At 59.9% G+C, this 56069-nt stretch carries 58 protein-coding genes (2 of these 58 running past the window's edge); 39 read left to right on the forward strand and 19 right to left on the reverse strand.

Annotated features, from left to right (window positions below):
* From BLT85_RS02350 to BLT85_RS02365, 4 genes are all read right to left on the reverse strand, one after another.
* Window positions 1-161, reverse strand: partial view of a BON domain-containing protein gene (locus tag BLT85_RS02350; RefSeq protein ID WP_197673862.1) — the 5' portion only. The gene continues 106 nt to the left of window position 1, outside the view; the window shows 161 of its 267 coding nt (coding positions 1-161); the start codon lies at window positions 159-161; the stop codon falls past the left edge of the window.
* 112 nt (window positions 162-273) lie between these two features.
* Entirely contained in the window at window positions 274-1059 is a 786-nt protein-coding gene (locus BLT85_RS16745; protein ID WP_197673863.1) for a hypothetical protein, read from the reverse strand.
* Between the two features lie 183 nt (window positions 1060-1242).
* Window positions 1243-2556 (reverse strand): OprD family outer membrane porin, encoded by a 1314-nt coding sequence (locus BLT85_RS02360; RefSeq protein WP_093391639.1) that lies wholly within the window; start codon window positions 2554-2556, stop codon window positions 1243-1245.
* On the reverse strand, window positions 2540-3346 hold the full coding sequence (locus BLT85_RS02365; RefSeq protein WP_093391640.1) for a M48 family metallopeptidase: 807 nt from the start codon (window positions 3344-3346) through the stop codon (window positions 2540-2542). The genes BLT85_RS02360 and BLT85_RS02365 overlap by 17 nt, the downstream gene beginning before the upstream one ends.
* 158 nt (window positions 3347-3504) lie before the next feature.
* Here BLT85_RS02365 and BLT85_RS02370 point away from each other — a divergent pair, with 158 nt between their 5' ends.
* Window positions 3505-5640: a methyl-accepting chemotaxis protein gene (locus BLT85_RS02370; RefSeq protein ID WP_093391641.1), complete on the forward strand. Its 2136-nt coding sequence runs from the start codon at window positions 3505-3507 to the stop codon at window positions 5638-5640.
* Window positions 5641-5645: 5 nt separating this feature from the next.
* On the opposite strand, the gene BLT85_RS02375 is transcribed toward BLT85_RS02370, so the two are convergent.
* Together BLT85_RS02375 and BLT85_RS02380 are read right to left on the reverse strand one after the other, a co-directional pair.
* A complete protein-coding gene (locus BLT85_RS02375) occupies window positions 5646-6305 on the reverse strand; it encodes an SOS response-associated peptidase (protein WP_093391642.1) in 660 nt (219 codons plus the stop codon).
* A gap of 42 nt (window positions 6306-6347) precedes the next feature.
* Complete coding sequence (locus BLT85_RS02380) at window positions 6348-6542, reverse strand: CPXCG motif-containing cysteine-rich protein (protein WP_093391643.1); 195 nt, start codon at window positions 6540-6542, stop codon at window positions 6348-6350.
* Window positions 6543-6683: 141 nt separating this feature from the next.
* Between BLT85_RS02380 and BLT85_RS02385 the strand changes: the two genes are divergently transcribed.
* Window positions 6684-7856 carry a 1-acyl-sn-glycerol-3-phosphate acyltransferase gene (locus BLT85_RS02385; protein ID WP_093397305.1) on the forward strand — a complete coding sequence of 391 codons (1173 nt, stop codon included), beginning with the start codon at window positions 6684-6686 and terminating at the stop codon, window positions 7854-7856.
* Here the strand turns inward: BLT85_RS02385 and BLT85_RS02390 are convergent.
* Window positions 7830-8108 carry a hypothetical protein gene (locus tag BLT85_RS02390; protein ID WP_093391644.1) on the reverse strand — a complete coding sequence of 93 codons (279 nt, stop codon included), beginning with the start codon at window positions 8106-8108 and terminating at the stop codon, window positions 7830-7832. The two genes, BLT85_RS02385 and BLT85_RS02390, sit on opposite strands and share 27 nt — an antisense overlap.
* Window positions 8109-8358: 250 nt before the next feature.
* Between BLT85_RS02390 and BLT85_RS02395 the strand changes: the two genes are divergently transcribed.
* From BLT85_RS02395 to BLT85_RS02425, 7 genes are all read left to right on the forward strand, one after another.
* Complete coding sequence (locus BLT85_RS02395) at window positions 8359-8820, forward strand: outer membrane lipoprotein (RefSeq protein ID WP_093391645.1); 462 nt, start codon at window positions 8359-8361, stop codon at window positions 8818-8820.
* Window positions 8821-9013: 193 nt separating this feature from the next.
* On the forward strand, window positions 9014-11806 hold the full coding sequence (locus BLT85_RS02400) for a monovalent cation/H+ antiporter subunit A (RefSeq protein WP_093391646.1): 2793 nt from the start codon (window positions 9014-9016) through the stop codon (window positions 11804-11806).
* Entirely contained in the window at window positions 11806-12135 is a 330-nt protein-coding gene (locus BLT85_RS02405; protein WP_093391647.1) for a Na+/H+ antiporter subunit C, read from the forward strand. The genes BLT85_RS02400 and BLT85_RS02405 overlap by 1 nt, the downstream gene beginning before the upstream one ends.
* On the forward strand, window positions 12132-13655 hold the full coding sequence (locus BLT85_RS02410; protein WP_093391648.1) for a monovalent cation/H+ antiporter subunit D: 1524 nt from the start codon (window positions 12132-12134) through the stop codon (window positions 13653-13655). Before BLT85_RS02405 ends, BLT85_RS02410 begins: the two co-directional genes overlap by 4 nt.
* A 2-nt stretch (window positions 13656-13657) precedes the next feature.
* Window positions 13658-14158, forward strand: coding sequence for a Na+/H+ antiporter subunit E (locus BLT85_RS02415; protein WP_197673880.1), 501 nt, complete (start codon window positions 13658-13660; stop codon window positions 14156-14158).
* Window positions 14143-14412: a K+/H+ antiporter subunit F gene (locus BLT85_RS02420; RefSeq protein WP_093391650.1), complete on the forward strand. Its 270-nt coding sequence runs from the start codon at window positions 14143-14145 to the stop codon at window positions 14410-14412. The genes BLT85_RS02415 and BLT85_RS02420 overlap by 16 nt, the downstream gene beginning before the upstream one ends.
* Before the next feature lie 12 nt (window positions 14413-14424).
* A complete protein-coding gene (locus BLT85_RS02425) occupies window positions 14425-14763 on the forward strand; it encodes a Na+/H+ antiporter subunit G (protein WP_093391651.1) in 339 nt (112 codons plus the stop codon).
* A 53-nt stretch (window positions 14764-14816) separates the two neighbouring features.
* On the opposite strand, the gene BLT85_RS02430 is transcribed toward BLT85_RS02425, so the two are convergent.
* The gene (locus BLT85_RS02430; RefSeq protein WP_231701521.1) at window positions 14817-16148 is read right to left on the reverse strand and encodes a Na+/H+ antiporter NhaC family protein; all 1332 of its coding nucleotides are present in this window, start codon (window positions 16146-16148) and stop codon (window positions 14817-14819) included.
* A 131-nt stretch (window positions 16149-16279) separates the two neighbouring features.
* Window positions 16280-16735 (reverse strand): OmpA family protein, encoded by a 456-nt coding sequence (locus tag BLT85_RS16605; RefSeq protein ID WP_157718098.1) that lies wholly within the window; start codon window positions 16733-16735, stop codon window positions 16280-16282.
* Window positions 16736-16957: 222 nt separating this feature from the next.
* On the opposite strand from BLT85_RS16605, the gene BLT85_RS16610 reads away from it, so the two are divergent.
* Window positions 16958-17605: a hypothetical protein gene (locus tag BLT85_RS16610; RefSeq protein ID WP_157718099.1), complete on the forward strand. Its 648-nt coding sequence runs from the start codon at window positions 16958-16960 to the stop codon at window positions 17603-17605.
* Between the two features lie 30 nt (window positions 17606-17635).
* On the opposite strand, the gene BLT85_RS02445 is transcribed toward BLT85_RS16610, so the two are convergent.
* From BLT85_RS02445 to BLT85_RS02465, 5 genes are all read right to left on the reverse strand, one after another.
* Window positions 17636-18337 carry an ABC transporter ATP-binding protein gene (locus tag BLT85_RS02445; protein WP_093391654.1) on the reverse strand — a complete coding sequence of 234 codons (702 nt, stop codon included), beginning with the start codon at window positions 18335-18337 and terminating at the stop codon, window positions 17636-17638.
* Window positions 18338-18346: 9 nt separating this feature from the next.
* Entirely contained in the window at window positions 18347-19114 is a 768-nt protein-coding gene (livG, locus tag BLT85_RS02450; protein WP_093391655.1) for a high-affinity branched-chain amino acid ABC transporter ATP-binding protein LivG, read from the reverse strand.
* On the reverse strand, window positions 19111-20367 hold the full coding sequence (locus BLT85_RS02455; RefSeq protein WP_093397309.1) for a high-affinity branched-chain amino acid ABC transporter permease LivM: 1257 nt from the start codon (window positions 20365-20367) through the stop codon (window positions 19111-19113). Before BLT85_RS02455 ends, livG begins: the two co-directional genes overlap by 4 nt.
* Window positions 20367-21293, reverse strand: coding sequence for a high-affinity branched-chain amino acid ABC transporter permease LivH (gene livH / locus BLT85_RS02460; protein ID WP_093391656.1), 927 nt, complete (start codon window positions 21291-21293; stop codon window positions 20367-20369). Before livH ends, BLT85_RS02455 begins: the two co-directional genes overlap by 1 nt.
* Before the next feature lie 105 nt (window positions 21294-21398).
* Window positions 21399-22526: a branched-chain amino acid ABC transporter substrate-binding protein gene (locus BLT85_RS02465; RefSeq protein ID WP_093391657.1), complete on the reverse strand. Its 1128-nt coding sequence runs from the start codon at window positions 22524-22526 to the stop codon at window positions 21399-21401.
* A 237-nt stretch (window positions 22527-22763) separates the two neighbouring features.
* On the opposite strand from BLT85_RS02465, the gene BLT85_RS02470 reads away from it, so the two are divergent.
* On the forward strand, window positions 22764-23099 hold the full coding sequence (locus BLT85_RS02470) for a DUF2288 domain-containing protein (RefSeq protein ID WP_407920155.1): 336 nt from the start codon (window positions 22764-22766) through the stop codon (window positions 23097-23099).
* 19 nt (window positions 23100-23118) lie between these two features.
* Here the strand turns inward: BLT85_RS02470 and phnE are convergent, their stop codons facing one another.
* Genes phnE through BLT85_RS02490 form a run of 4 tightly spaced genes read right to left on the reverse strand, consistent with a single transcriptional unit; the run spans window position 23119 to window position 26412 of the window.
* The gene (gene phnE, locus BLT85_RS02475) at window positions 23119-23883 is read right to left on the reverse strand and encodes a phosphonate ABC transporter, permease protein PhnE (protein WP_093391659.1); all 765 of its coding nucleotides are present in this window, start codon (window positions 23881-23883) and stop codon (window positions 23119-23121) included.
* Entirely contained in the window at window positions 23880-24719 is an 840-nt protein-coding gene (locus BLT85_RS02480; RefSeq protein ID WP_093391660.1) for a PhnE/PtxC family ABC transporter permease, read from the reverse strand. The genes phnE and BLT85_RS02480 overlap by 4 nt, the downstream gene beginning before the upstream one ends.
* Window positions 24710-25546, reverse strand: a complete 837-nt coding sequence (locus BLT85_RS02485) for a phosphonate ABC transporter ATP-binding protein (RefSeq protein WP_093391661.1) — start codon at window positions 25544-25546, stop codon at window positions 24710-24712. Before BLT85_RS02485 ends, BLT85_RS02480 begins: the two co-directional genes overlap by 10 nt.
* Entirely contained in the window at window positions 25543-26412 is an 870-nt protein-coding gene (locus BLT85_RS02490) for a putative selenate ABC transporter substrate-binding protein (RefSeq protein ID WP_093391662.1), read from the reverse strand. The genes BLT85_RS02485 and BLT85_RS02490 overlap by 4 nt, the downstream gene beginning before the upstream one ends.
* Window positions 26413-26678: 266 nt before the next feature.
* On the opposite strand from BLT85_RS02490, the gene BLT85_RS02495 reads away from it, so the two are divergent.
* Complete coding sequence (locus BLT85_RS02495) at window positions 26679-27494, forward strand: hydroxypyruvate isomerase family protein (RefSeq protein WP_093391663.1); 816 nt, start codon at window positions 26679-26681, stop codon at window positions 27492-27494.
* Here BLT85_RS02495 and BLT85_RS02500 read toward each other — a convergent pair.
* A complete protein-coding gene (locus tag BLT85_RS02500; RefSeq protein ID WP_093391664.1) occupies window positions 27469-27894 on the reverse strand; it encodes a PA0061/PA0062 family lipoprotein in 426 nt (141 codons plus the stop codon). The genes BLT85_RS02495 and BLT85_RS02500 overlap by 26 nt on opposite strands.
* A 195-nt stretch (window positions 27895-28089) precedes the next feature.
* Between BLT85_RS02500 and BLT85_RS02505 the strand changes: the two genes are divergently transcribed.
* The 27 genes from BLT85_RS02505 to fliO all read left to right on the forward strand — a co-directional run.
* On the forward strand, window positions 28090-28944 hold the full coding sequence (locus tag BLT85_RS02505; RefSeq protein WP_157718100.1) for an SDR family NAD(P)-dependent oxidoreductase: 855 nt from the start codon (window positions 28090-28092) through the stop codon (window positions 28942-28944).
* A 202-nt stretch (window positions 28945-29146) separates the two neighbouring features.
* Window positions 29147-30292 (forward strand): DegT/DnrJ/EryC1/StrS family aminotransferase, encoded by a 1146-nt coding sequence (locus BLT85_RS02510; protein WP_093391666.1) that lies wholly within the window; start codon window positions 29147-29149, stop codon window positions 30290-30292.
* Between the two features lie 2 nt (window positions 30293-30294).
* Window positions 30295-30942 carry a NeuD/PglB/VioB family sugar acetyltransferase gene (locus BLT85_RS02515; protein ID WP_231701522.1) on the forward strand — a complete coding sequence of 216 codons (648 nt, stop codon included), beginning with the start codon at window positions 30295-30297 and terminating at the stop codon, window positions 30940-30942.
* Between the two features lie 45 nt (window positions 30943-30987).
* Window positions 30988-34503 (forward strand): glycosyltransferase, encoded by a 3516-nt coding sequence (locus BLT85_RS02520; RefSeq protein ID WP_093391668.1) that lies wholly within the window; start codon window positions 30988-30990, stop codon window positions 34501-34503.
* Window positions 34504-34723: 220 nt separating this feature from the next.
* Window positions 34724-35923: a flagellin gene (locus tag BLT85_RS02525; protein WP_093391669.1), complete on the forward strand. Its 1200-nt coding sequence runs from the start codon at window positions 34724-34726 to the stop codon at window positions 35921-35923.
* 71 nt (window positions 35924-35994) lie between these two features.
* Window positions 35995-36399 (forward strand): flagellar protein FlaG, encoded by a 405-nt coding sequence (locus BLT85_RS02530; RefSeq protein WP_093391670.1) that lies wholly within the window; start codon window positions 35995-35997, stop codon window positions 36397-36399.
* Between the two features lie 98 nt (window positions 36400-36497).
* Complete coding sequence (fliD, locus tag BLT85_RS02535) at window positions 36498-37928, forward strand: flagellar filament capping protein FliD (RefSeq protein WP_093391671.1); 1431 nt, start codon at window positions 36498-36500, stop codon at window positions 37926-37928.
* A gap of 2 nt (window positions 37929-37930) precedes the next feature.
* Window positions 37931-38299 (forward strand): flagellar export chaperone FliS, encoded by a 369-nt coding sequence (gene fliS / locus BLT85_RS02540; protein WP_093391672.1) that lies wholly within the window; start codon window positions 37931-37933, stop codon window positions 38297-38299.
* 270 nt (window positions 38300-38569) lie between these two features.
* On the forward strand, window positions 38570-38947 hold the full coding sequence (gene fliS / locus BLT85_RS02545) for a flagellar export chaperone FliS (protein WP_093391673.1): 378 nt from the start codon (window positions 38570-38572) through the stop codon (window positions 38945-38947).
* Window positions 38948-38957: 10 nt separating this feature from the next.
* A complete protein-coding gene (locus tag BLT85_RS02550; RefSeq protein WP_093391674.1) occupies window positions 38958-39254 on the forward strand; it encodes a flagellar protein FliT in 297 nt (98 codons plus the stop codon).
* A 150-nt stretch (window positions 39255-39404) separates the two neighbouring features.
* The gene (locus BLT85_RS02555) at window positions 39405-40877 is read left to right on the forward strand and encodes a sigma-54 dependent transcriptional regulator (protein ID WP_093397312.1); all 1473 of its coding nucleotides are present in this window, start codon (window positions 39405-39407) and stop codon (window positions 40875-40877) included.
* Between the two features lie 118 nt (window positions 40878-40995).
* Window positions 40996-42213: a sensor histidine kinase gene (locus BLT85_RS02560; RefSeq protein WP_093391675.1), complete on the forward strand. Its 1218-nt coding sequence runs from the start codon at window positions 40996-40998 to the stop codon at window positions 42211-42213.
* Window positions 42210-43607 (forward strand): sigma-54-dependent transcriptional regulator, encoded by a 1398-nt coding sequence (locus tag BLT85_RS02565; RefSeq protein WP_093391676.1) that lies wholly within the window; start codon window positions 42210-42212, stop codon window positions 43605-43607. Before BLT85_RS02560 ends, BLT85_RS02565 begins: the two co-directional genes overlap by 4 nt.
* A gap of 224 nt (window positions 43608-43831) precedes the next feature.
* Window positions 43832-44164, forward strand: a complete 333-nt coding sequence (fliE, locus tag BLT85_RS02570; RefSeq protein ID WP_093391677.1) for a flagellar hook-basal body complex protein FliE — start codon at window positions 43832-43834, stop codon at window positions 44162-44164.
* Between the two features lie 52 nt (window positions 44165-44216).
* The gene (fliF, locus tag BLT85_RS02575) at window positions 44217-45938 is read left to right on the forward strand and encodes a flagellar basal-body MS-ring/collar protein FliF (RefSeq protein ID WP_093391678.1); all 1722 of its coding nucleotides are present in this window, start codon (window positions 44217-44219) and stop codon (window positions 45936-45938) included.
* Window positions 45931-46950: a flagellar motor switch protein FliG gene (gene fliG, locus BLT85_RS02580; protein WP_093391679.1), complete on the forward strand. Its 1020-nt coding sequence runs from the start codon at window positions 45931-45933 to the stop codon at window positions 46948-46950. The genes fliF and fliG overlap by 8 nt, the downstream gene beginning before the upstream one ends.
* A gap of 64 nt (window positions 46951-47014) precedes the next feature.
* Window positions 47015-47791 carry a flagellar assembly protein FliH gene (fliH, locus tag BLT85_RS02585; RefSeq protein WP_093391680.1) on the forward strand — a complete coding sequence of 259 codons (777 nt, stop codon included), beginning with the start codon at window positions 47015-47017 and terminating at the stop codon, window positions 47789-47791.
* A complete protein-coding gene (gene fliI, locus BLT85_RS02590; protein ID WP_093391681.1) occupies window positions 47788-49140 on the forward strand; it encodes a flagellar protein export ATPase FliI in 1353 nt (450 codons plus the stop codon). The genes fliH and fliI overlap by 4 nt, the downstream gene beginning before the upstream one ends.
* On the forward strand, window positions 49133-49588 hold the full coding sequence (fliJ, locus tag BLT85_RS02595; RefSeq protein ID WP_093391682.1) for a flagellar export protein FliJ: 456 nt from the start codon (window positions 49133-49135) through the stop codon (window positions 49586-49588). Before fliI ends, fliJ begins: the two co-directional genes overlap by 8 nt.
* Before the next feature lie 70 nt (window positions 49589-49658).
* Window positions 49659-49964: an STAS domain-containing protein gene (locus tag BLT85_RS02600; RefSeq protein WP_093391683.1), complete on the forward strand. Its 306-nt coding sequence runs from the start codon at window positions 49659-49661 to the stop codon at window positions 49962-49964.
* 2 nt (window positions 49965-49966) lie between these two features.
* Window positions 49967-51697 carry a fused response regulator/phosphatase gene (locus BLT85_RS02605; protein WP_093391684.1) on the forward strand — a complete coding sequence of 577 codons (1731 nt, stop codon included), beginning with the start codon at window positions 49967-49969 and terminating at the stop codon, window positions 51695-51697.
* Window positions 51698-51735: 38 nt separating this feature from the next.
* Complete coding sequence (locus BLT85_RS02610; protein ID WP_093391685.1) at window positions 51736-52086, forward strand: Hpt domain-containing protein; 351 nt, start codon at window positions 51736-51738, stop codon at window positions 52084-52086.
* A gap of 80 nt (window positions 52087-52166) precedes the next feature.
* Entirely contained in the window at window positions 52167-53468 is a 1302-nt protein-coding gene (locus BLT85_RS02615; protein WP_157718101.1) for a flagellar hook-length control protein FliK, read from the forward strand.
* A gap of 180 nt (window positions 53469-53648) precedes the next feature.
* Window positions 53649-54164, forward strand: coding sequence for a flagellar basal body-associated FliL family protein (locus BLT85_RS02620; protein WP_093391687.1), 516 nt, complete (start codon window positions 53649-53651; stop codon window positions 54162-54164).
* A 9-nt stretch (window positions 54165-54173) separates the two neighbouring features.
* A complete protein-coding gene (gene fliM / locus BLT85_RS02625; RefSeq protein WP_093391688.1) occupies window positions 54174-55145 on the forward strand; it encodes a flagellar motor switch protein FliM in 972 nt (323 codons plus the stop codon).
* A gap of 58 nt (window positions 55146-55203) precedes the next feature.
* On the forward strand, window positions 55204-55674 hold the full coding sequence (fliN, locus tag BLT85_RS02630; protein WP_093391689.1) for a flagellar motor switch protein FliN: 471 nt from the start codon (window positions 55204-55206) through the stop codon (window positions 55672-55674).
* A protein-coding gene (gene fliO / locus BLT85_RS02635; protein WP_093391690.1) for a flagellar biosynthetic protein FliO crosses the window boundary here: on the forward strand, window positions 55675-56069 show its 5' portion. Its footprint extends 34 nt past the window's final position; only the first 395 of its 429 coding nucleotides appear in the window; it begins with the start codon at window positions 55675-55677; the stop codon falls past the right edge of the window.

Consider the following 56069-nt stretch of genomic DNA (forward strand, 5'->3'; position numbering starts at 1 on the left):
TGCACCACGCCCTTGAAGGACTCCACCTGAACTTCGCGAAACTTGACCTGAGGATCTTCGATCAGCGCCGCTCGCACGCGAGTGCTGACGATGCTGTCGTCGACGAACTCGCCAGCAGTCTTCTGCCCGGAAGCAACCGTACAACCTGTTGCGATCGTCATTAGCGCCGCCGCTGCCAGTATCGCTATCGACCTGCCTAAACGACCCATATGCTTCTCCAATGAGGTAACCAGCTATTCGGCCGCGTCGGTCCAGTCCGGTTCCCGCGGTCGTTCAGGATATTTTGCTGTGTACGCGGCGCTCCGTCTGATGCATGCCGGAATGCGCGTGCGGAACCGGATGCATATGCAAGCGTTCCTGGGCGGGCGCAGTCGCCCTCAAAACGGACGCCTGCCGCCAAGGGTGTAGTTGAACCGCTGCCAGCGCGGTGCGGAAGAAGTAACCCGTCCAGCTGACCAAGCCGATCAGTTTTGCTCCGTCTTCCAGCAGATAGGGATCGATCCACTCGATGTCCAGCACGTCGATCACCACCGAGGCACCGAAAAAAACCAGCGCCATCGTCAGCAGGAGAAATTCGCTGTTGAGGATGATCTTGTGGAAATAGAGCAGAAAAGCGACGGTACATAGGCCGTAAACGCCGAGCACGACCAACTCGTTAACGCCGAGAAAAGGAAACAAATGCTCGTGCAGCAGGAATACGTCGTCCAGGCCCAGCATCAATGTCAGCGCGCCTGCGGCGACGAAAAAGCCGCGAATGCGCCTGGTTTGCGCTCGGCCCGGTATCACCAGCGCCACGAACAGACAAAGGGTAGCGGTGGTGGACCAGAAGAATATGCCGACCTGCGACAAGAACCCGATATATATGCGCACCCCGGCCACTGCCGTCGGGTCGCGGGTCAGGTCGCCCGGCGGAATGCTCATCGCCACACTGACCAGAACGACCAGTGCGAGCAGCACGAAGGAGATCGACAGGATCACCGATACCATCGGATATGGGTTATGTACCCGACCGTTAACGAGGCCCTCGACAAATGAATGCGTGGCGCCCTGACGTCTCACAGCGTTCTCCTTTGCTTGCTATCTGCTATCACTGTGGGATGTACTGGCGCTTGTAATAGTTCCGTAAAGATCGTCTGCGAAAATGTAAAGTTTTTCGGCGATCGGCAGACGTCACGCAGGGCGGCGATTGAGGGTGATCGCGGCGGGTCGCCACTGGCATCACGGGAGTTTGCAGAGGGGCCGTCAGTCCAGTTCGAGTGTGTAGCTGATGACTACCCGCGCTTCGTCAATGTCGGGCTGGTCGGCAAGGTTGCTGCGCAGGCTGGCATGGCGCAGGGTTAACGTCAGGTTCCGAAGGGGCCCGTCGTCTGGCTGGAAGTCCAGTCGCAGGTCTCTTTCCCATTCGCCGCTATCGCCGCCTTGTGGTGACCGTATGCCGCGTCCGCTCAGGTAGGCGCCGGAAAACTTCAGGCCGGGCATGCCGATGTCGTCGAACTTATAGGTGTATTCGGCCAGCCAGGTGCGTTCGCCAGCACGCTGGAACTTGCCGACTTGCGCGTAGGTGATCAGATACACCGACGCGCCATCGCCATTGTCCACATAAGGGAAATCACTGTCGCCATTTACCCACTGATGACCGAGTCCGAAGCGATGCATTCGGGTTTCATACGATAACGCCAGGCTTGCCGTCCGGTTGTCGACCTCGCCGATGGTGGCGCCTTCGGCATACACGCCACGCGCGCCATATTCACTATTTCCCGCAGCGTTGGCGCCCCTTCCCGAGCTGTGGAACAGTCGCACATCGACCCCAAGTTCACCTTCGGCAAGCGCGATGGCGTGTTCGAGACCGATGAAGTGCTGCAGGTAGTAGTCGCGGAGTTCCGCTGCGAAATACGTCAAGCTGGTGTCATCGAGTGGTTTGTAGGCGAGTCCGGCAAAGCGGAAACGGTTGGAGCCGGCGTCGCCACCGCGGATCTGCATGGGCTCGTAGTCCGCCGAGTTCCGCTGGCTGACCCTGTGGATCTGCCCGGCATGCAAGGTGGCGTCGTCGCGGATAGTCGATTCGAGCTGCGCGCCGCGAAAGGTTTGCGGCAGTATGCGGCTATCGTTGCGGATCAGCACGGGCAGATCAGGTTGCAGCGCGCCTAGTCGCAGTTCGCTGTTCCACGCTCGGGCCTTGGCGGTGGGATCGATGCGGCCAAACTCGCTGGCGGCCTTGCCACCTTCCAGCGGGAACAGGTCGCCCGGCTCGCGTGTGGAGCCTGGCTTGTCTGAGCGGCCGCCACCATCCAGCCGAAAGCCGAACTGGCCCAATACATCCACGCCGAATCCGACGGTGCCAGGCGTGTATCCCGATTCCAGATCGAGAATGACGCCTTGCCCCCATTCTTCCACGCGAGAGTAGTCAGGGTCGCCGCTGCGCTGGTCCTGATTGATATAGAAGTTGCGCAGTTCGAGTTCAACGCTGCCATCCGCAATCGGATCTGCCACGGCGCTCGTCGAATACACCGAAGCGCAGACCACCAGCGCCGCGAGACGCTCAGCGTGCTGCTTCATACAGCGGCATGACGCGGGGGATGGCCTCTTTCAGCTTTTCGATACGCCCGCCAGGCGACGGGTGAGTGCTTAGGAATGCCGGCGGGTTGCCCTGCGATGCGCCGGCCATCTTCTGCCACAGGCTCACCGCGGCGTTTGGATCATAACCAGCGCGGGCGGCTAGCTCGAGACCGATCAAATCGGCTTCGGATTCGTTGGAGCGGCTGTTGGGCAGCATCAATCCATACTGCACGGCCATGTCTGCTGCCTGCATGGACATCTGGCCGAGACCGAACAGCGCCCCAACCACTTGCGTACCCATCTGCGTCGTGTAGGCGCGCGAAATAGCCTCGCGTCCGTGTTCGCGCAGCGCGTGAGCGATTTCGTGGCCCATGATCTGAGCGATTTCCGCGTCGGTCAGATCCAGTCGCTCGATAATGCCGCTGAAGAACAGGATCTTGCCGCCAGGCATGCAACTGGCGTTTAGCTGCTCGTCGGTGATGACGTTCACTTCCCAGTTCCAGTCGCGAGCGTCGGGACGGAAGGCTTCGACAGTCGGAATCAGCTCACCGGCGATGCGCCGAACGCGTTTGACCATGGCATCCTTGGTGTTCAGCACATTCTGCGCCTTGGCCTCGGCGAGGATCTTCTGGTACGACTCGGCGGCCATCTGGTCGACCTGAGTGGCGGACAGCGAACTGAACATGTACTGGTCGCGATCGACGCCGACCGCGCCGCCCTGCGTCGTCTGTACCGATTCACAGCCAACCAGGCCGGCTACTGCGAGACACACGAGAAAACGATTGCGCATGGATGTGGTTCCTTCAACCTGACAGTGCACTGATTATGGAGCATTAAGCGCAGCCGGCAAGCACCGGCATGTTGCGAGACTTTGTCGAAATGGTCCTGAAGATTTGTCCTGCGGTGCCGATAAGGGTTCAACGGTGCTTCCGCTTCAGAGGTCTCTTCATGCGATTCAAATCCATCCAGCTTTCCATCACCGCACTCGCCGGCGCCTGCCTGTTCGTCGCGGTGGGGATCATGACACTTTTCGGCTTGTACTCGGCGGAACGGAACCAGCAATTCGTGCAGGAGCACAGCGAGCAACTAGTTACCCGGCTGATTGAACAACGGCTGACCTCCATCGCCAGCAGCGAGGCTGAGCGCATTCGTAGGCGCCTGGAATACCCGCTGACCGTCGCTAGTCAGCTGGCGATGCTCAATCAAATGCTCGGTGAGCTCGAAGGCGACGGTACGCCCAGCCTGATGATGCCGCGCGAAGAGATGAGCCGAGTGACTCAGCGCATGCTGCAGAGCAATCCGGACCTGCTCGGGCTGTACGTCGCCTGGGAGCCGAATTCGCTCGACGAAATGGACGAGTATTACCAAGGGGTCACGACCGACGGCTACGATGGCAGCGGCCGCTTCATGCCCTGGTGGTACCGGGCCGCGGACGGTTCAATGGCGGTCGAGCCGCTGGAAGATCTTGAAAACGAGACGATCCTGGAAACCGGTGTTCGCGCCGGCGAATACTATTTATGCGCACGTGAGACGCAAAAAGCCTGCGTCATCGATCCCGCGCCCTATGAAGTGGGTGGAACGAAAGTCCTGTTGTCGTCGTTTGTCGCCCCGATCATGGTCGAAGGTGAATTCATGGGGGCGGTCGGCGCTGACCTGTCGCTGGATTTCATTCAGACCCTGCTGCAAGAGAGCAATAGTCATCTGTATGACGGCCGCGGGAAGCAAGCCTTGATCAGCAGCAATGGCCATTTGGTGGGCTATACGGGCACCGAGGGCAAGCCAGGCGATCCGGCAGCCAAGGTGCTCGATGCGCACGAAGTCGAGACTCTCAAGCGTCTCGGCAATGACATGACGTACGAACTCGATCCGGCCGGTGGCCATATCGAACTGATGATGCCGATCCGCATCAGTGGCACCTCGACGCGTTGGGTGCTTGTCATGACGTTGCCGTTGGACGCGGTCATGGCAGATCTGCAGTCGATGGGCGCGGCGATCGACGAACATCAGATCGACTCCACCATGACCATGGGCGCCATCGGCGTCGCTGTCGCCGTGCTGGGTCTGGTAGTGATGGGGATGGTTGGCTTGAGCCTGGCGCGTCCGGCGCGTCAGCTGGCAGCCATGCTTGAAGATATAGGACGGGGCGAAGGTGACCTGACCCGCCGTCTGCAGGTCAACCGGGCAGACGAGTTCGGTGCCATCGCCAGCGGCTTCAATGCGTTCCTGGACAAGCTCCAGCGAATGATTCGCGAAGTGGTCGGCTCGGTGCAGCAGGTCACCGACGCCTCGGAACATACCGCCGACATCGCCATCCGCACCAATGACGGCGTGCAGCGTCAGCTCAGCGAAATCGACCTGGTTGCCACAGCCGTGACCGAGATGACCGCAACGGCTCACGACGTCGCGCGCAATGCCGCGCTGGCGGCCGAGGCGGCGAACAATGCGGACGGCTCGGCGAACCACGGCCGTGAGGTGGTGAAGGCGACCGCCCAGACCATTCAGCACCTGGCGAGTGATATCCAGCGTGCGGTCGGCAGCGTCCAGACCCTGGCGCGTGACAGCGAGAATATCACCGGCATTCTCGATACCATTCGCGGTATAGCCGAGCAGACCAACCTGCTGGCACTCAATGCCGCCATCGAGGCAGCTCGGGCCGGCGAACAGGGGCGCGGCTTCGCTGTGGTGGCTGACGAAGTACGCAACCTGGCGCAGAAGACGCAGAATTCGACTGCCGAGATTCAAACGATGATCGAGCAGTTGCAGGCTGGTACGCGCGAAACCGTGAAGGTGATGGAGCAGAGCCGTAGCCGCACCGAGCAGAGCGTGGAGCAGGCCGAAGAAGCCGACGCGGCGCTGACCTCGATCACCCAGGCGGTGTCGGTGATCAATGACATGAACACCCAGATCGCCAGTGCCGCCGAGCAGCAGAGCGCCGTGGCCGAGGACATCAACCGGAATGTGACCACCATCGATTCGGTGGCCAAGTCCGTTGCTTCGGGCGCACGTGAAGCGTCGGACGCCAGCGCTTCGCTGACCAAGCTGGCCGAGCATCAACGCCGCTTGATCAACCAGTTCCGGGTCTGATCAGTTCAGGCCGGTTCCGATGCGAGGACGATCTGGCCTGCCGGGGCGCAGCATTGCGCCCCGGCAGCGTTCGGATTGCCGATTGACGTCGCGACCGGGTGCATCATCTCGACCCGCGAAGCCGCGTTGAGCAGTAGCGGCTGAAGTGCCATGTCGGCGGTGGCCGATGCCAACCAGACGGCTTGCTCGCCACTATTGAGTGTGACCGGCATGCGCGAGCCGAGGCGGGCAGCCAATCCTTTTGCCGGCGCGGTGATCAGGGCGCAGCTATCCCACTCGGTTCCATCCTCGAGTCGGTAGCGTTCCCAGAGTCCTGCCACCGCCAGCATTCCGCTTCGACGCCTGAGATACCAGGGTTGCTTGCGCTGGCCCTGTTGTCGCCACAGATAATAGCCATCAACGGGTATCAGGCAGCGCCGTTCCGTCAGTGCCTGACGGAACATCGGCCGCTCGGCAAGGTGTTCGGCATTGGCGCTGAAGCTTGCGCGGCTCAGGTCGCGGAGCCAATCCGGGGTTAGATTCCAGAGTACTTCTGCGCATTCCATGCTGCCTGCGGTCTTGCGCAGGATCAGGAGACGTTTGCCCGGAGCGATGTTCCAGCCGGGCTTCCAGCCAGGAGGCGGCGCGGGTTGGGTGGGCGTAAACTGGGCGAGCCTGCCAGTCATGATTTCCGCGCTATGCGCGCTGTAGTTGTCGAATTCAACAGATCAGTCCTGCTCGCGTCGCAGATCCAGATGGTAGTTATCGTCGCCGTGTTCGATCCAGATACTCACATGGATGGGTTGGCAGCAGACCTGGCAGTCCTCGGTGTAGGCTTGCGAGCCGCCCGACAGATCGAGCAGGAGGCTGATCGGCTCACCGCAATGCGGGCATTGTTCTACTACTTCCTCGACGGCCTGCATGGCAATCTCCGTGATGCTGGGTGAATAGCCCTGGCGGCAAGTGTAGTCCGATCAATGCATGCGGGAAACTGCCGGGAGGAATTGTTCCGCATGCGCTCGCGCCGCATAATGCGCGGCTTAATCCTGAACGATGAGAGCGATATGGGCGAATTCGACGCCATCCGGCCATTCGACGACAGCGAGGTCACTGACGTTCTGAAGCGTCTGCTGGACGACCGCGAACTGATGGACATGCTTGCGCGCTATCGATTTCCGCGCGGCGCGCGCGTCGCGCCGGGCCTGGCGCGCCAACTGGTGCGCCTACGCCTGCGACGGGAATCCCGTGGAATCGACAGCGTGGACACGCTACAGCATCGCCTCGAGCCTCATCTGAGCCGACTGATCGAGAACAGCACCATCGAGGTGACTTACAGCGGTCTGGATAACCTGCGCACGGACGTTTCGCACCTGTTCCTGGCCAACCATCGCGACATCGTCATGGACCCCGCGTTCGTCAACTACGCGCTATACCACGCCGGGCACCCGACGCCACGCATCGCCATAGGCGACAATCTGCTGCAACGGCCTTTCGTCAGCGACCTGATGCGGTTGAACAAGAGCTTCATCGTCCATCGTTCGGTCAGCGGACGACGCGAGAAGCTCGCGGTGTACCAGGGCCTGTCGGGCTATATCAATCATTCGATAAGCACCGGCCACTCGGTGTGGATAGCCCAGGCGGAAGGCCGTGCGAAGGACGGCTGCGACGAGACGGACTCGGCAATCATCAAGATGTTCTGCATGAGCAGAAAGAGCGAGCCGTTCGGCGAGGTGATCCGGTCGCTGAACATCGTTCCGGTATCCATCGCCTACGAATGGGATCCATGCGACCTGCTCAAGGCCCGGGAGCTCGAACAGCGCGCACGTACCGGCAGCTACACCAAGCAGCCAGGGGAGGACGATCGTTCGATCGCCATGGGGCTGACCGGCTACAAGGGACGGGTACACGTCGCCTTCAGCGCACCCATGCTCGGCGAGTTCGCCGATGCGAAGGCTGTTGCCAGGGAGGCAGACCGCCGCATTCTCACCTCGTACCGACTGTTCGCCAGCAACTACCTGGCGTTCGAGAATCTGGACGACACGCCCGAATTGCCGATCGGTGACTGGCGCGCTACCTTCGATGCCGACATCCTAGCCGCAGAGCAGGCGCGTTTCGATCAGCGTCTCGCCTCATGCTCGGCAGACCAGCGGCCCTACTGGCTGATGCAGTACGCCAACCCTGTCATCAGCCAGTTCCGCCAACGCCTCGTTTCAGAAGTGGGTGCTGACCAGGCTTAACAGTACGGCGAGGCCCAGACAGGCTCCGCCGACGCTGTAAAACATCCGGTTCACGCGCCGGGTCGCTTCGGAGTCGTCAGCTGCGACTTCGGTGTGCGTATTGGTCGCCAGACGCGCCGACGCACGGCTTGCTCGCAGCTGGGTGGCGGCGCACAGCCAGCCGCCGGCCAGAGCGTAGAACAGCGCCAACGCATTCAGTGCGCGGGCGGGGTTGTCCAGACAGTACATCCAGATCGCCTGAAAAACGGGCATGCAGAATCTCCAAACCTGTGTTCGGTATCCTCACGCTGTTGTTGTTCTTGTACGGGACACGGCGAAGCAAAGTGGATTTCCGGGAGCGCGAAGCGTCCCGACGAAAAGTCGGTCGCCATTCTAGCGCAAAACTGGACGCTCAATGCTGCGTTCGTCGGCGGGGCGGTTTTGTGTAACCGTCCGTTTAGGCGCAACATTTGGGCTTCGAAAACGTCTACTCTTTCGGACACTTCCAAAACTGGAGTAATCGATGAGAAAAGTACTGGTGCTGGTTTGTCTGCTGTCTCCACTGCTCATGGTCGGCGGTTGCGCGTCGAATCTACAGGGTGACACGTACAGCCGGGAGCAGGCGCGTACGCCGCAAACGGTACGCATGGGCACCGTCGAGTCGGTCCGCTACGTGCAGATCGAGGGGACCAAATCGGTCGTCGGTCCGGCGGCCGGAACCGTGGTCGGCGGAATCGCCGGCAGCTCTGTCGGCGGCGGTCGCGGCAGCATGATCACCAGCGTGATCGGTGCCGTGGCGGGCGGTCTGGCAGGCGCGGCGGCGGAAGAGGGGATCATGCGTCGGCAGGGTATCGAGATCACCGTGCGCGAAGACGACGGCTCGATACGCTCTTATGTTCAGGCGGATTCGCCGGACGTGTCGTTTTCACCTGGCGACCGGGTGCGTGTGCTGACGGTTAACGGCGAGTCGCGCGTCACCAAGTAAGCGTCGGGGGAGAAAGCGCCTGCGTTGCAGGCGCTGCCTGTGTCTTGATTGTTAGCTATTATCTATCAGGCGGGTCCGCCTGATTCATGACAGCGCAGCGCTGAGCATGGATAATGCTGCGAGGCGACGGGATAGTTGCCGCGAGAAGTCGCCCTATCAAGAAGCCTGAAAGGCCAGAAGGAGTGAGTCCGGAATGACCCTGGCGCTGATTGTATTGCTACCTCTGTTTGGCAGTCTGCTGCCATTGGCGACCGACCGTCGCGGTCGGTCGCTCTGTGCCCTGGCGACCATGCTCGCCCCGGCGATCGGCATGTTCCTGTTGTGGCGTCATGCCGAAGGGGTGTTCGCCGGCGACACGCTCGTGCAATCGCTGCCCTGGCTGGAGCGTGTTGGCCTGCATCTCAGCTTTCGTCTGGACGGGTTGTCGTTCCTGTTTGCGCTGATGATCCTCGGTATCGGTCTGCTGGTCATCCTCTACGCGCGCTACTACCTGGCGAAGACCGACCCGATGGGGCGCTTCTTTGCCTATCTGTCATTGTTCATGGCAGCGATGCTGGGCGTCGTGCTTTCGGAAAACCTGCTCCTGATGATGTTCTTCTGGGAGCTGACCAGTCTGTCCTCGTTCCTGCTGATCAGCTACTGGTCGCACAGTACAGACGCGCGCAAGGGCGCACGAATGGCGCTGGCGGTGACAGGCGGCGGCGGGCTGGCGTTGCTCGGCGGTGTGCTGTTGCTGGGTCAGATCGTCGGCAGCTACGAGCTCAGCGATGTACTTGCCAGCGGCGACCTGATCCGTGGCCATGCGCTCTATCCGGTGGTGCTGGTACTGGTGCTGCTCGGCGTGTTTACCAAATCCGCACAGTTTCCCTTCCATTTCTGGTTGCCGCATGCGATGGCGGCGCCAACGCCCGTGTCCGCCTATCTGCACTCAGCGACCATGGTCAAGGCAGGCGTCTTCCTGCTGGCGCGTCTCTATCCGGCGCTTTCGGATACCGATATGTGGTTCTTCCTGGTCAGCATTGCTGGCATGACGACGCTGCTGTTGGGCGCCTTCACCGCGCTGTTCAAGCATGACCTCAAGGGTCTGCTGGCCTATTCGACGATAAGCCACCTTGGTCTGATTACCCTGCTGTTCGGGCTGGATACCGAGCTCGCGGCTGTCGCGGCGGTGTTCCATATCATCAACCACGCGACGTTCAAGGCCTCGCTGTTCATGGCGGCAGGGATCATCGATCACGAGACCGGTACCCGCGACATGCGGCGCATCAATGGGCTCTGGCGATTCATGCCGCATACAGCGACGCTGGCGATGGTCGCCGCCTCGGCGATGGCCGGCGTGCCGCTGCTCAACGGCTTCCTGAGCAAGGAAATGTTCTTCACTGAGACCTTGCAGCAGCATCAGTTCGGCAACTTCAGCTGGGTCATTCCCCTGGTCGCCACCCTTGCCGGGGTATTTTCCGTCGCCTATTCGCTGCGCTTCATCCACGATGTTTTCTTCAATGGCAAGCCTGTCAATCTGCCGAAGTACCCACCGCACGAGCCACCACGCTACATGAAGGTGCCGGTCGAGATTCTCGTCGCCCTATGCCTGGCGGTCGGCCTGGTCCCGGCATTTACCGTTGCCGCTCTGCTGGAGGTGTCGGCCAGCGCCGTGGTGGGCGGCGAGTTGCCGTATTACAGTCTGTCGATCTGGCATGGCCTCAATCTTCCGTTGATGATGAGCGTGGTCGCTCTGGTTGCGGGCGTGCTGGTGTATGCCTGGCGCCGGCGGCTGTTCGAATGGTTCGACGGCCTGCCGCCGCTGGACGGCAAGCTGGTATTCGAACAGGCGGTGCAAGGTGCGGTGCGCCGAGCCGGACAGTTCACGCTGCTGCTGGAAAACGCCTCGCTGCAACGCTATTTCGCCTGGATGCTGATCGCCGCGTTGGCGGTGACAGGGTTCTGGTTGTGGCAGGTGCCGTCGTTGAAGGGATCGGTCGCGCTGTCGCCAGTCGACGGCGTCACGCTTATGGGGATGCTGGTGCTGATGGCTGGTGCCCTGGCTACGGCGTTCTGGCATCGGCAGCGGCTCGTTGCGCTGATCATGCTCAGTGTGGTCGGGCTGATGGTGGCACTCGCTTTCGCCCGCTTTTCCGCACCGGACCTGGCGTTGACGCAGTTGTCGGTCGAAGTGGTCACCATCGTCCTGTTGATGCTGGCCCTGTTCTTTCTGCCGCATCGGACTCCGACGGAGTCGTCTTCGCTGCGGCGCGGCCGCGACTGGGCATTGGCCGGTCTGGCCGGTCTGCTGGTGGGCGGTCTGTCCTTCGCGGTACTGACGCGCCCCTACGAGACCATTGCGGGCTTCTTCATCGAAAACAGTTACAAGGGCGGCGGCGGCACCAACGTGGTCAACGTCATCCTGGTCGATTTCCGGGGCTTCGATACGCTGGGCGAAATCAGCGTTCTCGCCATCGCCGGGGTGGGCATCTACGCGCTGATCGACGGGTTGCGCCTGCGCGTGCCCGAATTCGACTCGATGGGGCGAAACTGGGCGCGTGATCCGCATCCGATGATGCTGGTCAATCTGTCGCAGGTCATTCTGCCGCTGGCACTGCTGGTGTCGGTGTATATCTTCCTGCGCGGGCATAACTTGCCAGGCGGCGGCTTTATCGCCGGCCTGATCACCGCGGTGGCGCTGATCCTGCAGTACATGGCCAGTGGCGAGCAATGGACCACTCAGCGATGGGGTGTGAACTATCACTACGTTGCCGGCCTCGGCGTGCTGATCGCCGGGCTCACCGGGCTTGGCAGCCTGGCATTGGGTTATCCGTTCCTGACCAGTTCATTCGGCTATTTTCATGTCCCGCTGGTTGGCGAGGTCGAGCTGGCCACGGCGATGCTGTTCGATCTGGGGGTTTACCTCGCAGTCGTCGGCGCAACGCTGCTGATCCTGGCCAACCTCGGGAAGCTGTCCGGTAGCCGCGCGGCAAGGGAGTTGCTCTGATGGAATTGTTGTACTCGATCATGCTCGGCGTGCTCACGATGAGCGGGATATATCTGATCTTGCGCGCCCGCACCTTCCCGGTGGTGATGGGGCTGACATTGCTCAGTTATGCAGTAAACCTGTTTCTGTTCGCGATGGGCCGTCTTAACACCGGCATGCCGGCCGTCCTGGGGAGGGCGGACGGTTATGCCGATCCGCTACCGCAGGCGCTGGTATTGACGGCGATCGTCATCGGCTTTGCCATGACTGCCTTTGCATTGATCCTGGCGCTGCGCGCGCTCGGCGAGCTGGATAGCGACCATGTCGATGGCAAGGGAGATCAACAATGAATCATCTCCCGGTGCTTCCCATCGTATTGCCGATGTTCGTCGGCGCATTGCTGTTGTTGCTTGCACGCGCCGATATGACGTTCAAGCGCGGCTTGTCGGTCGCAGCAACGCTGGCGCAAATACCCATCGCCTGGGTATTGATGAACCAGGCAGGCGACGCCGTCCAGGTCTATGCCGCCGGCAACTGGGTAGCACCGTTCGGCATCGTGCTGGTGGTCGACCGGCTGGCGGCGCTACTGTTGATGCTGACCGCCGTGCTCGCCAGCGCCTCGGTGATCTATGCGATCCGGGGCGACGACAGCCTGGGGCGTAACTTCCACTCGCTGTTCCAGTTTCAGTTGATGGGCATCAACGGCGCCTTTCTCACTGGCGACCTGTTCAACCTGTTCGTATTCTTCGAGATCCTGCTCATAGCCTCGTACGCGCTGCTGCTGCATGGCGCCGGCTCGGGGCGGGTGCGCGCAGGCCTGCACTATGTATTGCTCAACCTGTTTGGCTCGGCGCTGTTTCTGATTGCCGTCGGCACGCTTTACGGCCTGACGGGCACGCTGAATATGGCGGATATGGCGTTGAAGGTCGCCCAGGCCTCCGAAGCGGATATGCCGATTCTCGGCGCTGCGGGCATGCTGCTGCTTATCGTGTTCGGCCTGAAGTCGGCCATGGTCCCCTTGTATTTCTGGCTCCCCCGAGCCTACTCGGCGGCGACCCCGGCGGTGGCTGCCTTGTTCGCCATCATGACCAAGGTCGGGCTGTACTCCATCCTGCGCGTGTACCCGCTGGTTTTCGGCGATGAGGCAGGGGCATTGGCGCATATGGCCAGCGACTGGCTATGGCCGGTCGGTCTGCTTACCATCGGGTTAGGCGCCATAGGTGCCTTGGCCGCCAGCACTCTTAATGGGCTGGTCGCCTATCTGGTGGTTCTGTCGGTCGGCATTCTGCTCGCTGGTATCACCCTGGGCTCGCATGATGCGATGGTCGGCAGCCTGTATTACTTGGTCCACTCGACCTTGATCAGCGGAGCGCTGTTCCTTTTCTCGGGCATCCTCGCGCGGACGCGCGGACCGCGTTTTTCGGTTCGCCTCATCGCGGGACCGCAATTGCCGGGCGGGGCCTTGCTTGGGGGGCTGTTCTTCATCGCCGCAATCTCCATCGTGGGCATGCCGCCGCTGTCTGGTTTCATCGGCAAGGTGCTGATTCTGGGCTCGGCTGGTACCGGCGTGCAGGCTGCCTGGCTGTACACGCTGGTTCTGCTTAGCGGGTTGATAGTGCTGGTCGCGCTGAGCCGGGCGGGCAGTACCCTGTTCTGGCGCAACGACGGCGTACCTGCCGCTGGCGAACCACTCGATCCGCTGCGCATGCTGGCCGCGGGTGCGTTGCTCGCCTGTAGTCCGCTGATGGTGTTGATGGCCGCTCCGCTGCTCGACTATCTGGATGCGACGGCAAGTCAGTTGCTCGATCACGCCGGATACATCGACGCGGTGTTGTCCGTGGAAGCGGTGACGCGTGGAGGTGGAGCATGAGGTTGCGTTCGAAATGGCTACCGCATCCGTTGCTCAGCCTGATCCTGCTATTGACTTGGCAGCTGTTGATGAACGCGACCTCGGTTGGGACGCTGATCATGGGTGCAATTCTTGGCTGGGTGATTCCACTGATAACCCATGTTTTCTGGCCGAATCCGCCGACATTACAGCGGCCGCTGGTACTGCTGGGTTTCGTCCTCCGCGTGTTGTTCGATATTGTCATCGCCAACATGCAGGTGGCGAAACTGATCCTCGGTCCGACGCGTCAGTTGCAGCCCACCTTCGTTGAATATCCGCTGCAGCTTACCCACGACTTTGCGATCAGCCTGCTCGCCAGCACCATCTCCTTGACCCCCGGGACGGTCTCGGCAGACCTGAGCGACGATCGACGGACGCTGCTGATACATGGTTTGAACGTTACCGACGCGGATGAGCTGATCCGTACCATCAAACAGCGCTATGAAACGCCGCTGCTGGAGGTATTCGAATGTTCCAGAACGTAGTGCTGCTGTGTCTGGCGATCATGTCGATTTCGGTCGTGCTGACCGTGATGCGCCTGATCAAGGGGCCGGACCTGCCGGATCGGGTGTTAGCGCTGGATACCCTTTACATCAATGCCATCGCTTTGATCATGCTCATGGGTCTGTATCTGCGCTCGGATCTGTTCTTCGAAGCGGCGCTGCTCATCGCAGTGATGGGCTTCGTTGGCACCGTGGCGGTGGCCAAGCACCTGTTGCGCGGCGACATCATCGAATAGAGGAGAGCTGTTATGGATACGCCACAATGGCTGGAATGGCTGGTCGCAGCGCTGATCCTCGTAGGCAGCCTGTTCGCGTTGGTAGGCTCGATCGGCCTGTGGAAGCTGCCGGACTTCTTCATGCGGCTGCATGGGCCCACCAAGGCCACCACGCTTGGCGTCGGTGCGCTGGTGATCGGGTCGATGCTGTTTTTCAGCGCGCAGCGCGAGGGCATCAGCCTTCACGAGGTACTCATTACTATCTTCCTGTTCATGACTGCGCCGGTCAGCGCCAACCTGTTGGCCAAGGCGGCGATGCATCAGCGGCTGAAACGCACCGAGCGCACCCGGGGCGAGCCCTGGAAGCAATAGTCTGCGGCGGCTTGGTGTGCCTCCGCTGACCGCAGCTTGCCGACAGGGTCGGGTCAGCCAGGTTCACCGGCTGCCTTCAACCTGGGTACTCCGGCGATGATTGCTAGCACCGCAGCGGCTCCGAGTATCCAGCAGTAGTGAACCTGCCCGGCCAGTACCAGCGGTGAAACGCCGGCCAGCGAGCCGGCCAGCAGTATTTGCGCGCCGTAGGGAATCAATCCCTGGACCACGCAGGAGAAGATGTCCAGCAGGCTGGCGCTGCGGCGACGGTCCACCTGATAGTGGTCGGCGAGGTCGCGCGCGACGCTGCCGCTGACGATAATTGCCACGGTGTTGTTGGCGACAAACAGGTTGGCGATGCTGACCAGCGCGGCAATCGCGGCTTCTCCGCTGCGGCGACCACTCTGGCCGATACGCGCTGTGATCCTCTGAATGGTCTGGCGCAGCCAGGCCAGCCCGCCTTCACGTTTCATGACGGCCGACAGGCCGCCAATGAACATCGACAGGATTGTGATTTCGAGCATGCCTTCGAAACCCCGGTAAATGTCGTTGCCCCAGGTGCTCAGCGCGTATCCATCGGTCAGCAGCAGACCGGTCAGGCCGGACAGCACGATGCCGGTCAAGAGAACGGCAAGCACATTGAGCCCGCTCAGCGCCAGGACCAGCACGGCTACGTAGGGCAGCACCAGGATCGCCTGATAGTCGGCCTGCGCTGGCTCTGTCGCGGTGTCGCCGAGAATGAACAGCAACAGCAAGGTCAGCATCGCCGCAGGCAGCGCGATCAGCAGGTTGAGCTTGAACTTGTCACGCATGGCGACCGACTGGGTGCGGGTCGCAGCGATGGTGGTGTCGGAAATGATCGAGAGGTTATCGCCGGCCATCGCGCCGCCGATCACCGCGCCCATTGCCACCGGTATCGAGATTCCCGTCGCTTCGGCGAAACCCAGGGCGACGGGCGCTACCGCACCGATGGTCCCCATGGATGTCCCCATGGCGGTGGAAATGAACGCGGCGATCAGAAACAGTCCGGGCAAAACGAAGCTCGGCGGGATGAAGCTCAGCCCCATGTTGACCGTGGCAGTGACGCCGCCAATGGCATCGGTCACGGAGGCAAAGGCTCCTGCGAGTAAAAACACGAGCACCATCATGATGATGTTGCTATCGCCGATGCCGGCAATGAAGGTGTCCAGGCTACGATTCAGTCCTTCGCGGGCCAGCAGTATGGCCAGCACGATCGCAGGAAGAATCGCTACCGGTGCCTTGATCTGGTAGAAGGCGAAATCGGTACCACTCAGGGTGTAGTAGACGCCGCTGCCGAGAAAGATCAGCAGAAACAAAAGAAGCGGCAGGAGGGCGATCGCCCGTGGTTGTGGACGTTCAGTCACGATAACTCCCGTTGGTCTGGCCTGGATCGGCTTGGGGCGGGTATGTTACGTGAAAACCGGCAATCGGTCTGGCGGTGGAAGCGAGCAAAACGAGGAGCCGCCGACAGCGAGGTGCTGCCGGCGTGTTCAGTTTACTTGGTGGCGAGCGCTACTTCGGTTGTGGCTGGCGTCAGGACGATTTCTACCCGGCGGTTGAGTTGCCGGCCGATGGGTGTCGAATTGTCGGCACGCGGTTCGTTCTCACCCATTGCCTCCAGGCTCATCTGCTTGCGGCGCACGCCGCTCAGCATCAGCATGTTCGCAACGGCCTGTGCGCGCTCGAAACTGAGCTTCTCATTGATCTCTTCGTCTCCCTCGGTGTCACTATGTCCGACGACGCGGAAATGACATTCGCCATCATCTTTCAAAGCGCTGCCGACTTTGCCGATCGGTACCAGACCTTTAGGCAGCAGAAGGGTACGCTTGGGATGGAAGTTACCGTCGACCGGGATGATCACGCGGATCTCCTCGCCTTCGCGCTCGACTTCGAAGCCTTGTGCTTCGGCAACGGCGGTCACCTCGGCTACCCTTGAGTCAGCCCAGGACACACGAGGTTCCGGTGCTTTTTCAGGCGCCTTGGAGGCACAGGCGGAGACAACGACAACGAGAGACGACAGGACAAACGTTCTTATGATTTGCATGATGCTTCCGAGAAAAATGCTGGCGCGAACACATGAGTTAGACTGCGCACAGATTAGCATTGCGCTTGTGGGTTGTGTCTGGGCAGTAACACAATTTTTTGCTGGAAATTGGCCAAGGAGTTCACACAAATGACAAAGAGCCGCCACCCGCTTCGGGTGAGCTGGGCCTTGGTATCGGCGCTGACTCTGTCCGGTTGCGCGTTGCTGCCCGGGGGAGCGGGAGACGAGCGGCGACTCGCTGGCCTGCTGGAAACCGGCGGAGACGGGTGGGAAATCACGCCGTGCGATGCGACTGGTTCGCTTGAAGTGGTACCCACCGCCGAACTGCAGCAGGTTTTTCGTAATGTCGCCCAGCCCGGGCAGACCGGCATTTTCGTCGAGCTGGAAGGGCGTATCCGTGACCAGACACTGAGACCCACGCGCCTGATCCGTATGCAGTCCACAGGGCGCGGGTGCGCTGCGCAAACCGATCCGTCTGCGCAGTGGATCGCAGCAGGCCCGCATCCGTCCTGGCGATTGACTATCGGGTCACAGGGAATCGAATTCGACAGCGAAGCTGCCGAGCGCACCGGTCCGTCTCCGGTGATTGCCGAGGAGTTGCCGGATGGTTCGCGCAGCTTTCGGACCGAGCGCGATGATCGGCTTGAGCTGTGGTTGTATCCGCAGGAGTGCTTCAATCACGCGGGCGATTTCGCGCACATGAGTGCAACCCTTATCGTTGACGGCAAACGTTTGAGTGGTTGTGCTTACGAAGGGCAGGCCCGACCGGCGTCCTGAAGTATCCAGAACGCCGGCGATAGATGAGCTTCAGGCGCCGAGGTAGGCGTCGCGTACCTGGGGGTCGGCCAGCAGCGCCTCGCCGGTGTCCTGCAGCACGATGTGACCGTGCTCCATAACGTAACCGCGGTCTGCCAGTTTCAGCGCCTGGTTGGCGTTTTGCTCGACGAGAAACACGGTTACGCCCTGGCGACGCAGCTCTTCGAGGATCTCGAAGATCTGCTGGATAATGATCGGTGCCAGGCCGAGTGAGGGCTCGTCGAGCAACAGCAGCTTCGGCTTGCTCATCAACGCGCGGCCGATGGCGAGCATCTGCTGTTCGCCGCCGGACATGGTGCCGGCACGCTGGTGATAGCGTTCCTTGAGGCGTGGAAACAATCCGAGAGCGGTATCCAGCTGCCGCTGGAAGTCGTCGCCCTCGGTGAAGAATCCGCCCATGGCCAGATTTTCTTCCACTGTCAGACGCGAGAACACGCGGCGGCCTTCCGGCACGATCGCGATGTCCATGCGCATGATTTCCGCGGTGGTCTTGGTGGTCAGCTCCTCGCCCTGGTAACGGATGCTCCCGGTGGTGGCCTTGGGGTCGCCGCACAGGGTCATCAGCAGCGTGGTCTTGCCAGCACCGTTGGCGCCAATCAACGTGACGATTTCGCCGCGCTGGACCTCCAGGTTGATGTCATGCAGCGCCTGGATCTTGCCGTAGTGGGTCGAAACGTTCTTGAAATACAGCATCGGTTGTCCTCAGGTTTCGCCCAGGTAAGCCTTGATCACGTCGGGGTTCTGGCGCACCTCGGCCGGCGTACCAGCGGCCAGAGGACAACCCTGGTTGATCACCACGATATGGTCCGAAATCCCCATGACCAGCTTCATGTCGTGCTCGATCAGCAGGATGGTCAGGCCGTGCTCGTTGCGCAGCTCTCCGATCAGCTCCTTGAGATCCTCGGTTTCCCGCGGGTTCAGGCCGGCGGCGGGCTCGTCGAGCATCAGCAATGACGGCTGCGTGACCATGCAGCGGGCGATTTCCAGCCGACGCTGCTGACCGTAGGCCAGCGTATTGGCCGGGCGGTTGGCGAATTCCTTGAGGTCGACCCGCTCAAGCCAGTACGCGGCCCGCTCGAGGGCCTCGCGCTCGCTGCGGCGAAAGCCCGGCGTCTTGAACAGGCCGGCCAGCATGTTGGTGTTCATGTGCTGATGCTGCGCGACCAGCAGGTTCTCCACCACCGTCATTTCCTTGAACAGGCGCACATGCTGGAAGGTGCGGATCATGCCCTTGCGCGCGACCTTGAAGCCCGGAAGTCCCTGGATTTCTTCGCCGCGGAAGATGATCTTGCCGTCGCTCGGCTTGTAGAACCCGGTCAGACAGTTGAAAACGGTGGTCTTGCCGGCGCCGTTGGGCCCGATCATCGATACGATCTGTTTTTCCTTGACGGTCAGGGCAACGCCGTCGACCGCCAGCAGCCCGCCAAAACGCATGGTCAGGCCGGTTACCTCAAGCAATGGCTGACTCATGTCCTCAGCTCCATATGCGGACGTTTCATTGGCAGCAGGCCCTGAGGCCGCCAGATCATCATCAGAACCATCAGCAGGCCGAACAGCAGCATGCGGTACTCGTCGAATTCACGCGCCATCTCGGGAAGGATGGTCATGATGATCGCGGCGAGGATGACGCCTAACTGCGAGCCCATGCCGCCGAGCACCACGATCGCGAGAATGATCGCCGATTCGATGAAGGTGAAGGATTCGGGGCTGATGAAGCCCTGGCGCGCAGCGAAAAAGCACCCGGCGAAACCGGCAAAGGTCGCACCGATGGTGAAGGCGCTGAGCTTGATCGCCGTCGGGTTCATGCCCAGCGAGCGGCAGGCAATCTCGTCTTCGCGCAGCGCTTCCCAGGCTCGTCCGATAGGCATGCGCAACAGGCGATTGATGACGTACAGGGTCGCCAGTACCAGCAGCAGAGCCAGCACGTACAGGAAGATGATGCGATGAGTACCTTCGTAATCGATGCCGAAAAAGTCGTGGAAGGTCTGCACGCCCTCGCTGGCGCGTCGGCTGAACTCGAGACCGAACAGGGTCGGCTTGGGAATGCCGCCGATGCCGTTCGGGCCGTTGGTAACGTCGGTCCAGTTGTTCAGCAGGATACGGATGATCTCGCCGAAACCGAGCGTGACGATCGCAAGATAGTCACCGCGTAGGCGCAGTACCGGGAAGCCGAGCAGGAAGCCGAATAGCGCCGCCATGCCGCCCGCGACCAGTAACCCGGTCCAGAATCCGACGTCGAGATACATTGCCAGCAGCGCATAGGTGTAGGCGCCCACCGCATAGAAGCCGACATAGCCCAGATCGAGCAGTCCGGCTAGGCCAACCACGATGTTCAGGCCCAGGCCCAGCATCACGTAGATCAGTACCAGCGTCGCCAGATCGATACCGCCGCGGCCGGCAAAGAATGGCCAGACCAGTGCTGCGGCAATGAGGAAGCACCAGAACAGCCGGCGCACCGCGGGGTTGTCGCTGGCCCTGGTCAGGCTGGCCGGCGCTTTCGGTAGGCCGGGAGCGGCTTTCCACCAGGCAGTGAGGTGATCCCGAAACAGGTTGAAGAAAAACATGAAGGCTGCAGCGGCGGCGATTTTCCACCAGACATCGGGCCCCATGCCGGTGATCGACAGACCGGTGCCGACCTGTTCCAGGCGTACACCCATCAGCAATCCGGTGAGTACCAACACGACGACGGCGGAGATGACTGCCGGTTTGAGGTTGTCGCGGATCATACCTTTTCAACCTCCGGACGGCCGAGAATACCGCTGGGCCGGAACAACAGGATCAGGATCAACAAACTGAAGGCGACGACGTCCTTGTACTCGCTGCTGAAGTAGCCGGCGGTAATCGCTTCGGTCACGCCGAGCAGCAGACCGCCAAGCACTGCGCCCGGGATACTGCCGATGCCGCCGAGTACCGCTGCGGTGAAGGCCTTGAGGCCAGCCATGAACCCGATGTAGGGGTTGATCACACCGTAATACATGCCCAGCAATACGCCGGCGACGGCTGCCAGAGCAGCGCCGATGACGAAGGTCAGCGCGATGACACCGTTGGTGTTGATGCCCAGCAGGTTCGTCATCTTCAGGTCTTCGGCGCAGGCGCGGCAGGCGCGCCCCATGCGTGAACGCGTAATGAACAGCGTCAACAGCGTCATGGTGATCAGGGTGACGACGAAGATGATGATCTGCATGTACGACAGGGTGGCGTGGAAACTCTCCTCCGGCCCGATCGTCAGCCCACCGGTAACCATGCTGGGCATGGCGATATCCCGCGAGCCCTGTGCCAGACGCACCAGGTTCTGGAGGAAGATCGACATGCCAATCGCGGAAATCAGCGGGATCAGCCGGTTGCCGCCGCGGAGCGGCCGGTAGGCGACGCGCTCGATACTGTAGCCGAAGGCGCTGGTGACGATCATGCTGAGCACGAAGGCGCCGAGGATCATCACCGGTAAATATTCGATGCCCATCAACGCCAGGGCCGCCAAAGCCATGAACGCGATGTAGCTGCCAATCATGTAAACCTCGCCATGGGCGAAGTTGATCATGCCAATGATGCCGTAGACCATGGTGTAGCCGATGGCGATAAGGGCATAGGTGCTGCCAACGGTCAGACCGTTCAGCAACTGCTGGATCAGGTAATACAGTGACTCGGGCATGGCCAGGACACCTGGTATTTCAAGGGGAACAAATGCGGGTCGGGAAGGACGGCATCAAAAAATCAGGCCCGCCGGCGGAACCGGCGGGCCTGGGATGTTTACTGCTTACTCGGTCATTGCGGTCTTGCTGGCGTCAGCGTGCCACTTGTATACGACAAAGTTGAAGTCTTTCAGATCGCCTTTCTCGTCGAAGGCCAGCGTGCCGGTAGGCGTTTCGAAGCTGTTGCTGCGCAATGCTTCGGCAACGCCGTCGGTGTCGGTAGAACCGGCGATGCGGATGCCGTCAGCGATGACCTGGACCGCAGCATAGGCCGGGAATACGAACGGACCGCTAGGATCTTCGTTCTTGGCCTTGAACGCTTCGACCAGCTCGGCGTTCTTCGGATCCTGATCGAATGCCTTGGGCAGAGTAACCAGCAAACCTTCGGATGCTTCACCAGCGATCGCGGAGATGTCGGTGTTACCCACGCCTTCCGGTCCCATGAAGCGGACGTTGAGGCCCTGCTCGGCGGACTGACGCAGGATCAGACCCAGCTCCGGGTGGTAACCGCCGTAGTAAACGAAGTCGACGTTTGCCTGGCGCAGTTTGGAGATCAGCGAAGAGAAGTCCTTGTCGCCGGCGGTAATACCTTCGAACACCGCAACTTCGACGCCGTTTTCTTTCAATACGTCGCGCACTGCGGTGGCGATACCTTCGCCGTACTGCTGCTTGTCATGGATTACTGCGACTTTCTTCGGCTTGATCTCTTCGACAATGTAGTTGCCTGCTGTCGGGCCCTGCAGGCTATCGAGACCGATAGTGCGAAACACCAACTCGTAGCCACGCTCGGTGATTTCCGGGCTGGTCGACGCAGCGGTGACCATCAGGATGCCTTCGTCTTCATAGATATCGGACGCCGGCTGGGTCGAGCTGGAGCACAGGTGGCCGACCACAAACTGGATATCTTCGTTAACGATGCGGTTGGCGACGGCTACCGCCTGCTTGGGATCACACGCGTCGTCGAATACCACACCTTCCAGCTGGCTACCGTTTACGCCGCCAGCCTTGTTGATCTGTTCGATGGCCATCTTGGCGCCGATGAACTGCATGTCGCCGTACTGTGCTACTGGGCCGGTTACCGGGCCGGCCAAAGCGATCTTGATGGTGTCGGCGGCCAGCGAGAAACTGCTGACGCCAGCCAGAGCGGCTGCTGCAATAATCTGAGAAAGCGCTTTCTTGTGTGCCTTTTTCATTTTTCTGCTCACTTCGATGGTCCGTTAGAATGAAGTGGACGCCTGATGGCGCAGCGCCACACCTCTCCCGGTAACTGTACCGGAGCAGTTTAGCAACGGCGGGTTGCCGTGGAAACGAAACGGTAGCAATTTGTCGGGAAATGTCCTTAAACCGCAATAATGTTATCGATTGGCGACAGAAACGTCGTTTTGGTCACGCGTCTCGACCACTCGCCTGGCTGCGCGCGGGACGTTACCATGCGCGCTCGGACAATGCAGGGGAACGAGATGATCGGTCAGGACGATACTTACGCCGCTATAGTAGGCGCTACCGGGCGTATCGAATGGAAATCGCTTGAGCCACACTTCGCCCGGGGCGAGCTGCTGTGGGTCGATCCGCGGCTGGATCTGGTGGGCACGGCCGAGGCGCTTATAAAGGATGACCGCGACGCCGTTGCGGGCTGGATGGAACGTGGCTTGCTCGGCCAGCTGAAGGATGACCAGGCCGCCGATTGGCACCAGCGCGATCCCGATTCGCTATGGGCGGTGGTGATTCGCCCATGGGTACTGGTGCAGGAGCGGAGCGCAGACTGAGCCGTCAGGTCAGGTCAGGTCAGGCGAGTCGCGAGCGCAGCCAGCTGCTCGCGACATCGACCACGATAACCATCAACAGCATCGCCAGTATCACGCTCATGGCACGCTGCTGCTGAAACAGACTCAGCGTCACATAGAGCATCTGCCCCAGACCGCCCGCGCCGACGAAACCGAGCACCGCGGCCATGCGGATATTGTTTTCCCAGCGGTACAGACTGTACGCCACCCATTGTGGCAGCACGTTGGGTAGGGTTCCGTAGAAGAATGCCGCTACCGCCCCGGCGCCGGCGCCCCGTAGCGCTTCGGCCGGTGAGATGGGAGCGTTCTCCAGTGCTTCGGCAAAAAGCCTGCCGAGCACCCCGCTGGTATGCAGTGCAATCGCCAGGGTACCGGCGAACGGACCCAGGCCTGCCGCCAGCACCATCAGGGCGGCCCACACCAGTTCAGGCACCGATCGTAGGGCGTTGAGCAGCAATCTTGCCAGGACCTTCGCAGTCTTCCCAAGCCGTCCGGCGGCGAGCAGGCTGAGCAGTGCGCCGAACAAGGCCGCTATCAATGAACCGATCGCCGATATCGCCAGGGTTTCCAGCGCGCCGTGACCAATCTGGGCAAGCCATGCGGGAGCGGTTTCCGGCGGAAAGAAACCACCTACGTAGGAGAACATGTGACCGCCGCTCTCGGAGCTGAACAGCGAAGCCAGCTCCAGATCGAGATAGCGAAACGAAGCGAGCAGGGCGCCAAGGATGGCCAGGATCCAGGCGAGCCCTTCGAGACGGCGGATCATGCCAGCCTCTGGCGCAGCAGTGAGCTGAGCTGATCGGCGAATAACACCAGAATGAGAAAGGTCGCCAGGATCGTCGCTACCTCGCCACCGGCAAACATGCGAATGGACAGATCGATCATCTGGCCCAACCCGCCAGCGCCGACAAACCCCATAACCACCGAGGCGCGGATGGCGCATTCCCAGCGGTAGAGCGTGTAGGAGGTAAGCTCTTGTGCCGCGCTTGGCAGCAAGCCATAGAAAAACGCAGCCAAACGCGAACTGCCCACATGCAATAATGCCTGCGCAGGGCGCTGATCGACCGACTCGTAGATTTCCGCATAGACCTTGCCCAGCATGCCGCTGTACGTGATGGCGATGGCCAGCACGCCGGCAGTCGGCCCCAGGCCGACCGCACGAACGAACAGTAGCGCCCAGACCAGTTCAGGCACGCTGCGCAGCACGATCATCAGCAACCGCGCTGCGTAGCGAATCGATCGCCCCATCCATCCATGCTGCCTGCCAATAACGCCCGATATCGACAGTGCTCGTGTCGCGATCAGGCTCAACGGCACCGCCGCAATCAATGCCAGGGCCAGGCCTGCCGTCGCCATGGCCAGCGTTTGTAAGGTCGCTACCCACAGCAGGCCGAGAAAATCGTGGGAAACCTCTGGCGGCCAGAAGCCGTTCAGGAAAGCGCCGATGGTGGAAAGATTGCGCGAATCGAACAGTGCCGGGAGATCGAACTCGGTTACCACCAGCCCAGGCCAGAGCAGCACGAGGGCCAACGCGGTCATCAACAAGCGGGATAGCGCGGCCGGATCGCGTCGGGCGACCGGCGGGTCAGATATCACAGGCATCTTGGTGCCGCAGACCTGACTGAAAAATGCGGCGGATCAGCCTGGGTGCGCAGGTCGCTTGATTGACGCTCATCGGCGACATCGATGTTGGCGTTGGCGTACAGCGCTTGCAGATCCGCTTCGGTGACGTCCGACGCCGGGCAGTCGAAAACCACTGCACCACTGCGCAAGCCCACGACGCGCGGGAAATGACGCAGCGCCAGATCGACCGCGTGCAAGCTGGCAACTAGCGTGGCGCCGCGCTCCGCCGCCAACCGGTTCAACAGACCAAGCGTGTGGTCAGCCAGGTTGGGATCCATCGCCGATACCGGTTCGTCCGCCAGGATCAGTTCCGCCTGCTGATAGAGCACGCGGGCAATGCCGACCCGCTGCAGCTGGCCGCCAGAGAGCTGGTCGCAGCGCTCGAACAGCTTGTCGTCCAGATCAAGAAGCCTGAGGGTGGCGCGTACCCCGGCGATATCCAGCGGATAGCACAGCGAAGCCAGTGCGCGCAGTGTCGACCATTGGCCAAGCCGACCAGCTGAAACGGCAGTGACGACTCGCTGGCGCGCCGGGAGAGGAGGGCTCTGGTGAATTAAGCCGATGCGCGAGCGCAAGCGTTTCAGCTGAGACCCAGACAGTATTACCGGTTCATCGCCAAACACGCGAAGGGTGCCGGTAGACGCCGGCAGGCTGCTTCCCATCACGCGCAGCAGGCTGGTCTTGCCCGCTCCGGACGGGCCGATTACCGCAACGCGCTCGCCGGCCTTGATGCATAAGTCGATGCCGTGCAACACCGGCTTGCCGCCGGGATGAGCAGCTCCCACCCCGTCGAAGCGAATGCTCACTGCAGCAGCCCGGCCGATCGGGCAGCCTGCTCGATGCCTTTGTAGTTTTCCGGGCTGGTCTCGATAAAGCGGCTGGCGCGTTGAAGATCGAGAATCGCCTTGTGTTCGGGGTTGGACGGGTCGAGCTTGAGAAACGCCTGTTCGATGCGCTCGGCCAGTTCAGGATCGAGGTCGCCGCGCACGGTCCAGTTGTAATCGTAGTAGGTCGGGGTGGTGGCGTAGGCGTGCACCTTGTCTGTGTCCACCTTGCCTTCTTCGATTAGCTTGTTCCACACCGACGAGTTCAATGCGCCGCCGTCCACCCGACCGGAGGCAACCCAGGCGACGGTGGCGTCGTGGGCATTGGAGAAGGCCACCCGGCCGAAGAAGGCGTCGACATCGATGTCGGCCTGCTGCAGAAAATAACGTGGCATCAGGTGGCCCGAGGTGGACGATACCGAGCCAAAGGCAAAGCTTTTGCCTTTGAGATCAGCATGTTCGTCAACGTCAGGGTTCGAGGCGATAAAGGTGCTGGTGAAAGCTGCATCCTGCTCACGTTGGACCAGCGGAATTGCGTCGCCGGTGCGCAGCCGTGCCTGAACGAAGGTGAACCCGCCCAGCCAGGCCAGATCCAGCCGGCCGGCATCGAGCGCTTCGACCACCCCGGCGTAGTCCGACACCGGCTGGAAGCGAACCTCCATGCCGAGTTCGTTTTCCAGATACTTGCCGAGTGGCTCGAACTTGCGTTGCAGTTCGGTAGGTGCTTCGTCGGGGATGGCGGATACGCGCAGCACGGACTGCTCGGCAGCATGGGCGTAAGGCAAAGCAGCGGCAACAGACAGGCAGCACCCGGCCATGACGGCCAGGGGACGTTTAAGCTTCGACATGTCATTTCTCCGGTTCAATAGCGGAAGACTCCCGACCGGGTGTCGAAGCCGGCCGGGGCGTGGCGCAAGTGTACTGAAAAGCGCGAGCCAGGCAAGGCGCGATGGCTATGCCAACCCCGCCGCCGCGAGTCGCGCCGCCCACCGGGCTATCGGATACCGCTGCTCTACTCATTGTGGAAGCGGCGACTCGCCGCGATAGCGTCTCCCAGCCCGCACAGACGGGTGAGCTTTTGCTAATCTGCTCCAGCCCACACTTGGAGGTGAACATGTCCTGGCTACTGGCTGCCAACCTGTCATTGCTTTTCACCGAACAACCCTTGCCGGGCCGCATTGCTGCTGCGGCCGGTGCAGGATTCGATGGCGTGGAGATTCAGTTTCCTTACGAAATAGAACCGCAGCATCTGACCAGGCTGCTTGCCGATAGCGCCATGCCGCTGGCGCTGATCAACCTGCCAGCAGGGGATATGATGACGGGCGGCCCCGGCCTGGCGAGCGTGCCGGCTCGCGCCAGTGAATTCCACCAGGCACTTCAAGCAGCGCTACGCTATGCCGAGCGCGTCCGTCCGCAGCGCGTCAATATCCTGCCGGGTCGGCTGGCCGAAGGCATCGAGCCGGAAGCTGCAATCGATACCCTTGTCGATAATCTCCAGATAGCCTGCTCGGCATTCGAGTCGCTTGGCATTGGTGTCACCTTCGAAGCGATCAACCGGCACGACATGCCGGGCTTTCTGATTGCCACGCCAGCCGAACAACGTCAGGTCATCGAGCGAGTCGCCCACGCCAATCTTTCAGCGCAGCTCGACTTTTATCACATGGCGCGCATGGACATTCCACCGGCCCAGGCAATCCGGGAATTGGTCGGTTCGATTGGTCATGTGCAGTTTGCTGATGTGCCCGGCCGGGGCATGCCGGGAAGCGGTGGGCTCGACTTCGCCGCAGCTTTCCGGGCGCTGGATGAAGCCGGTTACCAAGGATGGTTGGCCGCAGAATACCGGGCTGCGGGCATGACCTCTTCCGATCTCGGCTGGATCGAGCATTGGCGCGCCCAGCACTGGATCAGAACCCCGGCGTGCAACGAATAGTCTGGGCACTGGTGAGCTTTTCGCCCCGGCTACTTTTCAGCGAGCCGACGCTCTGCCAGCCGAGACGCTCTGCACTGAACACATAGGTTTCGCCTGGTTGGAACTGGTCGTAGGTCAGGCCGAGGATGCAGGTGCGATACTGCGGCTCGCCCATGGTGCCGCCACCTCCGGCGCCACCGGGCATCTCGTAGCGGAAGCGCACCTGCAATTCATGGGTGCCGGGTCGCAGATCGGGAAAGTGAATGCCATCGACCAGTTCACCGTCGAGTCGATAAGCAGACAGCTGATCCATCGGCGCGGTGTCAAACTCGACTCGCGCACGATCGTCCGGTAACGGCGGCTGCGGCTGTTGTGCACAGCCCGCAGTCATCAATGCACACAGCGCGATAAGCTTACGCATCATCTCTCCAGCCCTGTTTATCGTCTTCACACTGTAGCGAAAACCAGCGACTAACGCTGGATGCCATAAGCCGGGCTACTGAATGTCGATCACTTCCACTCATTAGGCTGGCACGCGCCGAAGATCGTCGGCATCCTATTCATCATAATTATGATCATTGGAGCTCTGAATCACCGGGGCGCAGAGGAGATGGCGATGCAAGCGTTGAATGGCAAGGTTGCGGTTATTACGGGCGGCGGCAGTGGACTGGGTCGCGAACTGGCGCTGAGCTGCGCCGCGCGCGCGATGAAGCTGGTGCTGGGCGACGTCGACGAGAAGGGCATGCAGGAAACTGTGCGCCTGGTCGAAGAAGCACACGCAGGCACCGAGTCGGCCACCATGCGCCTGGACGTCTCCAAGCTCGAACAGATGCAGCAATTCGCCGACCTTGCCAAGAGCCGTTTCGGCGCCGCGCATGTCATCTTCAATAACGCTGGTGTGAGCGTCGGCGGACCGGCATGGGAAAACACCCCGCATGACTGGGAGTGGGTCATGGGTGTGAACCTGTATGGCGTGGTCTGGGGCGTCAAGGTCTTCACCCCGATGCTGATCGAGCAGAACGAAGGCCACATCGTCAACACCGCGTCGGCTGCCGGTTGGCTGAACGGGCCGAACATGGCGATCTACAACGTCTCCAAGCATGCGGTCGTTGCGCTGTCCGAAACGCTGGCGCTGGATCTGCGTGACATCAACGCTAACGTAGGCGTTACCTGCCTGTGCCCGGCCTTCTTCCCTACCGGCATCCACGAATCCGCCCGCAACCGCCCGGCAGACAAAGCTCAGACCATCACCCCAAGCGAGACCGCCCTAAAGCGCGCCGAGCTGACCAAGCAGGCGGTACAGAAGGGCAAGATCCAGGCGACCGACATCGCCGAGATGACGCTCAAGGCCGTGGAAGAAGACCAGTTCTACGTCTTCCCGCATCGCAAGATCAAGCAACTGATCGGGTTGCGTGCACAGGCGGCGGCGGACGAGAAAAAGGCCTTTGATTCGTTGAATCCGGTGCAGTGAAGTAGGTTTGTGCTTGAATCTGCTGGTACATCGGGAAAGTAAGCGGCGTCGGGAATCCGACGTCGTGGGAAATGTAGCCAAACGGCAATGAGGGAAATCGGAATATAAACAACGGCTAGGCTGGCGTGGCGCAGATTTTGCTTAGGTGTGCGTAGATGAGCGGAATATCAATTCGCTGACCCGTACGGTGGAGCTTAGCAACATGCCAAAAATTCTTACAGTAACCAGCCCTTCATTGCCTCCGCTTGAGGAGTACCTGCCGTATCTGGAAAAGATATGGGCGAGCCGAACGCTAACCAACGGCGGACCTTTTCACCAGGAATTGGAATCGGCGCTAGCGGAGCTACTAGGGGTCGAGCATCTTAGTCTGTTCACCAACGGCACAGTTGCATTGGTGACAGCTTTGCAAGCGCTCCGAGTCACCGGCGAGGTCATCACCACTCCTTATTCCTTTGTGGCAACATCTCATTCGCTGCTTTGGAACGGACTAAAGCCAGTCTTTGTCGATATAGACCCAAAAACCTTCAATATAGACCCTGCTCTGATAGAGCAAGCGATCACGCCAGCTACCACGGCCATTTTGCCAGTTCATTGTTACGGGATCCCTTGCGACGTCATCGCGATTCAGAAAATCGCCGACATCTACGGTATCAAGGTAATCTATGATGCGGCGCATGCGTTCGGAGTGAAACTTCATGGGCGATCGATACTAAATTTCGGGGACCTATCTGTGATGAGTTTTCACGCTACGAAGGTCTTCAATACTTTTGAGGGTGGGGCAATCATATGCCAGGACCGAAAGACCAAAGAACGTATCGATTACTTGAAGAATTTTGGATTCGCTGATGAAGTCACGGTAGTAGCTCCAGGTATCAATGGAAAGATGAACGAAATGCAGGCGGCCCTTGGATTAGTTCAGCTATCGAGGGTGAGCGAACAGATGCGCGCTCGAGAAGCGATTTACAAGCGGTATTGCGAGGCGTTTGAAGGAGTGCCTGGGTTGTCGGTCGCCGCTGTGCCGGAAGGTGTTGAATGGAATTGGTCGTACTACCCATTATTGATCGATTCAGACATGTTCGGAGCGAGTCGGGACGATGTTTACGAGCGTTTGAAAGCGCAAGGAGTTTATGCTCGCCGGTACTTCTTTCCATTGATCAGTGAGTTTCCTATGTATCGAGGTTGTGTCGGTGCGTCCGAATGCGCTAACGCATATGAGGCTTCTAGGAAAATTATCTGCTTACCTATGTATCCTCATCTGGAAGAGTCGGATCAGACGGAAGTTATCCGGGCGCTGCTAACTATCGCCAAGGGAGCCCACTCCTATCTCAGCATGATCGGCGAGGAATAATCATGGAACGGTTCGCCATTATCGGTGCTGGGGGGTTTGGACGAGAGGTTATGTGCTATGCAGAATCTATGCTTAGCGGGCAATACGAGGGCAATTTTGAAACGATTTTCGCGCTAGAAGGCCGCCCGGATCCTAGCGTCTTGCATGGATATAAGGTTGTAGATTTGCAAGACATAATTTCGGGGAAAGCCGACATTAGCGCTTTCAGCATCGCCATTGCTGATGGTGTGGCTCGGGAACGTATCGCCGGTGTCTTGGAAGAAAGCGGAATCAAGCCATTTTCGGTTATATCAACTACCTCTTTAGTCTTCGAGAGGGCTTCTTTAGGCCGTGGAGCAATAGTCTCCCCGTATTCTATAGTTTCTCCTGACACGAGAATTGGTGAATACGTTCACTTGAACTATCACTCTTACGTCGCCCATGACTGTGTCATCGGTAATTATGTAACCTTCGCGCCAGGCGTTAAATGTAACGGGGGCGTAGTGGTTGAGGATCATGCATATATCGGAACTGGCGCGATGATTAAGAATAGTGCTTCTGTTGCGATCACCATCGGAAAGGGGGCTACTGTTGGAATGGGGGCAGTGGTTACCAAGAGCGTGCCTGCCGGGAGCGTGGTGATAGGCAATCCAGCACGCGTCATTCGTTGATTTAAAATTTTTTCACACATGCATATGCCTTCTATTGAGGTGTCAATGAAGCTTCCCCTGGTCAGCATTGTAATCCCGGCATTCAAGTCAAAGTTCATCCGCCAAGCAATAGAGAGTGCGACCAGCCAGGATTATCCGAATTTAGAAATAATCGTCTGTGATGACTGTCATACTGACGAGATAAACGAGGTGATACAAGGTCTATCTACCTCTATCCCTGTGCTTTATGAAAAAAACAAGATTAATCTCGGTGAGCGGTATAATCTTGCTAAAGCTGTTCGTCTTTCGAGCGGAAAGTATATCAAGTTTCTATACGATGATGATGTCTTGGAAACTAATTGCATCTCCGCTCTCGTCGAAGTTGCAGAGAGCGATGCGGGCATATCGCTTGTGTCGTCTCGGAGACGTTTGATTGACGAAGCAGGGCGTTTTCTGCCGGACATTCCTGCAACCAGCTACCCTTTCGACTCGAGCGTAAGGATAGACGGCTCTTCATGCATCACGAATCTCGCTCGACGGCCGATAAACTATATCGGTGAACCGAGTTCCGTTCTATGTCGGCGCGAAGATATACTACAGATTGGCCCTGACCCAATGTCACTCGACGGAACTCCCATCGATTGGATCGGCGATTTGGCCATGTACGTCAATCTGCTGCATCGCGGTGACCTCGCGCTTCTGGCGGAGCCGTTAAGTCGATTTCGTATTTCGACGCTCCAGTTTAGCAATGATGCGAGACTCGATAAGGATATCGCGAACCAAGACTATGCCGAATTCACCGAGGCGATCAACCGCTTGCAGTGGAGCGACCGCCAGTCAGATGGACGTCTCTTGCTTGTCGCTCCTCTTGATCTGGGCGCCCCTGCTTACCGGCGCATTAATTTGGAAAAGTCGATCCGCGACGCTTATCTGTTGCGTCCCGCCGATATCAACGCTTGGCTGGCTGCTAGAACTCTTACTCCCATACAACGAGAATTGGTCGAGCGTAGAGCGAACGAAGATCGAGAACTGAGCGAAATTCTCTTCTTTCTTCTCGTCGATGATACAACCGAAAAAGAAGCGATAGATACGACGCTCAGTAGCCTCGCCGAGTTTGAATACCAGCAATACTTAACTATAGAGAAGATAAGCGCATCTTCCGCCAGAATCGAGAAGCCAAATTTCCTTGAAAAAGTCGGTGAAGTCCTGTCCAGGCATGCTTCGGCTTGGGTGGGATTTGTTCGCCCAGGTGAAATATTTTTGCCTAGCGGTCTCCTCATGGCCATTTCAAGCCTGAAGGGGGCGGACTCGTGCTGGGCCGTGTCAATGGACGAGGTATATCGACTGGCGAATGGCGAAACTGGAGGTGCGTTCCGTCCTGCTTTCAATCTCGATTACCTACTTAGCTTCCCATCCGGCAATTCGAGGCATTGGCTCTTCAATTCAGCCAAGCTTCGCGAATCGATCGTCGAGTGTGTCACTTCCAGTGAATGGTTTGAGCTGGAGGTACTGCTCCGCATGGCGGAGCTCGGTGGTCTCGATGTCTTTGGTCACATTTCGGAACCGCTCACCATAAGCGATGCGCCGGTTTTAGAGGATACGGGTGAAGTGCATGAAATTTTGAGCAGCCACCTTGCTCGCAGAGGTTATTGTGACGCGCGCGTTCTCTGTGACAGGCCTGGTCGATACAAGATTGTATATCCCCACGGTTTCGAGCCAATGGTCTCGATTATCATACCAACGCGTAATCAGCTTCCTATGTTGCAGCGATGTGTCGAAACCCTGTTGGAAGAGACCGAATATTCGCGCTATGAAATATTGATCGTCGACAATCGTAGCGACGATCCGGATGCTTTGGCATGGCTGGAAGGCGTTAGCAAGTTAGATGAGAGCAAGATACGTGTCGTCCGATACCCTGAAGAGTTCAATTTTTCGGCGATTAATAACATGGCGGTTTCGCAGGCCAGGGGCGAATACTTGGTGCTGTTAAACAATGACACGGCAATAATCAGCAAGACATGGCTCAAGGAGATGATCAACCACGCGCTGCGACCCGAAGTTGGTATCGTCGGGTCTAAATTGCTTTTTCCTGACGGTAGCATCCAGCACGCCGGGGTCATCCTTGGTCTGGGCGGCCCCGCGGAACACCCTTTCATTGGCGAGGCGTCCGATGCGCCGGGTTATATGCACAGACTGCAGGTTACCCAGAACTATACTGCGCTGACGGCGGCATGCCTGATGATTCGGAAGTCGGTGTATGTCAGCGTAGGGGGAATGGACGAAACCGCGTTTAAAGTGTCGTACAACGATGTCGATCTGTGCTTGAAGGTCCGGCAGGCGGGCTATTTGCTGGTATGGAGTCCTCATTCGGTCGTGCTCCACGAGGGCAGTGTGAGCCAGACCCACGTGGACCAAAGTAAGCAAAGAGAGAAAAGAGCGCGGTTTGTTGCGGAACAAGACGCCATGTATTCGAAATGGTTGCCGGTCTTGGCGAGAGACCCCGCTTATAACCGCAATCTTTCGCTGGTGAAGCCAGGCGGTTTCAAGCTGGCAGATACTTCAATTTCATGGCGACCTCTCGACTCTTGGCGTCCGCTTCCTGTCCTGTTGGCGCATCCGGCGGATCTGTACGGCTGCGGTCATTATCGAGTAATTCAGCCGTTCGATGCGCTTCGGGACAAAGGTATTGTGGATGGTGCGTTGTCTGTCGGGCTGATGCATGTTGCGGACCTCGAGCGATACGACCCTGACGTGGTCTTACTGCAGCGACAGATCGGATCCGACCGGCTTGAGGCTCTGCGTCGCATGAAGGCATTTTCTCGTGCGTTCAAGGTGTACGAGCTTGATGATTACCTTCCCGGTCTTCCTCTCAAGAGTGCACACCGGCAGCACATGCCCAAGGACGTGCTTCGCTCAATAAAGCGAGGATTGTCATACGTTGATCGGTTCGTCGTTTCGACTTCCGCGCTAGCCGATGTGTTCGCGGCTGATCATCCCAGTATTCACGTCGTGGAGAATAGGCTGGATCCAGTTTGGTGGGGTTCCTTGCCTGAAGCTACCCGCCGACAGTCTGGAAAACCAAGAATTGGTTGGGCAGGCGGTGCGAGCCACACGGGGGATCTAGAGTTGGTTTATGACGTCGTGAAGGATTTGTCGGAAGAGGTCGATTGGGTATTTTTCGGTATGTGCCCCGATAAACTGAGGCCCCACGTTCACGAATTTCACGCTGGAGTACCGATAGCGCAATACCCGTCCAAACTGGCGAGTCTAGATCTCGATTTGGCCATCGCTCCGGTGGAACAAAATCTCTTCAACGAGTGCAAAAGCAATTTACGGTTGCTGGAGTACGGCATCTGTGGGTTTCCGGTGGTGTGTTCTGATGTCCGTTGTTATCAAGGGCAGCTCCCGGTGACCCGGGTAAAGAACCGATACCGCGACTGGGTTGACGCGATCCGCCAGCATCTGGCTGATCCGGAGGCTTCCGAGCAAGCTGGTAGACGTCTTCAAGCTGCGGTGCGGCGTGACTGGATGCTCGACGAAGACGCCATCGCTCTTTGGAAGAAAGCTTGGCTGCAACACTGAGTTCAAGTTTTTTGGAACGAGGCCGACATGATGTTTGGTCGGCCTCGAAAGGCGCTGTGTGATGCGCCGGCTTCGGAGTCAAGGGAAATAAAAAAATTCCTAAAGCTTTGACGAACGGCGTCGATACAGTAACTGAATGCGAACTCAATGGGTGCCTGGGCAAGTCCGGCCCTGGGGTCGCGGCTCAGGCAAACATAACCAGGTCTACGAGGTACTTACCATGGCCCTTACAGTAAACACGAACGTAGCTTCACTGAACGCCCAGCGTAACCTGGGTGCCTCTTCTTCAAATCTGCAGACTTCCTTGCAGCGTCTGTCTTCCGGTTCGCAGATCAACAGCGCCAAGGACGATGCGGCCGGCCTGCAGATCTCCAATCGTCTGACCAGCCAGATCAACGGTCTGGGGGTAGCGACCAAGAACGCCAACGACGGCATCTCCATTGCGCAAACCGCGGAAGGCGCTCTTCAGGAATCTACCAATATCCTGCAGCGTATGCGTGACCTGTCCCTCCAGTCGGCCAACGGCTCAAACGGCGAAGGCGAGCGGAAAGCTCTTAACTCCGAAGTCGCCGAGCTGAAGAAAGAGCTGGACCGCATTTCTAACACCACTGCGTTCGGTGGCAAAAAGTTGTTTGATGGAAGTTTTGGTACAGAAACGTTCCAGGTAGGTAGCGCGGCTAACGAAGCGATCAGCGTTAAACTAAATGAAGTAAGCACTAAGGAGCTGAAGAGCGATTCGATCAGCAGCGGTACGATCGCTCAACAAGGTGCGGCTACTGCCTCTGGTGTGGTGGCAGTAGAGTTTACGGTCGCCTCGGGCAGCGCAGACGGCACCGACCGGGTTTTCAAAATCAGCGCAGAGTACGCGTCCGGCGCCACTGCTACTGAGCAAACCCAGCTTTTGGCTAGCACGATCAACGATGCGAACATTGGTGTCGGTGCATTTGTCAACGACAGCGGCGCTATCGAATTGATCACCGACCGTAAGATGGGTACTGCTGCCGATGAACTGTCGATGACCTTTGCCACGGGCGCTACTGCTACCGCCGCGGAGACTGCCGCAAGCAGTGCCACTGATCAAACCTTCTCGAAGGTTACTACTGGCAACAGCGTGAAAGACATTGACATTACTAGTGCCAAAGGTGCCCAGGAAGCGGTATATATCATCGACGAAGCGATGAAGTCGATCGATTCGCAGCGTGCAAGCCTCGGCTCGGTACAGAACCGCTTTGAGTCGACCATCAGCAACCTGCAGAACATCTCGGAGAACGCGTCTTCTGCTCGTAGCGCGATCAAGGACACCGATTACGCTGCTGAATCGGCCAAGCTGACCAAGAACCAGATCATGCAACAGGCTGGTACTGCAATGCTGTCCCAGGCGAACCAGTTGCCGCAGGCTGTCCTTAGCCTCCTGGGCTAAGTCGGGAAGTGGTAACAGTGCGGAGAGAGGGGTGACCTTCTCTCCGCTTTTTCCTATGCGAGGTTAGTACCATGGAAATGGGCACACCCAAACCGTTGCAACTCAGCCGTACCAGCGTAAGCGCGGTATCGGTCGAGGCGGGCCTCAGCAGCCGTCCAATATCGCGGCAAGCCGATGCGGCGATGATCAACTCGTCGATCGCGCCTATTGCTACGCAGTCACCTGATGCTGTTCAGCAGTCCGCGGAAGTGAACAGAAACGCACTGGATACCGCAGTGACCGACATCCAGGATTTTGTGCAATCCGTCAGTCGCAATATCGATTTTCAGATCGACGACTCCAGCGGACGCGTGGTCATCAACGTGACCGAGCGATCCAGCGGGGACGTGATCAGACAAATTCCTTCGGAAGAGGCCCTTCGCCTGGCCGAAAATCTCTCACAGATACGTAGCGTGTTGTTCGAGGCGGAAGCGTAGGCTTCCTGGCCGGTTAAGCTGGCACGTAACTTGCCTGATGACCGGGAGACGCTGTGCGGATTCACAATCCGTCAACTTTTGGTCGGAAGGACACAAATATGGCTATTACAGGTATCGGTTCGGGGCTTGATATTCAGGGCATGGTAGCCGCCCTGGTCAACGCTGAAGCAGCGCCGAAAACCGCTCAGCTCAATCGTCTTGAAAAGGCGACGACAACCAAATTTTCTGCGCTCGGGCAGTTTCGTAGCGCGCTCTCTGATTTCCAGAAAACGGTCAAAGACTTGAATAGCGCATCGCTGTTCGAGAAGCGCACGGCTACGTCTGGTAAGACGGATATTTTCACGGTTTCCGCGGACACTAAGGCGGTTGCGGGAAGTTACAGCGTGCAAGTTTATAGTCTGGCGCAGTCGAGCAAGGTCGCGCTACAAGGGTTCACCGATCCTACCTCGTCGCTTGGCGCGGGTGAGCTCGAAATCAGCTTCGGTGGTGATGCTCCGCTCAAGATCAATGTGACCGACGAGGCGAGCGGCCTCGCCGGAATTCGGGATGCGATAAACGCGGCTGGCAAGGAAAAAGGCTTGTCCGCGACGATTGTGAACGATCCCAGTGGGGCAGGTGGCGCCAGGCTTGTGCTGAGTTCAACTAAGTCTGGAGTCGGCAATGATATCTCGGTTGCAGTGTCGAGAGGCGGAGCCGAGCTTCAGAAGCTTGCCTTCCCGCCGCCGGCTTTCGATACCACCGATCCGCTTGCGCCGAAGGTCATAACCCAGGCCGCCGATGCCAAGTTCGCCATAGACGGCATTCAGATGAGCAGCAAAAGCAACGCCGTCGCGGATGCGATTGACGGCGTCACGCTGACACTGAAGGGTGCACAGCCCCAAGAAGAGCTCGACAACGCCAATACGATCAGCCTCACGGTGGGCGAGGACCGCGCCGGAGTGAAAACGTCCTTGAAAAGCTTTGTGGATGGTTACAACAAGCTGATGACCACGGTCGGTTCGCTTACGAAAGTCACCGCTGTCGGCGGTGATAGCGGGCAGCCACTCACCGGTGGTCTGGTAGGCGACGCGTCGGTTCGCTCGTTCATGACCGGCATTCGCGGAGATCTGGGTAACCCGGTTGGTTCGGGGGGACTCAAGATACTGTCTGATCTGGGTATTAGCACCCAGCGGGACGGGACACTGAAAATTGATGATACCAAGCTCGACAAGGTCCTCGCTGATAACTTTGGCCAGCTAAGCAGCTTTCTTACCGGCGACGGTGGGTTGATGGCAAAGCTGGAGAAGACTCTTGAGCCATATACCAAGTCTGATGGCATCATTGATAGTCGTACCAAAGGGCTCCAAAACACTCTCGACAGCGTCGATGATCAGCGTGAGGCGTTAACGCGTCGCGTTGGCAAACTGGAGACACGTCTGCTCGATCAATTCAACCGGATGGATACGCTCATTGGACAGATGTCCGGAACCAGCGATTATCTCGCGGGTGTTCTGGGTAGCCTCCCTGGTGTCGTAAAACAGAGTAAGTAAATATGACCAGCCCCATCGACACCTACAAACAAGTCAACATCAGCCAGGAAGTCTCGCAATACCGCGCCGTGCAATTATTGCTTAACGGCGCTATCGAACGTCTGAAGCTGGCGCGTCATGCCCAGGCCACCGGAAACCCGGAGCGTCGAGGCGCGGCCGTCGGTAGCACCGTCAGCATCATCGGTGCGTTGCAAGGCTCGCTGGATATGGAGCTGGGCGGCGAAATTTCGCAGAACCTCGACGCATTGTACGACTACATGCTGCGTAAGCTTGCTGGGGTGGCGCTGGACGATACTCCACGCTCGCTGGAGGAAGTGCAGAGTTTGCTGGAAGAAATCAAGGAAGCCTGGGACGCGATCGAGCCGAAGTGAGGGGTAGAGGGCGGAAAGGTCGTGCCGGGTCGGTCTTCCCACAAAGGCGGAGTACCGCGCATAGCCATGGGAGGCGCGACCCGCGGCGACCGGACTGATCAGATCACGCCGAACCCGGGCGTCCTGCGGAGATGTCGCGGCGGGTCGACCCTCTCACTGAGTCTCGCCGGTCATGAGCTTTCAATTGTTCGCTTCTGCATAATTCCCCTCAAGTTTTACCGCGGTGGCCGATATATAGGGTATGTGCAACACACCCAGGGACACAGCGCCATGAACGCCTACGCAATGAAGCAGTATCAGACTGTCAACGTCCATGCCCAGGTCAGCGAGGCGAATCCTCATCGCCTGATTCAGATGTTGTTCGAAGGTGGACTGCAGCGGCTGGCGCAGGCGAAAGGCGCGATGCAGCACGGCAACCTTGCGCTGAAAGGCGAGCTGGTTGGCAAGGCGGTGGGCATCATCAATGGATTGCGCGATGGGCTCGACCTGCAGAAGGGTGGCGAACTGTCCGCCAATCTGGATAATCTCTACGCGTACATGATTCAACGGCTCAGCCAGGCGAATCTTAAGAACGACCCGGCGATGATCGACGAAGTGGCCGGCCTGTTGCGTGAAATCAAGGAAGGCTGGGATACCATCCAGGCCTGAGGAAAGCGTCATGGCACATGCTGTTGAGCAGTTGGAGCAGACCCATCGAGCCTTGATCGTCGCGGTTCAGGCCGGCGATTGGGAACAGGTTGGTGAACTCGACGTACTCTGCCGCGATCTGGTCGGGCGGGCGATGCAGAATCCCGAGCGCGACGAGCAGGCATTGGCCGAAGCATTGACCTCGCTGTCGGACACCTACCGGGAAGTGATCGGGCTGTGCCAGGCAGTGCAGGGCAAGCTGGCCGAAGAGCTGCACGGAATTCAGCGCAGCAAGGAAAGCGCCAAGGTCTACCAGATGTTCAGCTGAGCCGGTTTCGGATGGATGGCAGGAATTCATGCGCCAACTATTTGACTCCCGCTCCGAATCTGGCTACCTTTGACAAAATATTAAAAGGCAATGGCGTTGCGCTATCACGCGTTCGACCTGCCCGTCTGTCAACAGGACGCCGCACTGCTTATGCTGCCAAACTCTCATATCTTGTTAATCGAAGATTGCCCGGAAAATCGGCGCAATATTCAGGTCATTCTCGATTTCCTCGGCGAAGACGCCATCATCACCACTTCGGACTCCTGGACTTCTGCCGTTGAGGCACAGGTTGAAGGTTCCGAAGCGGTAAAGTGCGTTCTGTTAGGCCGTTGCGAGCACAGCATGGGCCTGCCCGGATTGCTGGCCCAGCTGGACAAGTGGGACGATGCGATGCCGGTGATCTCCTGCGATGCGGGCGATCCTTCCGCCTGGCCTGAGCACGTTCGGCAGCGACTGCTCGCGATCCTGCCGCCGCCGCTTAGCTACAATCAGCTTATCGATGCCTTGCATCGCGCTCAGGTGTATCGCGAGATCTATAGCGAACGCGCCCGCCGTGGTAGCCAGCGCGAGCCCAACCTGTTCCGCAGCCTCGTAGGTACGAGCCGCAGCGTACAGGCTGTCCGCATGATGATGCAGCAGGTCGCCGATACCGAAGCCACCGTACTGATCCTGGGCGAGTCGGGGACCGGCAAGGAAGTGGTTGCGCGGAATCTGCATTATCACTCCCGTCGCAAGGATGCCCCGTTCGTACCGGTCAACTGCGGCGCGATTCCTGCCGAGCTGCTCGAGAGTGAGTTGTTCGGACACGAAAAGGGTGCGTTCACCGGCGCCATCACCACCCGGGCCGGTCGCTTCGAGCTGGCCCAGGGCGGCACGCTCTTCCTCGACGAAATCGGCGACATGCCGTTGCCGATGCAGGTCAAGCTGCTGCGAGTTTTGCAGGAGCGCACCTTCGAGCGGGTGGGCAGTAACAAGGTGCAGACCGCAGATGTGCGCGTCATCGCCGCGACGCACAAGAATCTGGAAGACATGATCGAACGAGGCAGCTTCCGCGAGGACCTGTTTTACCGCCTGAACGTGTTCCCCATCGAGATGCCTGCTCTGCGTGAGCGTATCGAGGACCTGCCGCTGCTGCTCAACGAGCTGATCACGCGGCTGGAGAAGGAAAAGCGCGGCTCGATCCGGTTTTCCACATCAGCGATCCTTTCGCTCTGCCAGCACGAATGGCCCGGCAACGTCCGCGAATTGGCCAACCTTGTCGAGCGGATGGCGATCATGCATCCGCATGGCGTGATCGGCGTGAACGAGCTTCCGCGCAAATTTCGCTATGTCGAGGATGATCACGAAGACCTCCGCTCGCAGCGGGAAGATGATGATGATGAGCGGGGCGAGGCCTTCAACGGTTTGGTCGGGCTGAACAGCCCGGCATTCCTGCCGCCGGAAGGTCTGGATCTGAAGGAGTATCTTGGCGGGCTGGAACAGACGCTGATCCAGCAGGCGTTGGACGAGTCGGCCGGTGTCGTCGCACGCGCTGCAGAGCGTTTGCAAATTCGGCGAACCACCTTGGTGGAAAAGATGCGCAAGTACGGTATCAACCGCGGCGTAGAGATGTCAGAAGACTGACGCGCGAAGCGGAGACGTCTTGCTATTCAAATGTAAGCCATTGAAACACAAGCAAAGCTGATCCGTGGCACAACGCTTGCTAAGTATCCCCTGAAGAGGTTTTTTCAGGGGATTTTTCATGTCGGTCACAGCTCACAACCTGCCGCAGGCAACCAGCGAACTCGCGCAGGCCAGCGAAGCTACCGATGATCAGGAGCGCGCCCGGCTGGAGCGGGCGTACGAGCAGTTCAGTCGCGTATCCGGTCAGCTCTCCGCCTCCTATGCGTTGCTCGAAGAGCAGGTCGCCTCACTCAAGTCGCAGCTCGCGGATGTCAGTCAACAGCGTACCCGTGAACTGGCAGAAAAAGCGCGTCTGGCGGGGCGGCTGCAGAATCTTCTCGATCTTCTGCCTGGTGGCGTCGTGGTCATGGATGGTCGCGGCGTCGTCCGCGAGGCGAACCCGGCCGCACGTGAGCTGCTCGGGGAGCCTCTCGAAGGAATGCTCTGGCGGGATCTGATTCGTGACCGCTTTGCCCCCCGTGAAGACGATTATCACGAGGTATCGCTGCGCAGCGGTCGCCGCGTGTCGATGGCTACGCGTTCGCTGGTTGGCGAGCCAGGCCAGCTGATCCTGTTGACCGATCTGACCGAGACACGCGCGCTTCAGAGTCAGCTAGCGAGGCACGAACGGCTTTCTGCCCTGGGCCGCATGGTCGCTTCCCTCGCTCATCAGATCCGTACACCGCTGTCCACTGCCATGCTCTACGCGAGTCATCTCACTGATCCGACACTGGCCGAAGAGAACCGCACGCGCTTCAGCGCCAGGCTGAAGGGTCGGCTGGAAAGCATCGAGCAACAGGTCCGTGACATGCTGATCTTTGCCAGAGGCGACCTTCCGATCAATGACAGCGTTAAGGTCGGAGACTGGTTCGCGCTGCTCCGGCAGCAGGCCGAGCCTTTGATCGAGCAGGGCGGAGCACGCTGCATCTGGCAAGACCGGTGCCCACCCGGGTACAAGCTCCGATGCAATACCGAGACGCTCATCGGAGCGATAACCAATCTGATAGACAACGCCATCCAGGCTGGCGGGAGCCATGCCCGCCTCAAGGTTAGCCTGCGCCTGATTAGCGGCCAGCTGAGCATCTGCATCGTCGATGCCGGTCGAGGCATGACGCCAGCGCAATTGTCCCGGATTGGTGAGCCTTTCTTCACCACCCGTGCGCAGGGCACCGGGCTTGGCGTATCCGTTGTGAAAGCGGTGGCGCACGCGCACGGCGGCTCGTTCTACATGCGCAGCAAGGCCAATTGGGGCACCTGTGCCGAGCTGTTGCTGCCGCTCAGAGAGGCCCAGGCATGACCGTGAAGCTCGCACGCATCCTGCTGGTGGAAGATGATCGTGATCTACGTGAAGCCCTGTCGGACACCCTTTCCCTGGGCGGACACGCACACATCGAAGCGCCGGATGCCGAAACCGCGCTCAAATTGCTGCAGCGCGAACCGGTGTCGCTAGTGGTCAGTGACGTGAATATGCCTGGCATGGACGGCCATATGCTGCTGCGGCAGGTGCGTGAACATCATCCGCACATCCCGGTGTTGCTGATGACGGCGTATGGAACGGTGCAGCAGGCGGTGACGGCGATGCGTGACGGTGCCGTGGATTATCTGGTCAAGCCGTTCGAGCCCCGCGCCCTGCTCGACCTCGTTGCCCAGCACAGCCAGGGCCGCCTGCCCTCGCCTGCGGGGGAGGGGCCGGTGGCAGTGGAGCCGACAAGCCAGCAGCTTTTGCAACTGGCCGCACGCGTCGCTGCCAGCGAATCGACGGTGTTGATCTCCGGTGAGTCGGGTACCGGGAAAGAGGTGCTTGCGCGCTACATTCATCAGCACTCGGCGCGTTCCGCCCAGCCGTTCATCGCCATCAACTGCGCAGCGATTCCGGACAACATGCTGGAAGCCACACTGTTTGGCCATGAAAAGGGTGCGTTCACCGGGGCGGTAGCCGCGCAGCCGGGCAAGTTCGAGCAGGCCAATGGCGGCACCATACTGCTCGACGAGATTTCCGAAATGCCCCTTGGCCTGCAGGCCAAACTGCTTCGGGTCTTGCAGGAGCGAGAGGTCGAACGGGTAGGGGGGCGCAAGCTGATCGAGCTGGACATCCGCGTTATTGCTACCACCAACCGCGATCTGCTGGCCGAGGTCTCTGCCGGGCGGTTCCGTGAAGATCTTTACTATCGTCTCGGCGTGTTTCCGTTGCAATGGCAGGCGCTGCGTATGCGGACCGGCGATATTTTGCCGATTGCCGAACGTCTGCTCGACAAGCACAGCCGCAAGATGAACCAGCCCAGGCCGCGGCTGGCTCCTGATGCGCAGCAGGCGCTGACCGCGCATGCCTGGCCCGGAAACGTTCGCGAACTGGATAACGCCGTTCAGCGTGCGTTGATCCTGCAACAGGGCGGGGTGATCCACGCGCAGGACCTGTGCCTGAGCACAGCGCCCGGTGCCGCCATTTTTCCGACAGTCGCGCCGCCCGAGCCGTCAGTGCTTGCCGCTGCGGCAGTGCCGGAGGTAGCGGAGGTACGCTCCGGCAGTCTCGGCGCCGGTGTGAAACAGCGCGAATATCAATTGATCATGGATGTGCTGCGGGCCGAGCAGGGCCGCCGCAAGGAGGCGGCCGAACGCCTTGGCATCAGCCCGCGCACGCTGCGCTACAAACTCGCGCAGATGCGGGATGCTGGATACCCTGTCGAAGCCTAAGCGCTCGTACCGCTCACAGCAGAGCAGGCACCTCCCCACAGAAAACAAACCGGCGTTGCCTGGGCCGCATGCCGTCTCGCGACGGCCGGTTCATGGGCAACGCGGGACACCACTTCGGCACCGGATAATCATCCCTCGGCAAGCCGGCAAATCTGGCACCAATCTTGCTCTGGTCATTGCAAAGCTGAATTTGCCGTCAAATTTTCTACGGCTTGGAGATAGCGATGACTCAGGGTGTTGAATTCAATCGTCTGATGCTGCAAATGCGCACCATGCAAATGGAAGCCATGAGCAAGCCGCAGGCGCCTGCCCAGATCGACAGGAACGTCAACGAGTCGGCTTTCGGCGACATGCTTTCGCAGGCGGTCAATCGCGTCAACGAACTACAGAAAACCACTAGCGATCTGCAGACCGGTTATGAGCGCGGCGAGCCTGGCATCGACCTCACCGAAGTGATGATCGCCTCGCAGAAATCCAGCGTGGCATTTCAGGCTGCGACTCAGGTCCGCAACAAGTTGATCACCGCGTACGAAGACATCATGAAGATGCCGATCTGAGCGCTCATTCGACCCGCATTCTTACTGCTCGCTTGTTTGACCGAGGATAATCATGGAAGCCACCCCCAACACCCCAGCCACTCGCGGCGCGCCGGCTGTCGAAACCGAGCGGAAGCCGCTGCTGGGCCTGAGCTTTCTGGAAAACCTGTCGCAACTGCCGCTGCTGCGCCAGTTCGGTCTGCTGATCGGACTTGCCGCCAGCGTGGCGATCGGTTTCGCCGTGGTGTTGTGGTCTCAGCAGCCGGACTACCGTCCGTTGTACGGCAGCATGGAAAATTACGACGCTGCGCAGGTCGTCGATATCCTCCAACAGGCGCGCATCGAATATAAGGTCGAGCCCAATAGCGGTGCGCTGCTGGTGCGTACCGAGCATCTGGCGGATGCCCGTTTGCGTCTGGCCAGCGCCGGCGTGACCCAGCGTGACGCCAACCTCGGTTTCGAGATTCTCGACCGTGAACAGGGGCTCGGCTCGAGCCAGTTCATGGAGACCACGCGCTATCGTCGCGGCCTGGAAGGTGAGTTGGCGCGGACCATTTCCAGCCTGAACAACATCAAGGGCGCTCGCGTTCACATCGCCATGCCGCGCACCACCGTGTTCGTGCGTGACGACCGCAAGCCAAGTGCCTCGGTACTGTTGGAAATGTACGCAGGTCGCGGCATCGAACCTGCTCAGGTCATGGCGATCGTCAATCTCGTGGCCACCAGTGTGCCGGAGCTGTCCAAGGATCAGGTGACCGTTGTTGATCAGAATGGCAACCTGCTGTCGGACCAGGCCGAGCTCAGCGAGCTGACCATCGCCGGTCGCCAGTTCGACCATACCCGTCGTTTGGAAGACACCTATACCCGCCGCGTGCACAACATCCTGCAGCCGGTGCTGGGCACTGGCCGTTACAAGGCCGAAGTGTCCGCGGACGTGGACTTCAGCGCCATCGAATCGACCGCCGAAACCTTCAGTCCCGAATCGGCCGTACGCAGTGAGCAGGTGCTTAGCGAGCAGCGTGCGACCGGGCAGGGTCCTCAGGGCGTGCCTGGCGCGCTGGCCAATCAGCCGCCTGGCGCGGTGCAGGTGCCCGAGCAGGTCGTCGATCCCGAAACCGGTGAACCGATTGCCGCGCCGCAGCCGCGCGACGTCCGCGAGCAGAGCACTCGCAATTACGAGCTCGATCGTCAGATCAGCTACACCCGCCAGCAGCAGGGCCGGTTGCGTCGGCTTTCCGTCGCTGTGGTCGTCGACGATCCGGTCCAGGTGAATGCGGAAACCGGTGAATCCACCCGTGTGCCCCTGAGCGAAGCCGAGATCGCCCGCCTGACCCGTCTGGTCCAGGATGCTGTGGGATACGATGCCAGCCGCGGCGATAGCGTCAGTGTGATCAACAGTGCCTTCGTGGCGCAGAGCGTCGCCGAAGAATTGCCGGAGATACCGTTCTGGTCGCAACCCTGGTTCTGGGACATCGCCAAACAGTTCCTCGGTATACTTTTCGTCCTGATACTGGTTTTCGGCGTGCTGCGTCCGGTGCTCAAGAACCTCACTACCAGCAGCAAGCCGATGACGGCCGGCGCGGGCTACCCGGCGGAGCTCGACGATATTGGCGGCATCGGCGACGATCTGCGCGAAGACCGCGTTAGTCTATCCGGCCCGGTAGGCGCTCCGGTGATGTTGCCCGCTCCGGGCGCGGGCTATGAACAGCAACTAAATGCGATCAAAGGTCTTCTGGCAGAAGACCCAGGCCGTGTCGCCCAGGTAGTCAAAGAGTGGATCAACGACGATGAATGAAGAAGCCAAACGCCCGCAGAAGCTTTCCAAGCTCGACAAGGCGGCCATCTTCCTGCTCAGTCTGGGTGAGTCCGACGCCGCGGCGCTTCTCAAGCACATGGGGCCGAAGGAAGTACAGCGAGTGGGCAGCGCCATGGCAGGCCTGCGCACCGTGCAGCGCGAGCAGGTTCAACAGGTCATGGGTGACTTCATCGAGGTGGTCGGTGAACAGACCGGCCTGGGCGTGGGTGCGGACAATTACATTCGAAAGATGCTCACCCAGGCGCTGGGCGAGGACAAGGCGAGCAACCTGGTCGATCGTATTCTGCTCGGCGGCAGTACCTCGGGCCTGGACAGCCTGAAGTGGATGGAGCCACGCGCGGTGGCCGACGTAATTCGTTACGAGCATCCGCAGATCCAGGCGATCGTCGTGGCCTACCTCGACCCGGACATGGCGGCCGAGGTCATCGGTTACTTCGATCACAAGGTGCGCCTCGACGTGCTGCTGCGAGTGGCCTCGCTCAACACCGTACAGCCGTCGGCACTCAAGGAGCTCAACGAGATTCTGGAAAAGCAGTTTGCCGGCAACTCGAACACCATTCGCGCAAATATGGGCGGTGTGAAGCGCACTGCCGATATCATGAACTTCCTCGAAACCACGACCGAATCGCAGCTGATCGAGGCGATTCGCGAGATCGACGAGGATCTCTCGACCAAGATCGAAGACCTCATGTTCGTCTTCGACAACCTGGCCGATGTCGACGACCGCGGTATTCAGGCACTGCTGCGCGAAGTATCCTCCGAGGTGCTCATTGTCGCGCTCAAGGGCGCAGACGAGACCATCAAGGACAAGATCTTCCGCAACATGTCCAAGCGTGCTTCCGAGCTGCTGCAGGACGACCTTGAAGCCAAGGGGCCGGTGCGCATCAGCGAAGTGGAAGCGGCGCAGAAAGAGATTCTTACCATCGCGCGGCGCATGGCCGACGCCGGCGAGATTGTCCTCGGTGGCAAGGGCGGCGAGGAAATGATCTGAGGCCCGCGCCCATTCGCTCCGCCCACGCGGGGCGCCTGTTCCCATCATACCGAGGTCCTCTCGCATGGCCGACAAACCCGACAGCGAACTGATCCGTGGCGCAAGCCCGACCGCCTACGCCTTGTGGAACCTGCCCAGCTTCGACGCCGAGCCGCTGCAGGTGCCGCTGGAAACAGCGGAGCCGGACGCTGCGGACGAGACGGTGATCGAACTTCCCGAAGAGGTGGAAGAAGCACCCAAGCCGTTCACGGTTGAAGAGCTCGAGCAGATCCGCGAGGAAGCGTACAACGAGGGCTTTGCTGCGGGCGAGCGTGACGGTTTCCATTCGGGGCAGATCAAGGGGCAGCAGGAGGCCAAGACTCGCCTGGACGTTCGTCTCGGTGAAATCGAAGCCCTGATGAGCCAACTGATGGAACCCATGCACGAGCAGGACGAGCAGATTGAAGATATGTTGCTCAAGCTCGTCGAAACCATGGTTCGTCAGGTCATCCAGCGCGAACTGCTGACCGACTCCAGCCAGATTGTCCGTGTGCTGCGCGGCGCGCTCAAGGCGTTGCCGATGGGCGCCGGCAATATCCGCATCTACCTCAATCCGGCCGACTTCGAGGCGGTGAAGGCGCTGCGAGAGCGGCACGAGGAAAGCTGGCGCCTGCTCGAGGACGACGCGCTACTGCCCGGTGGCTGTCGCGTCGAAACCGAACATAGCCAGGTGGATGCCACGCTTGAGACGCGGCTGGCGCAGATCATCGAGCAGCTATTCGAGGAGCGCCGGGAGCAGCGCGCTCACCCGCCCGAGCCTGATATGACGCTCGTGGCAACGCCCGGCCCGAACAATCCATGACTTCGCCGGAGCGCGTCAGCTTTGCCAAACGCCTTTCACGCTACCCCGGCGCGCTGAAACTGGCGGACGAACCGGTCGTCGAGGGTCGGCTGATCCGCATGGTCGGATTGACGCTCGAGGCTGAAGGGTGCAAGGCGCCGGTCGGCAGCCGTTGTCTGGTGATCAGTGAAACGCCGGCGGGCCAGAGCCAGATCGAAGCCGAGGTGATGGGTTTTGCCGGGAGCAAGATCTACTTGATGCCGGTCGACAGTCTGCAGGGCGTGCAGCCCGGTGCACGGGTCGTGCCGTCGGCTGGCGGCGGCAAGCTGCCGATGGGATTCAGCATGCTTGGCCGCGTCGTGGACGGTATCGGCCGGCCACTGGATGGCAAGGGCATGTTTAAGGCCGACGACTGGGTCGACCTGAACGGTCCGGTGATCAATCCGCTCAAGCGTCACCCCATCGAGGACACGCTGGATGTGGGTATTTGCGCGATCAACAGCCTGCTGACCGTGGGCCGCGGCCAGCGCCTGGGCCTGTTCGCCGGCAGCGGCGTGGGTAAGTCCATGTTGCTCGGCATGATGACGCGCTTTACCGACGCGGATATCACCATTGTCGGTCTGGTTGGCGAACGTGGGCGCGAGGTGAAGGAGTTCATCGAGCAGATCCTTGGCGAGAAGGGCATGGCCCGCTCGGTGGTGGTGGCGTCGCCCGCAGACGATGCGCCGCTGATGCGCCTGCGTGCCGCCATGTATTGCACGCGTATCGCTGAATACTTCCGTGATCAGGGCAAGAACGTGCTGCTGCTCATGGATTCGTTGACCCGCTTCGCCCAGGCGCAGCGCGAAATTGCCTTGGCGATCGGCGAACCTCCAGCGACCAAGGGCTATCCGCCTTCGGTATTCGCCAAATTGCCGGCACTGGTGGAGCGGGCTGGCAATGCCGAGCAGGGCGGCGGCTCGATCACTGCGTTCTATACCGTCCTGTCCGAGGGCGACGATCAGCAGGATCCGATCGCCGATGCCTCCCGGGCGATTCTTGACGGCCACGTCGTGCTCTCCCGACGACTGGCGGAGGAAGGGCATTATCCGGCCATCGACATTGAAGCTTCGATCAGCCGCGCGATGCCGCAGATCGTCAGCCAGGAGTATCTGCAAAAGGCGCAGCTGTTCAAGCAGATGTACGCACGCTACCAGCAAAGCCGCGATCTGATCAGCGTTGGGGCCTACTCGGCCGGCTCCGACCCGCTCACGGACAGAGCCATCCACAAGATGCCTTCCATGCAGAGCTTTCTGCGCCAGAATCTGCACACCAGCGTACCCCTACCTGATAGCCAGGCCGCGCTTGAAAAGCTGGTAAGCAATGAGTGAAAGCCGGATCCGCCGCCTTGCGCCAGTCGTGGAGATGGCCGTCGATGAGGAGCGCAAGGCTGCGGCCCGCCTGGGCGAAAGCCAGAAGCAGGTCGAGGATGCCAGGACGCGCCTGCGCGATCTCGAATTTTATTGCAGCGAATACGAGAAGGGCTGGACCCAGCGCGGCAGCCAGGGTGTCGGCCGCGACTGGCTGCTGAATTACCAGCGATTCATGGCGCAGATGCAAACCGCCATTGAGCAGCAGACGCAGACCGTCAAGTGGCACGAGACCAGCCTGGACAAGGTGCGCGAGCAATGGCGGCAGCGCTACCAGCGTGTCGAGGCGCTGCGCAAGCTGATCGAGCGCTATCAGCAGGAAGCGCGGACCCGAGCCGACCGTCAGGAGCAGAAATTGCTCGATGAATTGTCACAGCGCGCATTCGACTCTCGTCGTAGCAACTCCTGACAGCTTCGACAGGCTGTGCTACAAACTAATGAACAACCGCGCTTTTCCGATGCCAGCTCAGGAGTCTTCAATGCCGATTCAGGCCAACCTGTCTAACGATGGTCAGGTCTTGACCATCCGCGTAAGCGGGCGTTTCGACTTCGGTGCCCACCAGGACTTTCGTGAGGCGTACGAGCGTAGCGGCCTGACACCGCAACGCTATGTCGTGGACCTGCAGGACACCGATTACATCGACAGCTCCGCGCTCGGCATGCTCTTGCTGTTGCGAGACCACGCGGGTGGCGACTCGGCGATGATTCAGATCATTCATTGCAACCCCGACGTGCGCAAGGTTTTCGCGATATCCAACTTCGAACAACTGTTCGCGATCGAGTAGACATGGGCGAACAGGCGCAGCGGCCTGTCGCGTCGGCACCGGGCCTGACGGTACTGGTCGCCGACGACAACCCCACTGATCGGATGATCCTCGGGCGTCTGGTGGAAAGCCTCGGGCATCGGGTCTTGCCGGCAGAGAACGGTCAGCAGGCCGTGGAGCGCTTTGTCGCGGAGCGTCCCGATCTGGTTCTGCTCGATGCGTTGATGCCGGTCATGGATGGCTTCGAGGCGGCGCGGCAGATCAAGCGGTCGGCCGGCGAAGACCTCATTCCGATCATCTTTCTGACCAGCCTCACCGAGACTGACGCATTGGTCAGCTGCCTGGCAGCCGGCGGCGATGACTTCCTCACCAAACCCTATAATCCGATCATCCTTCAAGCGAAGATCCAGGCCTTCCAGCGCATGCAGGAGATGCATCAGACGTTGCAGACCCAGCGTGACCTGATTGCCAGCCAGCACCAGCGGATGATCCGCGACCAGGAAATGGCCAAGATCATCTTCGATCGCGTTGCGCATGCAGGATGCCTGTCGGCAGGGAATCTGCGCTATCTGCAGTCGGCCTACGCGATGTTCAACGGCGACATCCTGCTGGCGGCCTACAAGCCCTCCGGAGGCATGCATCTGTTGCTTGGCGATTTCACCGGGCACGGTCTGTCGGCAGCAATCGGTGCGATGCCACTGGCGGAAGCCTTTTACGCCATGAGCGCGCGGGGGTTCGTGCTGCGCGATATCGTCGCAGAACTCAACCACAAACTCGGACAGATTCTTCCGATTGGCATTTTCTGTTGTGCCGTGCTGGTCGAGGTCAATCCAGGCAAGGGCCTGGTGGAAATCTGGAACGGCGGGCTTCCGGAGGTGCTGATACTGGGTCGTAACGGCGAGATGCTGCACCAGGTCGCCTCGAGCCATCTGCCGCTGGGCGTGGCAAAGGCCGATCGTTTCGATGCCAGCCCCGTTGTCCTGCCCATGGCACCGGGCGAACGTCTGATGTGCTGGACCGATGGCATCATCGAGAGCCGCAGTCAGTCAGGAGAGCTGTTTGGCGAGGATCGGGTGATGCAGGTCCTGCAGTCATTCCGCGGCGCGCCACAGCAGGCCTTCGACGGCCTGCTGACGGCAATCGAAGCATTTCACGGTAGCCCCGAGGATGACCTCAGTCTGCTTGAGATGGTCATGCTCGAACCCAGCGAGCAACGTCCGGTTCCGGCGGTGGAGCGAGCGCATTACCAGGCGGCTCAGGATTGGCGGCTGGCTTACACCTTTCGTGCAGCGTCGATCCGCCAGCACAATCCCTTGCCGTTTCTACTCGAAATGCTCATGGAGGTACCCGGTCTGCGCCCGCACGCCGGCACTCTGTTCACTGTCCTGAGCGAGCTGTACAGCAACGCGTTGGAGCATGGCCTGCTTGGGCTCGACTCCGGCTGGAAGCGCGACTCCGAAGGTTTCACCTACTACTACTCGGAACGCAACCAGCGGCTTGCCGAACTCACCGAAGGCTCGATCAACGTCAGTCTGGATCATTGCCCGGACGCTTCAGGCGGTCGTCTGATTCTGGAAGTGGAGGATAGCGGGCCGGGGTTCAGCGTGCAGCCAGCCGTTTCCGGAGAGGGATATGCGGGGCGTGGGCTGGCCCTCATTTCTGCGCTTGCAGACAGTGTCACATTCAGCGAGCAGGGGAGCCGGGTGCGGGTAGAGTTCGTTTGGCGCCTTGGGCATACTGACCGGCATGCTTGAGGCACATGGCGCTCGAGTAATGACGAAACAAGGACACGATGACTACCGATCTTCCTGATATTGACCCCAGCGTGCAGAACGCGCTCCGTGAGCTGATGCAGGATGACTATCGTCTGCTGGTCGAAACCTTTCTTAACGATGCCCTCCGGCGGCTGACCGACCTGAGAGAAGCACTGCTTGCCGGACGCTGGGATGCGTTCCGTCAGAGCGCTCACAGCTTCCGCGGAAGCTGCGGCAACATGGGTGCCCTGGCGCTGGAGCGAACCTGCAGCATAGCTGAGCGTGCCGGGCTCGAACGTGATGCTACCGCGGCGGAAGGCGCGCTGGTCGAACTTGAACTCCTGCATGCGCGCATCGTTCCCCTCATGCGTTCCAGGCTCGATATATAACCCTTCTTCGCAGTTGGCCTCGAACTTGCTTGGTTACCGGTATTAGACGAACTACCGTCGCGTTATCGGAGATGCTTGCGATGTCGGTTAGCCAACCCATGATGGCTTTATTCACTGCCCCGCCCCCAGCTACGGCCGGCGCTGGCACTGCTGCTACGGCTGCGGGCGATGCCGTGGCGGACTTCGCCGCGGTTTTGGCCGGCCAGGACCCTGCCAGAATACAGGCGGTTCTGGATCAGTTGGGGATCACCGACGGCGGGTCGGAACTTGCCGCCGATGGCAAGCAATTGCCGGAGTCGATCCAGGACTGGCTCGGTCAGCTGGCCTCGCTTGAAAGCGTCGATGGAGCAGCTCTGCCGGTTGACCCTTTAGCAGTAGAACAGGCGCTGCAAGGCGAGTCGGATCAATGGTATCGCTGGCTCAGCGAGTCGCGGTTGACGCTGGTTGACCCGGCTACCGAAGAAACCGAAGCGGAGTCCGAGTTGGTCGATGCTGAAAGCGTCGAAGCTCAGGAAGACCCGATTAGCGATAGCATCGTATCGCTCGGCTTGACCGAGCCGACTTCAGAGACAGGCGATGCCGGATTGGCCGGCAGCCTGATCGCCAGCCAGAGTCAGGCTGGGAGCGCGAACGCTGCCGGCGCCGAGTCGACGACGGATGGCGCCAGCGACATGACCATCGGCGAAGACCAGCGCAAGGGCAGTTCGAAGATTGCCGCTGAAGCATCGCAGTTGAACCAGCGTGCCAATTCCGTACCGCTGGCAGCCAGCGAGTCAGTGGCGTTCGCCAGTAAATTGGCGGAGCAGCTCGAAGCGGGCGGCAAGGCGCCCGGCTCCGATAACGATTCGATCGATGCCACTTCGCGTCCGACGCTCGGCAGCCAGTCCGCGGCTCAATCTGCCCTCACTGCCCGACCGGTCGCTGCGCCTCCTCAGGCACTGGGCGTACCTTTCGGCCAGCAGGGCTGGGGTGAGGCCATGGTCGAGAAGGTCATGTGGGCTTCGAGCCAGAACCTTCGCAGCGTGGAGATCCACCTTGACCCCGCCGAGCTGGGACCGCTGGAGATTCATATCCAGCAGCGCGGCCAGGAACAGCAGGTACAGTTCGTCAGTCAGAACGCCTCCGTACGCGAGGCGCTGGAATCCCAGATGTACCGCTTGCGCGAGATGTTTGCCCAGCAGGGTATGAACCAGGTCAACGTATCCGTTGGCGATTCGTCGGCTGGCCAGCAGTCGGCTCGCGAGCAGTTCGCCGGTAATCGCGGCGGCTCGGGACGTACCGATGACCGGGCCGGCAACGGTATGGACGGCGGTGATAGCATCGTCACCACTGCTGCAGCGGCTCGCGTGTCCGCCGAGCGGCTTGTCGACTTCTACGCCTGACTGCGCTGGTAAGCGGACCCGAGCCCGGCGCAACGCCGCTCGGGTTTCGCAGGCAAAGACATTTTCCCTTCATCGCTTTATCCTAGGTGCGGCTTGCTGACGGGCGGCGCTGTTGGCACGGTCAATGCAGGAAACCCTTCAAGTTGCTACTCCCACACCCTTCGATGACGGAAATTTGTCATGGCGCGTAAACAGGCCGAGCCGGCTGCAGCAGACAAAGACGCCAAGCCGGCGGCTAGTCGCAAGAAACTGTTCATCCTCATCGGTGCGGGTGTTCTCGCTCTGCTGGTTTCGGTGGGCGGCCTATTGTTTTTCGTCTTGTCCGGCGGATCGGAGCAGTCTGCAGAAGAAGCTGTAGTCGTCCCGGCCGGCAAACCGGTTGCTATCTACCAGCCACTGGACCCTGCCTTCGTGGTGAATTACACCCACGCAGGGCGTCAGCGCTACATGCAGGTGAACGTCGTGTTGATGGGCCGAGATGCCGCTGGCATGGCCACGCTGACCAAGCATCTGCCGCTGGTACGCAACCAGTTGGTCATGCTGTTTACCAGCGAGGAGTTTGACTCGCTGTTCACCCCGGATGGCAAGGAAACCCTTCGCCAGCGCGCTACACTCGCGGTGCAGTCGTTGCTGGAAAAGGAAATCGGCAACCCGGTGGTCGAGTCCGTGCTGTTCACCAACATCGTCTTGCAATAGGAATAGCTCATGGCCGTTCAGGACCTACTCTCACAGGACGAAATCGACGCGCTCTTGCATGGCGTGGACGACGGCGCGATCGATACTGACGCGGATGTCGAGCCAGGCTCAATCAAAAGCTATGACCTGACCAGCCAGGATCGGATCGTCCGCGGTCGGATGCCGACGCTTGAAATGATCAACGAGCGCTTCGCCCGTTATACCCGCATCAGCATGTTCAACCTGCTGCGCCGCTCTGCGGACGTAGCGGTGGGCGGCGTCCAGGTCATGAAATTCGGCGAGTACGTGCATTCGCTGTATGTGCCGACCAGTCTGAACCTGGTCAAGATGAAGCCGCTGCGCGGAACCGCGCTGTTCATCCTCGACGCCAAGCTGGTGTTCAAGCTCGTCGACAACTTTTTTGGTGGGGACGGACGCCACGCCAAGATCGAAGGTCGCGAATTCACGCCGACTGAATTGCGGGTCGTGCGCATGGTGCTGGATCAGGCCTTTCTCGATATGAAAGAAGCCTGGCAGGCGATCCATCCGGTCCAGTTCGAATACGTCAATTCCGAAGTAAACCCGGCTCTCGCCAACATTGTCAGCCCGAGCGAAGTGGTCGTGGTATCCACGTTCCATATCGAGCTCGACGGTGGCGGTGGCGACCTGCACGTAACCGTGCCGTATTCGATGATCGAGCCGCTGCGGGAGATTCTCGATTCGGGCGTGCAGTCGGACGTGGACGACCAGGACGAGCGCTGGGTGCGTGCGCTACGCGAGGAAATGACGGCGGCCAAGGTGCCCTTGAGTGCGACGGTGGTCCGGCGCGAGTTGAAACTCAAGGACTTGTTGAGCATGCAGCCGGGCGATGTGATCCCGGTAGAACTTCCCGACCACATGGTGCTATGCGCCAACGGCGTACCGACGTTCAAGGCAAAGCTTGGCTCGGTCAAGGGCAACCTGGCTTTGCAGATTCTCGGCCCTGTCGCTCGGCCGCGGTAGCAGCAGATTATGAAAACCACTTTTTGCGTCAATCGTTTTACCGGGGAGGAATGCCGACATGGCAGATGACAAGCAGGCTGAAGAGATGAGTCCCGAAGAGCAGGCGCTGGCTGATGAATGGGCTGCCGCTCTGGACGAGGCAGGGGCTGCCGACCAGGACGACATCGACGCGTTGCTGGCTGGCACCGGCGGCTCCAGCCGGGTGAAGATGGAAGAGTTCAACGCTCCGGCGAAGGTATCCGGTGACGAGTATGGTGAGCATGGCGATAGCCCGAATCTGGATGTGATCCTGGATATCCCGGTCACCATTTCGATGGAAGTGGGCAACACCGATATCACCATCCGCAACCTGCTCCAGCTCAACCAGGGCTCGGTCGTCGAGCTCGATCGGCTGGCCGGCGAACCGCTGGACGTCAAGGTCAACGGCACGCTGATCGCTCACGGCGAAGTGGTGGTGGTCAACGAGAAGTTCGGCATCCGCCTGACCGACGTGATCAGCCCCAGCGAACGCATCAAGAAGCTGCGCTAGATGAAAAGCGTTGCCGTTCCCTTCGTATTCGTCGGCTGGGTTGCCTCCGCAGCCGTCTGGGCCGCCCCGGTGGCGACCAGCGAGGCTCAGACATCGGTCGCCGGCCAGGTAGGTCAGCTGGTGCTGGGTCTGGCGTTCATTGTCGGGCTGATTTTTCTTCTCGGTTATCTGATGCGCCGGATCGGCCCTCTGGCCGCACAGGGCGGCCAGAATATCCGCATCATCAGCAGCCTGCCGTTGGGTCCTCGCGATCGACTGATGCTGGTCGACGTGGCGGGCAAACAGCTGCTCTTAGGGGCTTCGCCGGGTCGTATCAGTACCCTGCATGTGTTCGACGAGCCGATCGCCGAGCTACCGTCGGAAGGTACGCCTGGCGGCGACTTTGCGCAGAAGCT

The organism is Halopseudomonas xinjiangensis, assembly GCF_900104945.1.
Taxonomy (GTDB): Bacteria; Pseudomonadota; Gammaproteobacteria; order Pseudomonadales; family Pseudomonadaceae; genus Halopseudomonas; species Halopseudomonas xinjiangensis.

What these genes read in the sequence shown, in the direction of transcription:
- BLT85_RS02390 (WP_093391644.1), bottom strand. Translation starts at nt 8,108, where the DNA reads ATGCCCGTTTTTCAGGCGATCTGGATGTACTGTCTGGACAACCCCGCC.
- BLT85_RS02495 (WP_093391663.1), top strand. Translation starts at nt 26,679, where the DNA reads ATGTCCTGGCTACTGGCTGCCAACCTGTCATTGCTTTTCACCGAACAA.
- BLT85_RS02610 (WP_093391685.1), top strand. Translation starts at nt 51,736, where the DNA reads ATGACTACCGATCTTCCTGATATTGACCCCAGCGTGCAGAACGCGCTC.
- BLT85_RS02480 (WP_093391660.1), bottom strand. Translation starts at nt 24,719, where the DNA reads ATGCCTGTGATATCTGACCCGCCGGTCGCCCGACGCGATCCGGCCGCG.
- BLT85_RS02620 (WP_093391687.1), top strand. Translation starts at nt 53,649, where the DNA reads ATGGCGCGTAAACAGGCCGAGCCGGCTGCAGCAGACAAAGACGCCAAG.
- phnE (WP_093391659.1), bottom strand. Translation starts at nt 23,883, where the DNA reads ATGATCCGCCGTCTCGAAGGGCTCGCCTGGATCCTGGCCATCCTTGGC.
- BLT85_RS02410 (WP_093391648.1), top strand. Translation starts at nt 12,132, where the DNA reads ATGAATCATCTCCCGGTGCTTCCCATCGTATTGCCGATGTTCGTCGGC.
- fliN (WP_093391689.1), top strand. Translation starts at nt 55,204, where the DNA reads ATGGCAGATGACAAGCAGGCTGAAGAGATGAGTCCCGAAGAGCAGGCG.
- fliS (WP_093391672.1), top strand. Translation starts at nt 37,931, where the DNA reads ATGACCAGCCCCATCGACACCTACAAACAAGTCAACATCAGCCAGGAA.
- BLT85_RS02465 (WP_093391657.1), bottom strand. Translation starts at nt 22,526, where the DNA reads ATGAAAAAGGCACACAAGAAAGCGCTTTCTCAGATTATTGCAGCAGCC.
- BLT85_RS02500 (WP_093391664.1), bottom strand. Translation starts at nt 27,894, where the DNA reads ATGCGTAAGCTTATCGCGCTGTGTGCATTGATGACTGCGGGCTGTGCA.
- fliF (WP_093391678.1), top strand. Translation starts at nt 44,217, where the DNA reads ATGGAAGCCACCCCCAACACCCCAGCCACTCGCGGCGCGCCGGCTGTC.
- fliE (WP_093391677.1), top strand. Translation starts at nt 43,832, where the DNA reads ATGACTCAGGGTGTTGAATTCAATCGTCTGATGCTGCAAATGCGCACC.
- fliS (WP_093391673.1), top strand. Translation starts at nt 38,570, where the DNA reads ATGAACGCCTACGCAATGAAGCAGTATCAGACTGTCAACGTCCATGCC.
- BLT85_RS02515 (WP_231701522.1), top strand. Translation starts at nt 30,295, where the DNA reads ATGGAACGGTTCGCCATTATCGGTGCTGGGGGGTTTGGACGAGAGGTT.
- BLT85_RS02555 (WP_093397312.1), top strand. Translation starts at nt 39,405, where the DNA reads ATGCTGCCAAACTCTCATATCTTGTTAATCGAAGATTGCCCGGAAAAT.
- livH (WP_093391656.1), bottom strand. Translation starts at nt 21,293, where the DNA reads ATGCCCGAGTCACTGTATTACCTGATCCAGCAGTTGCTGAACGGTCTG.
- BLT85_RS02615 (WP_157718101.1), top strand. Translation starts at nt 52,167, where the DNA reads ATGTCGGTTAGCCAACCCATGATGGCTTTATTCACTGCCCCGCCCCCA.
- BLT85_RS02550 (WP_093391674.1), top strand. Translation starts at nt 38,958, where the DNA reads ATGGCACATGCTGTTGAGCAGTTGGAGCAGACCCATCGAGCCTTGATC.
- BLT85_RS02600 (WP_093391683.1), top strand. Translation starts at nt 49,659, where the DNA reads ATGCCGATTCAGGCCAACCTGTCTAACGATGGTCAGGTCTTGACCATC.
- BLT85_RS02380 (WP_093391643.1), bottom strand. Translation starts at nt 6,542, where the DNA reads ATGCAGGCCGTCGAGGAAGTAGTAGAACAATGCCCGCATTGCGGTGAG.
- BLT85_RS02505 (WP_157718100.1), top strand. Translation starts at nt 28,090, where the DNA reads ATGCAAGCGTTGAATGGCAAGGTTGCGGTTATTACGGGCGGCGGCAGT.
- BLT85_RS02385 (WP_093397305.1), top strand. Translation starts at nt 6,684, where the DNA reads ATGGGCGAATTCGACGCCATCCGGCCATTCGACGACAGCGAGGTCACT.
- BLT85_RS02365 (WP_093391640.1), bottom strand. Translation starts at nt 3,346, where the DNA reads ATGCGCAATCGTTTTCTCGTGTGTCTCGCAGTAGCCGGCCTGGTTGGC.
- BLT85_RS02510 (WP_093391666.1), top strand. Translation starts at nt 29,147, where the DNA reads ATGCCAAAAATTCTTACAGTAACCAGCCCTTCATTGCCTCCGCTTGAG.
- fliJ (WP_093391682.1), top strand. Translation starts at nt 49,133, where the DNA reads ATGAGTGAAAGCCGGATCCGCCGCCTTGCGCCAGTCGTGGAGATGGCC.
- BLT85_RS02405 (WP_093391647.1), top strand. Translation starts at nt 11,806, where the DNA reads ATGGAATTGTTGTACTCGATCATGCTCGGCGTGCTCACGATGAGCGGG.
- BLT85_RS02395 (WP_093391645.1), top strand. Translation starts at nt 8,359, where the DNA reads ATGAGAAAAGTACTGGTGCTGGTTTGTCTGCTGTCTCCACTGCTCATG.
- livG (WP_093391655.1), bottom strand. Translation starts at nt 19,114, where the DNA reads ATGAGTCAGCCATTGCTTGAGGTAACCGGCCTGACCATGCGTTTTGGC.
- fliD (WP_093391671.1), top strand. Translation starts at nt 36,498, where the DNA reads ATGGCTATTACAGGTATCGGTTCGGGGCTTGATATTCAGGGCATGGTA.
- fliH (WP_093391680.1), top strand. Translation starts at nt 47,015, where the DNA reads ATGGCCGACAAACCCGACAGCGAACTGATCCGTGGCGCAAGCCCGACC.
- BLT85_RS02520 (WP_093391668.1), top strand. Translation starts at nt 30,988, where the DNA reads ATGAAGCTTCCCCTGGTCAGCATTGTAATCCCGGCATTCAAGTCAAAG.
- BLT85_RS02420 (WP_093391650.1), top strand. Translation starts at nt 14,143, where the DNA reads ATGTTCCAGAACGTAGTGCTGCTGTGTCTGGCGATCATGTCGATTTCG.
- BLT85_RS02525 (WP_093391669.1), top strand. Translation starts at nt 34,724, where the DNA reads ATGGCCCTTACAGTAAACACGAACGTAGCTTCACTGAACGCCCAGCGT.
- BLT85_RS02425 (WP_093391651.1), top strand. Translation starts at nt 14,425, where the DNA reads ATGGATACGCCACAATGGCTGGAATGGCTGGTCGCAGCGCTGATCCTC.
- BLT85_RS16610 (WP_157718099.1), top strand. Translation starts at nt 16,958, where the DNA reads ATGACAAAGAGCCGCCACCCGCTTCGGGTGAGCTGGGCCTTGGTATCG.
- BLT85_RS02370 (WP_093391641.1), top strand. Translation starts at nt 3,505, where the DNA reads ATGCGATTCAAATCCATCCAGCTTTCCATCACCGCACTCGCCGGCGCC.
- fliG (WP_093391679.1), top strand. Translation starts at nt 45,931, where the DNA reads ATGAATGAAGAAGCCAAACGCCCGCAGAAGCTTTCCAAGCTCGACAAG.
- BLT85_RS02560 (WP_093391675.1), top strand. Translation starts at nt 40,996, where the DNA reads ATGTCGGTCACAGCTCACAACCTGCCGCAGGCAACCAGCGAACTCGCG.
- BLT85_RS02490 (WP_093391662.1), bottom strand. Translation starts at nt 26,412, where the DNA reads ATGTCGAAGCTTAAACGTCCCCTGGCCGTCATGGCCGGGTGCTGCCTG.
- fliM (WP_093391688.1), top strand. Translation starts at nt 54,174, where the DNA reads ATGGCCGTTCAGGACCTACTCTCACAGGACGAAATCGACGCGCTCTTG.
- BLT85_RS02530 (WP_093391670.1), top strand. Translation starts at nt 35,995, where the DNA reads ATGGAAATGGGCACACCCAAACCGTTGCAACTCAGCCGTACCAGCGTA.
- BLT85_RS02360 (WP_093391639.1), bottom strand. Translation starts at nt 2,556, where the DNA reads ATGAAGCAGCACGCTGAGCGTCTCGCGGCGCTGGTGGTCTGCGCTTCG.
- BLT85_RS02470 (WP_407920155.1), top strand. Translation starts at nt 22,764, where the DNA reads ATGCGCGCTCGGACAATGCAGGGGAACGAGATGATCGGTCAGGACGAT.
- BLT85_RS02445 (WP_093391654.1), bottom strand. Translation starts at nt 18,337, where the DNA reads ATGCTGTATTTCAAGAACGTTTCGACCCACTACGGCAAGATCCAGGCG.
- BLT85_RS02605 (WP_093391684.1), top strand. Translation starts at nt 49,967, where the DNA reads ATGGGCGAACAGGCGCAGCGGCCTGTCGCGTCGGCACCGGGCCTGACG.
- fliI (WP_093391681.1), top strand. Translation starts at nt 47,788, where the DNA reads ATGACTTCGCCGGAGCGCGTCAGCTTTGCCAAACGCCTTTCACGCTAC.
- BLT85_RS02400 (WP_093391646.1), top strand. Translation starts at nt 9,014, where the DNA reads ATGACCCTGGCGCTGATTGTATTGCTACCTCTGTTTGGCAGTCTGCTG.
- BLT85_RS02565 (WP_093391676.1), top strand. Translation starts at nt 42,210, where the DNA reads ATGACCGTGAAGCTCGCACGCATCCTGCTGGTGGAAGATGATCGTGAT.
- BLT85_RS02375 (WP_093391642.1), bottom strand. Translation starts at nt 6,305, where the DNA reads ATGACTGGCAGGCTCGCCCAGTTTACGCCCACCCAACCCGCGCCGCCT.